This is a genomic window from Rhizobium sp. P44RR-XXIV, assembly GCF_001999485.2.
Classification (GTDB): domain Bacteria; phylum Pseudomonadota; class Alphaproteobacteria; order Rhizobiales; family Rhizobiaceae; genus Rhizobium.
Genome location: NZ_MPVZ02000027.1, coordinates 1 through 57,671, shown reverse-complemented (window position 1 = coordinate 57,671; position 57,671 = coordinate 1). Strand labels below are relative to the sequence as shown.

The following is a 57,671-nucleotide window of genomic DNA, read 5'->3' as shown; positions in this document are numbered from 1 at the left end:
CCCGAGGCCCGCGATCGCTGCCTGCTTGAGGCCAACCATATCGTCGCTCAGAAGGCGCGGGGTGAGGGGCATCACCACTTCGTCGGTACCTTCGCTGCTGTGGCTGAGACGCCAGGTTGGAGAAACCCCGGTCCGCATCATGAACAGTGATGGGTGCCTGGTGAGATCCTGCGGCGTCTCCAATCCACCATGGGCATCGAGGTAGGCGGCACCGGCGAAGAGAAACCAGGGTGCTGGCGCCAATGTCCGCTGCACCAGCGTCGAATCCGGCAAAGGCGCCGAATGAGCGCGGATCGCAACGTCGAAATTCTCCCCGACAATATCGACGGTCTGATCCGTCGCATGGCCGACGACGTTCACTTTCGGAAATCGGACAAGGAAATCGGCGACCATGTCGCGCATCGCAAACTGCGTCGTGGCCAGGCCCGCCGTAAATCGCACGGTGCCGGTCGGCTCGGTCAACCTATGGCGGATCGCCGTCTCTGCCTGCTCGGCCTGCTGCAGCATTCCAACCGCGTGCCGATAGAACTCGCTGCCGGCGTCAGTCATGGCGAAGCGCCGCGATGTGCGGTTCAGCAACCGAACGCCGAGCTCCGCCTCGAGCTGAAGGATGCGATGGCTCAGCGTGGATTTGGGCATGCGCAACGTACGCCCGGCGGCGGTGAAGCCGCCGCGATCGACCACCTGAACGAAATAGAAGAAGTCGTTGAGATCGAGCATGCCCCCTCCATCGTCCAATAAGTAGGACGCTATGTTGCGACATAGCCGACTTCTTAGACGAAGGTCCAGCGCATAAATTCCATTCGTCGCCGGCAAACAGGCGCGACCCCGGGTGCAGCAAAAGTGCTGATCGGGAACTTTACGGAGGCATCATGGAACGGCGTCAGTTCCTCCAGGCTGCAGCAATCGGAGCAGCGACCACCATCATCGGAATCGCGCCTTCGCTTGCCGCCGCATTTCATCCACGCCGATTACAGGAGAATGCAATGACCGACCAACTCCGCCCCTATGAACCACTGACCTCTGACAATGCAGCGCTCGTCCTCGTCGACCATCAGATCGGCCTGATGACAGGTGTCCGCGATTTTTCGACCGGGGAGCTGAAGCACAATGTCGTCGCACTGGCGAAGGCCGCCAAGGCGCTCAAACTTCCGATCGTCGTCACCACAACGGCACGCGACAGCATGTGGGGACCGACCTTCCCAGAGCTGGTAGAGGCATTGCCGGGTGCGCATATCATCGACCGTTCGTCGGTAAACGCCTTCGACGATCCGGCCGTCGCAAAGGCCATCGAGGCGACCGGCCGCAAGAAGCTGATCTTCGCCGGCATCTCTCTCGAAGTCTGCGCGGCATTTCCAGCCATCACCGCGATTGGCAAGGGTTATGATTCCTATGTCGCCGTCGATGCATCGGGGACCTTCAGTGAGACGAAGCATGAGGCAGGTCTCCTGCGCATGCTGCAGGCCGGCGTCATTCTTTCGGATTATGCGACGCTGATGGTCGAAATCCTGAAGGACAATGGGCGTCCTGAAGCTGGTGCTGTTTATGAAGCCCTCGATATGCCCTGGGCTAAGCTCGTCGGCCAGATCGCCCAATCCCACGCCAAGTAGCAGGTCGCGTCATGACCTCGCTCATGACGCACGCTCGACCAATGGCGGAGACGGAGATCCGTCTCCGCCATCCTCTCGAAGCACCCATGCTTCGAAAGACCTCCTAGCGATTGAGCGCTTCAGGATTGATGACGTTGATCGGGGAACCCGCCGCAAAGGCATTGATCTGATCGAACACGTCTGAGAATTGGAGGTCGAACTCTTCCTGCGTGACGTAGCCTATATGTGGGGTTGCCACGACATTCGGTAAGTTGATCAGCGGATCGGCTATGTCGCGCAACGGCTCGGTTTCGAACACGTCGAGCGCCGCCATGCCGGGGCGCCCAGCCTTCAATGCTGCGACCAAAGCTCCGGGCTCGATCAAGGGCGCACGGCTTGTATTCACGAGGATCGCGGATGGCTTCATCAATGCGAGGTCAGCACCGGTAACGATCCCGCGCGTAGCCGGCACCAGCCGCATATGGAGCGAGACAACGTCGCAGGAGGCGAAGAATGCCTCTTTGCTTTGGGCAACGGCCCAGCCCTGGCTCTTCGCGCGGTCGCGAGACGCATCACGCGCCCAAACAAGCACTTCCATGCCAAAAGCACGGCCATAGCCCGCGACAACCTCGCCGATGCGGCCCCAGCCATAGATGCCGAGAACTTTTCCTCTCAACGTGTGGCCAACACCCGAAATCCATCCGCCGGCCTTGAGCGAAGCAACTTGCGCTGGAAGCTGACGGGCAGCCGCAAGAACAAGCGCCCAGGTCAACTCGGCCGCCGCATAGGACGGTGTGTCGGAATGCATGTTGGAGCAAAGCAGCACGCCGTTTCGTGTGCAGCCGGGAACGTCGACATGCGGATAGACACTGCGCTGGCTGATCAGCCGGAGCTTGGGCAGGCGATCGAGCAGGGAGCCTTGAATGCGGGAGCGCTCACGGATCAGAACCAACGCCTCTGTCTCGGACAGGCGACGGACCAGTTTGTCCTCGTCTTCGACATGATCGTTCCAGATTTTGACGTCGTGACCACCGAGCTTGGCGAAACAAGGCAGATGCCGAAGCGTATCGTGCCAGTCATCGAGAATTGTAACCTTCATGACTGCAATGCCAGCACTTTTCTTCCCGCCTCCGTCAGCACGACGGAATCCTGTTCGCGCTCGACAAGGCCGAGATCCACCGCATCCTCCCAAACGGGCAGGCGCGGGCAACTCGTCCGCCAGGCGTCCATGACTTCACGGTACGGCCGGGGGCCAGCTTTCAGAAAAACCAACAGATCCACAACAAGGGTATCGGGCACTTCCACGAGAACCTCCCTGAGTATTCAAAGAGAAATCTATACCTTTGGGCGATTATTGTCATGCTACATCCCGGCAAATTCATTGCATCGCCTTGCAATTGGGTTGCATGTTCCCGAATAGCCTAGGTGTATGAAAACCGGAGCCTGGGGCATTTCGCAATATTGATGGTCCGCAACTGATTTTGACAAACAAACGGGCTGATCTAGCCAAAAGTCTATCGAGCTCCCGCATGAGCTGATCGCGAAAATCGAAAACTCGTTCCCCGGCATCGTCGCCACCGTCGGAACTCCGGCCTCGGATACACAGATTTTCTGTGTGTGTTTACACACATTGGCTCGGATTAACCTAGAACTTACCCGTTAGCCCGACGACGAGCTTGTCAAGCCGCTCTGCCGTATCTTCGTCGCGTCCACGGGTATAACTGGCGGAAAGCGCGATGTGCCCATCCTCGTCGAGATTGTACCATGTCGAAAAATCGAGATTGTAAAAAGGCTTGCTCGACATGACTTCCTCAGCCCATTGATAGGTAATTCTTCCATAGAGGCGCGAGAGAGCAGTTTTCTGTAAGAACGCGGGCTTGAGGAGGAGCGAGACTTGCCCCCCGAGCCGCAAGTCGTCCCTTTCCCCCGAAAAGGCGTCACCATGGTTCTCGAAGGAGTTTCCATAGATGGCAAACAATTCGGGCGTCAGGACATAAAGCAGATCAATGTCGGGAATTGTGCATGGGCGACCGATACAGCTGAGAGGGTTGTCCGGTTCGCGACGCAGAACCGGAAAGAATTCTGCTTTTACTTTCAGCGATGTCGTGTTTGCAACGACATCCCGCACTCCACCGGTACTCAACCGATAAAACTGATCAAAGCCAGCATAATCCGTCCCAAGTTCGGCTGCCACGCCGCCTATGTAAGTCTCCGAATCCTTTTTGGATCGGGCTGAGTGGCGATCCACATTAGCGCCAATGTAAGGGCCAATCGACCAGCCAGTATATCTTCCTCCGTAACTGCCGTCACTGAATGTCGAAAGGAATAGAACACCCTTGAAATTCAGTTCGTTATCATGTGCGACCCGATCCTTTGTAAAGGATACAGAAGCACCCTTGGACTTCGAAAGATTGAACCGATCTTCCCCGAAGAAGCCGAGATCCGTGAAACTGTCCCTCAGATATGCTGCGGTTCCCGACGAGTTCTTCTTTATGGCTTCCGCCTTTTTTTGGCGTTCCTTTGCCAAAGCATCTTCCAGCGCCTGAACGTTGATATGGCCATCCGAGTTCGTATACGGATCAAGTATATCCTGAAGGCTTTTGTCCGCTGCACTCACCGTATTCATCGGAATAATGAGGATCAAAACCGCGACGAAAAGCGCCCTCATTTAGCTTTCTCCAAATTCCAAATGAGATTTACGATGTCACCTATTGTCTGGCAGTCGACTATTTCTTTTGGAGTTACACGCGCCGAAGTAAATTGTGATTTATTAATGTCCCGGCCAACGTCGACGAGGGACTGCGACGTGAATTGAAGATCATCTCTCAAACTGAGATCGAGAGTAAAATGCTCTGCAGGATAATGAAAATAATCTGAGAAATATTGTTGAACCCACGTAATTATTTGCTGCCGTCGTTTTTGCACCATAGATTGTCTCTCGATGTCTGAGGTATCTATGTATAAAACTTAAAACAATTTTAATATATTTTGTCGAGTGGAAAATGCTCGTTTAGAGCGAATTTTTCATTTGGCGAATCGCCTCAAGGTGACGTTGTCTAACTTGGGCAGCCAGACACGGTCGACACATAAGTAATCGCCTCAAAAATCCAACATCCGTATTCTCAAAGCGCACGCGATCCTGCTGTTCTGGGCGGCATATACCGCGGAGGAGGAGGCTTCAGCTCCGCTTCTCTAAAAGATGGAATCACTGGCATGTCGCACTTGGAAATAGAATGGACCGTGCTCGCAAGATTTATCAGATAATATGTATTATGGAATTAGTACATCTCGATCCAATCATAACTTATGCATCCTTCAGAGGCTCCGCTGAGGCATGAATTCCAGCCCTTTCCTCATCATTCTCACAGCTGGCTGCGAGAGATTTCTCCACACGAGGCGTCTGATGCAGAGACAACGAAAGCGAATGATCTAGCCTGAGATACGCCGCGCTTCCCTGTAAGCGAGTAATACGCGTGTCGGCAACGACTCTGCGCAGACACGCGGCTTGATCGTCGGCTTCAATACGACACGCCCGATCATCTCTTCCGCCTACGGGCCACCGGATCGCAGATCCTTCGGTCTTCATCTCGATCTGCGCAACCGCATTGACCTTTACACCCCTGTGCCGTGCCGGCGATCTCCAATTCAATTTTCGCAGGGATGCTCTCACGTTAACGGCTTAGCGCCCCTAAAGGCATGGTGGCGACATCATCAAACTTACACGTCATTCTCGTTGTCGCCACCATCGTTCTCCTGCGTGCGTTGTTGCGCGAGCCGTTGGCTATATTTCCTATTTCCATTCAATCTGCGTGGGTCTGATGAGGGGTCGAATACCGGTCAACAGGCTTGAACTCTTCGAAGCCTGACGATAGGCGCGGCGCAAGGAACAGGAACGTAGCTCCTCCCGCAAGTCACGAGCCGAACGATTGACGAGGCTAGCGATCTTAAAGCCGGAATACTTGCGATGAGCCAGAGCATGGCTCTTGCCCATCTGGCCGCGGCCGACCGCTAGAACCTCGCGTCTTTACGTCGTTATTCTGACAATCTCCCAGTCATGCGATGCGGCGAGCGGCAGCGATCTGGCTGGCGCCGATGCTGGCGAGAGCGACGCTGAACAGGGTCGGATTGGTGGCGGTCATCGTGGGAATAACGCCATTGCCAGCGACATAGAGGTTGTCGAAGCCCCAAACCCTGGAGTTCCTGTCGCAGACGCTGGTGCCATCGTCGCGTTCGCCCATGCGGATCGTGCCCTGATAATGCAGCGACGAGCCGACGGGCTGCACGAAGGTAGCAAAACCGGGGGCCGGGCGACCGATAATGGCGGAAATCCGCTGAGCCTGGCCCTTGGCCTCTTCCAGGCGCGCCTTGTCGCCTTCCGACTGACGCCAGTGGATGGAAATAGCGGGCAGGCCGAGCCAATCACGGCGATTGTCGTCAAAGGTGACGCGGTTATCGGCGCTGAGATCTGAGGGCACGAAAACACCCATGCCGACCGGCTGGCCACTCATTTCGCTGGCATGCGGCATGCTACGCAGGCTGGCCGGGGCGATGGTGACCGAGAAGGGAAGATCACCGGTGGCCGGAATCCAGCTCATCGCGGTCATGGGCACATCGGTCTGCATCTCTGTGATCTGCGAGACGATATAGTGGTCGTTGATGTAGCGGCCGAGCGCTTCGGGACGGATGTGCGAAGCGTAGAGCAGCTGCGGGGAGTGCAGCGAGTCACAAGCAACAACGACCGTGCCGGCGGCGACGATGAAAGCTTCTTCCGAACCGGAGCGCGAAAGCTCGACACCCGTGACATGGCCATTTTCATGAATCACGCGGCGGCAGGCGGTTTCGGAGAGAATATAAAAGCTTTCCTCCGGTTCATCGACGAGGTTGCCGAGCACGACGTCGGTGCCGTGGTAGCGCAGGCCATGGGGACCGGGCGTCGCAGCAAGCGGCATCGGCTGGACGAAGCGATCGGGCGTACGACCGCGGTTGAAGACCTCGGCCAGGCGCTCGCGCATGGCGATGGCTGCAGCATCGCCGGCGTGTGGATCCTTGTTGGTGCCGAGCAGCTTTGCTGACACGGCCAGAGCATTGTGCATCTCGTTGGTCGGGATGAAGGGCACCAGTTCGATGTCGGATGGTACCGGCGTACCAGTCGACCATTTCGTGCCCATGCCGCCGACATTGGCTGCGGAGAAGCCGGCAAAGAGGTTTTCATCCTGGGCGTCGGCGTCGTTGGCGATGAAAAGTCCCGAGCGGCGCAGCAGCGAATGATCGAAGCCACCGGCTCTGCGGGCTTCCCACTCTTCCTTGTTGATCGGCATGCGCGGGCTGCGGTCGCCGCCCTGGGCGTGTACTTCGAAGGCCGCGCGCTCCTCGGGATCGACGATATTGTCGAGATGTGCGCCTTTTTGCGGCAGAATCTGCGGGCCGGCTTCAACCATCAGAATGCGCGCTTCCGGCCAATTATTCCTGATGACACGCGCATAGGCCGAGCCGGTCGGGCCACTTCCGATGATGACGACGTCGGCAGACTGACGAGACATTCCTGCTATTCCCCATTGTTAAATCAATTTGATTTTAGACAAAGATGTATCGTAGCCGAAGTCAACAGGGATTGTTAAGTTGTCGAACAAAGTTTTGATGACAGCGCTCGAGGAGAGGCACGATGAAGATAGGTTTGAGTTCATACAGTTTCCGTTCGTTGATGCAAAGCGGCGCCATGCAGATCGAGGATGTCTTTGCGTGGGTCAACGAACATGGCGGCGATCATGTCGAACTGGCGACGCATTCCGTTGCGCCCGAGGGGCAGGACCTGCAATATGAACTCTGCGATGACACACAGATGGTGGAGAGGCTGAAGGGCGCATCGCAGAAACGCGGCGTGCCACTTTCCGGTCTCTGCACATCAGGCAACTTCATCGATGACGGCCAACGAGCATTCCAGCTTGGCCGGCTGAAGCGCTATGTCGAGCTCTGCGACAAGCTCGGCGTCCGCTTCCTGCGCCACGATGTCGTGCCATGGTCGCTCCGTGCGACGGAACAGGGCCAGTTCGAAGCGGCTTTCCCGGCAATCGCCGAAGCCACCCATGAGCTTGCTGCGCATGCCGGACGCTATGACGTGACCACCAGCGTCGAGGATCACGGCTTCTTCATGAACTCGAGCGAGCGGATCAGGCGGCTTCAGCATGCCGTCAACCTGCCGAACTTCAAGCTCACCGTCGATATCGGCAATTTCCTCTGCGTCGATGAGAATCCCCTGACGGGGACGCGGGCCTGCCTCTCTCAGGCAAGTTTCGTCCACCTCAAGGATTTCTATGTACGCCAGACAGCGCCCGGCGCGGACTGGCTGAAGACGGTCGGCGGTCAGGCAATCCGCGGCGCGGTCTTCGGCTATGGCGACCTGCCTGTTCAGTCGATCGTCGAAGACATCGTTGCCTCAGGCTATGACGGCTTCGTCTCGCTTGAATATGAGGGCAACGAGCCGGCGCAGTTCGGCTGCGAAACCGGCCTGAAGAATGCGAAAGCGATGTTTGCAGCCGCTGCCGGCCGCTGAACATTGCTAACCAGGCTAGAGCGCGGCGATACGGTCGACGCGCTTCTTGAGATCGGCGAGGCGATGTCGGTCGCCTCCCGGCACCTCGATGGAGCCCCAGCCGGAATAGCCGATATCAGACAGGGCCTTGTTGACCGCAGCCCAATCGCAGTCGCCCTCGCCCAGCTCGACATCGAAGCCCTTCCATGGGCCTTGGCTGTTCATCTTTTCGAGGCTGTATTCCTTGATATCGATCTTCAGGATGCGCTTGCCGAGCGCCTCAATCCAATGTGTCGGCCGGCCGTAGCGCAGAACATTGCCGACATCGAAATACCAGCCGAGCTTGGGATGGTTGAAGCGATCGATGAAATCCGACGCCTCGAGCGGGCTCAGCAGAAAGTCGTTCCACACGTTTTCGAGTGCGATCGATACACCGCTCGCCTCCGCAGCGGGCAGGATCTTGGCGATTTCCTCGCCGGCTCTCGCGTAAGCGGTCTTGTAACTTGTACCTGCATTGACGACGCCGGGAACGAGCAACACTGTCGTGGCACCATAGAGCTTTGCATCATGAAGCGACTTGATCATCGAATCGACGCAAGCCTGGCGCGCCGATGAATCCGGATCCGTCAGCGGACGCTTCCAGTGCACGGCATTGACGAGGCCGGGGATATGGAGCCCGGTCTTGTCGCGGGCATTCAACACCTCGTCGAGCGGCAAATCATTGGGCGAGTCGAGCTCAACCCCATCATAACCGAGATCCCGCAGGAGCTGGAACTTCTCCAGGATGGAAAGCGAAGGCTCCTCGACCATGCCCCATTTCAGGCAGATTTTCGCCAAGGGGCGAGCGGAAACGGACAAAGTGGACGGCTTGGCTGGTTCGGTCATCGATGGATCTTTGCTTGCTATGGGCGGGTACGCGGCGGAACTATGTCAGCCAATATAAAGCCGATCAATCGGTTAAAGGACGGGATAAGCTAGATTTGGTTGAGACGCGAACAGCTAGTCAAACCTCAACCACGCCTCGCCCTGCGACAGTCGACCGCCGTGCTCGCAGGAATCACCCATGCGCGCGACCTTGTTGCCGTTGATATTTGCTATCGATGACCCCCCGGTAATCGCCGCCGTAGTCGGGACGCCCGTGCACAGGCACTTGTCGCCGACGGTGGCAATGGGAATACCGTTCACTTTGACGAAGTCCTGGCTGGTGGTCTGTACCGGGCCACCCACATGCGGTTTCGGCCCTGGATCACACGCCGGGCAAAAGTGCATTTGGCCTTTGAGCGTTACTGGTTGACCCAAATCAGTCTCCTCAAGCTACTGTTTTCGCGTCCAACGATACGAAGGTCCGTGCTACGGCTGACCTCAATGCGTGGGGTGAATGTCGGGCTTCCGCATATGTACATATGGAATCCTGACGCCTCGCTTCTCTACGTAACCAGTCGAGGCAGGCTGGAAACCGAATTTCCTGTAGAAGCCAACCGCGTTCAGAGTTGCCTGTACATATCTGACATCAGCCAGTCGATCATCGCACCCGAGCAAAAGAGAACCAATTCCGGATTGCTGCCTTTCAGGGCAAACAAATAGCGAGCGCAACTCATCTCCGCGCCAGCTGATAAATGCAACAAGCAATCCTTTTTGTTCGGCAACGATATAATTCTCTCCGGTCATTGCCCCATACAAATAGCCATAAGGAGTGCGCCCTTCCAGCCACGTCCTGATTTGAAGCGAAGTATAATGCTCGCCTAAGGAGAGCATTACACAATCAGTATGGATATCGTGAATGCGAGCAGAGTCACGTTCCTCCATCGGCCTGCACAGGATATCGGCGGCGGCTTCATGATCCATATCTGCACGACAGGGCGACACATTAACTCACTGAGCTGGTCTTGCATGCAGATCCAGCGGCGAAGATGTGTCCATCTCGCCATCTGCCTTACGGATTTCAAAAATGGGGTTATCTGCTTTCACGAATCTGAATCGAATAGCATGGTCGAATTTATTGTCCCCGTGCACTCCGGCAGGCAACAATTCGAAAGTCAATTGATACTTCGCCCCGCTCGGAATTGAAACATTGTGCTCCTCGGTAATCGACCCGACAGCGACGAGCTTGTCCTTGGCGACTTCAAAGGGTGTCAAGATTTCGCGCGTAGACACACCGGTAAGTGTTGAAGGCTCATTGCCCAGAAGCACTTCGACGATACATCCTTCCCCGTCTGGAACTCTGAACGAAACGCTTTCAGCGCGCCATGAAAACCCTTGCGAGACATGACGCGGTCCCCAGTCGTTAAAGGGATCGTCCAGGTTGGGATCGAATACAGCTACTTGTTGGTAGCTAATGAAAAGTGGAAATATTTCAGCCATGATCAAGGTCCAACGATAATAGTGGCTTTACAACCGTCTCGATACTTTCGGAGCTGATTGCCCATAGAAGCCCCGGCGCCCATATTGTCACCAGCGGTGATATTGCGCACGCTGGCGCCGGCGCCGCCTTCCAAAAACATTGCGGGCGGATATTCATCGGGCTGCATTCCTGGCTCCCTCGGGAAGCTGCCGGTTGCAGCCGCTCTACGCAGGGGAGCATTCGGTCGGTCTATTGTCAAGATTGACGGCTGGCCGGCCGCCTGTGCATCCAATATGTGTTGCGCGGACTCCGGATATCTGCTTTTCGAAATCACCGCGACGCCATGGCAGGGGCAGTTTCCGGTCGTACACGTATCCGTTCCGGCTTCGTCTCGTGCCTTGGCCTGATCCTCCGCCTTGCTCATATGGTCTGAAGCCACTTTCGCAGTCACAGCTATGCCCAGCGCACCGGCGACCCAAGGGGCTGCAGCGGAAGCGGCCTCTCCAACTGCCACCCAGAAAGGTGGATAGAGCAAGATTGCTGCCAACGTCAGCCTCCCCTCATCTCTTGGATGATCTTCTGCATGAGAATCTTGACCCGCTCGTTGGGCGGCATGTCGATGTCGTCCGCCCGCATCGCTCCAATAACGTGCGGAGAGGCGGTGATCCGCCCCCCGGACATAAGCTTCATGTAAGCCCAACGGCAGTGCGCCCCCTCGGAGGTGACCCCAAGATCACTCGATTCCTTGATCGAGTTCTCAACAAATGCGGAAAACTCATCCCCTGAGAATTCTTTAGTTTTCTCCTCGGCAACAGAGCAAAGATATTCGGACACTCGCTCATTCATCACCCGAAATTTTGCCTTAGAGACCGGCTCGATCTGTGCCAACTCGAATCTGAGCGGACCCTTCGGCGCTTCAGGTAAATTTTTCGGTCTGAGTGCGCGCTTGAACCTGCCGGTATCGGTGACTTTGGTGAGGATTGCAGTTGCCGGCCCAAGGACGCGCGCGAACTGCTTGACGGAGAGCAACGGCATGAAGCTGCCCAGCACATTCGGGTCCCAATGCCGGAACAATACGCGCTCATAGGCAATGGACTTACCTGCCTGCCCGTTATTTTCCGGGATCCTGTCATCCGGCACCAATACTTGATTGATGCTACGCAAGTGCCGCCACAATGCCTGTTCCCCGTCGGGACACGACCAGAAGACGGCGCATGGCTTTTCGAGCGCGAGCCGTTCAACGTGCTCATGTGTCTTCCTGTCTCTCAACGTAACCAGCCATGGCCCGTCTCGCCGCATGGCGGTGTCGCCACCTTTCAGGAACAGCGAGCGGCTCATAATCCCGGCCTCCGCCAATTCGTCCTCCAGATCATCGAAATGCCCGCCGTCAAGTACGGCAAACAATGGTCTGGGCATGGCGTCGAGCGCCGCCTGGAAAACACGGCTTGTTTCGTCGGTATCCGCAATATCGAGAGGAGCGGCATCCATTTGCTTATCCCCTTACGAACGGCGTGGAGGACTGCGACATCTTCTTGAGGCATGAAGGGCCCTTGCCCGGACCGCCTTTCCTGAAGTTGATCTGATTGCCCTCGATATCGATTTTTAGAGCGTAGAACTTGATACCCTGCTTATCGATGCTGATGTAGCCGCCGGGTGCCGAGAGGCGGATTTCATCGTTCGCGTAGATTTCCCAGACCTTGGCTTCGCCGTGATATTTATCGCCGGAAACGATGTTGTAGAGTTGCCCGACCTCGATGTTGATCTTCTCACCAACGGAGGTGTGCTGTTCCTTTCCAACCGTCTCCATATGAGTCTGGCCGACATTCGTGATCTTGCTCATGCCGATCTGTTGGACCTGGGCGACACCAACGCTGGTCGATTGGAACGATTGGACAATCGTGTTCATGATGCCGGAGAGTGGGAAGAAGCCGCCAGCGTCCTCCCCCATGCCGGTGCCGGAAGCAGCAAGATCCGTGCCCGCATCCCTGCGCGGGGTTTGGCCAGAGACGACGCCGGCACGCGATGCCAGACCACCTCCCGATAAAAATCCGAGAGCGGAAGAGGCAAGGGTCATTCCGAATGCACCAAGAGCGGGGCCGCCACCGCCGACCATCTGCCCAGCCTGTTGGAGGAGCGCTGAAGTCTGGCCCGCTAGGCCCATGACCCCTGTGAGCGCGTCCATTGCGCATGACCATTCGGGTCTTGTTGCCGGGAAGGTCATAGGGCACGCCGTTATTCGGATTGGGCACGACGCCGGTCACGAGCGGCCTGTCCGGATCGCCGTCGATGAAGGCGACCATGACTTCCATGCCGATGCGGGGAATGATCTGGCCGCCCCAGGTGCCGCCCGCCCAATTCTGGGCAACGCGCACCCAGCAAGTGTCGGATCCATCCTTTTTGGCACGCCGATCCCACGGGTACCACAGCTTGATGCGGCCATATTGGTCCGGATGGATTTCCTCCCCGGAAGGGCCCGCAACGAGAGCAACCTGCGTGCCACGGATACGCGGCCGTTCGGTCTTGCGATGCGGCGTCATGGCGACGCGTGACGGCACTGCTTCGAATTCGTTCGTGTATTCCGGCTGATCCGTGTTGGTTTCATAGGACGGATCGACGGCGAAATGCGTCGCACGAACGATCACGTGCTCTTCATAGACATGCTCCGGATGGGCCACCTCATAAGGTGTAAAGCGCCGCCCTGCCTCCAGTATCCGCGATGAAGACTGCCCGATGACACGATTATGGTCGGCTTCGCTTGCCTGCATACGAAGCTTCTGCGCCCGCTCGGCTTCCGAGACGGAGGAAATGCGGGCCGGATACTCATAAAGTTCGCGCTTCATCGCGCCCGGCATCTGCACCAGAGAAGGCGTGGCCGTACCCGGCACCATCTGCGGCGTCTCGAAATTCCAATCGGCGCCGGCACGCTGGCCCGGGATGTAAGCGTAATGCTTCATCCATTCGCTGATGTGGTTGCGGTCGGTCGAGCCCTGCGCGAGGCGTACCCTGCTCTCGCCTTCTGCGGATGCTGAGGGTCCGGCCCATGAATTCGCGCCGTCGGCCACATGCAGCCGGTGGCTGCCGCTCTCATGGGAGAACCAGTAGAACAGGCCGTCCTCCTCGAAACGGCGGGTCAAATAGTCGAGATCCGTTTCGTTCCACTGCACTGAGTAATGCTGCGGTGGCGGTGGCGTGACAACACCGGAGACCTCTGGAGCCGGAATGCCGTGTTCGGAGAACAGCGTCTCGACGATATCGATGCTGGTCTTGTCCATCCATATGCGGCAGTCCGAACGCTGCGACAGCAGCCACATTTGCGGCTTAAGGACCATCGAATAGGAGCGCAGGCCGCGGGTGATTGGCGGCCCTTCCTGAAGCGACGTTACCAGGCCGTTGAAGGGGCGGCGAACGCCGTCGCCACCATCTTCGGCCTGCTGGACCTCGATCGAAACATCAACCAGGCGGCCGATCAGCTCTTGCGGCTGAATCACCTCCCGCTTGGCGCGCACGGAAAGACGGATATCGAAAAGCGAAGAGACGCCCTCCGTTATCATCACGCGCTCCGGCAGAAGCTGGTCTGTGCCAAGCGGCGAGACGACCCTGAGATTTCGGGCCGCCTGAATGAAGTCATTGACCGAGGGCTGATCATTCATCAGTTCATTATCCTACCCGTGAGCTCGCTGCCCCTGCCTTGCCGGCGCTGCCAAGCACCTGCTTGCGGCCACCAACGAGATAGGCCATCTGGAACAATGTCCCGTTCGGCAAGGTCTCGTGCATCCCAGGCCCGTAAAGCACCTCCGGAGTCAGGATCTTGCCGATCTCAGCGCGTGAGGCGAGCGTACCGAGCAGATAGGCGCCCCGCGCCATATAGGCCCGGGTCTCGCCGTCGGTGACGGAGTAGTTGAATTGGGCGACGAAGATCGAGTGATGGTTGATATCCATCTCCCTGATGATGTTGGCTTCGTTGTTGCGGAGCCATCGTTGCAGCCAATGTGTCAACGACATCTCATTGGCCTTCTCGGAGAACATCCGGAAGAGAGATGCCGCGGCCCCCATGGCCTGGTTCCGCGCGGCGAATTCGCGTGGACCGCTCGGATAGGAGAAATAATCGTAGGAAGGACCGCGCCCTGCGCGCCGCATTGGCGGCAGGTCGGTTTGCTTCACCGGCTCCATTTGTAGCGCCGGTGACGAAACGGAAAAATCTACCATGGCGACCTCGATGAGAAACTTTGTCAAAGCGTGCAGACCGCCGCCGCAGCGGCGATCTGGCATCGAATACCGTTCTGGCGTGCCCCATCATCGTGACGCGCCGAAAAGCGCTGTATGGTCAGGCGGCCTTGGTGGTTGCCAGGTCGTAAGACGCGATCATCGGCGACTGCGGCGACTGCGAGTCGTCGTAAGGCGTGTACTTCACTTCCATCTTGGTGAAGTTGAGCTTGATCGTTTCGACCGGGCGATCGCCATTGGAATCGACCGAGTAGCTGGCGATCAGCGTGTTGGTGAGCGTGTATTCGATGTAGGTGTCGCCCGGATTGCCCGTCGTCACGAGATGGATGACGGCCTGCTTGCCGGTGCGGCCGGAGCATGCTTCCTGGAACAGCTTGGTCGACGAGGAATCGCTGACCTTGGTCAGGATGACTTCCGAAACGGTGGGCTCGGAAGCTTCTCGGTTCGCCGCCGAACCGGCCGACGTCTTCATGTTGCGCGAGACGTTCCAGTGAATGACTTCGATGTCCATCCACTTCTTGTGCTGTTCGTGGGTGGCATCGCCCTGAATTCCGTCGATCTGCAGATAAATCGGCATGCTCTCAACTCTCCTGTTAGGATTGAATTCGCCCTGTCGCTGCAAGGCGGGTTACCTTTCCGTCTAATGCCGCATCCGGACATGGTGGTCGTCCGGGGCTGCTTCATTCGCCGTGCCGCCTTGTCCACGGTCAGCGAATTCGTCGTCGTCCACCGGGCTTTCCTCGATGAGGAACCGGTGATCGCCAAAACTGATGGTGATGCCGCCAACTCTCCGCCCCGCCGCAACGGCATCGAGGAAGAAGGTCGACAGTTCTGGAAGAAGATCGCGTCCGATCATGGTCTCGATGGCGCGGGCGCCCAGCTCGCTTGCCTTGGCGCGTGCAACCAGCGCTTCCCGAGCCTCTCCCGACAGCGAAACGCTTGTGCCATAGGACGCCGCGACGCGATCACGAATGCGGCCGATCTGGATGTCGACAATGCCGCTCAAGGTCTCGCCGTTGAGCGGCATGAAGGGCAGAACCGTGGTGCGTCCGACGAAAGCGGGCTTGAAATGCTTCTGCAATTCCGGAAGCAGCAGGGCCTCCAGCGCCTCGCCTTCCGGCATGGTATCGGGATCTGCGGCGAGAGCCGCCAGCAGTTCCGAGCCCGTATTGGCCGTCATCACGATGGTGGTGTTCTTGAAATCGATATCGCGGCCTTCGCCATCGCGCAGAGTGCCCTTGTCGAACACCTGGTAGAACACTTCCTGGACGCCAGGATGCGCCTTGTCGATTTCGTCGAGCAGCAGGACACCATAGGGACGGCGGCGCACGGCCTCGGTCAAAACCCCGCCTTCGCCATAGCCGACATAGCCGGGCGGCGATCCGAGCAGCAGGGAAACCTTATGCTCTTCCTTGAATTCCGACATGTTGATGGTCGTCAGGTACTGACTGCCGCCATAGAGAAGATCGGCCAGTGAAAGCGCCGTTTCCGTCTTGCCGGTTCCCGACATGCCAACCAGCAGGAAGACGGCGGGCGGGCGGCGTGGATCGGAAAGCCCGGCGCGCGCAGACCGCATCGCCGCCGAAATCCGGTCGATTGCCGCATCCTGACCCAGAACTCGCTCCTTGAGCCTGGCGTCGAGCGTCTTGACTGTCTGGACCTGATCCGAGAGCAGCTTGCCGACGGGAATACCGGTCCAGCGCGCGACGATGCCGGCGATGACCTCCTTGTCGACGACACGAGGAACCAGCGGCATTTCGCCAGCAAACTCAGCGAGATTTCGCTCCGCTTGCGCCAACGCGGCCTTGATGGTTTCAGGCGATGAGCCGTGCGGCGGGAAAAGCGCGACATTGTCACCACGCGCCGGTGCCTCATCTGCCGCCGGCTGCACGTGGGGCTCTTTCAGGAGCGCTTCAATTCGGTCGGCTTCTTTCGACAGCCGAATTTCTTCGTCGAGCTTGGCCTGAAGCCGCTCAATCTCGGCGATCACCTCGGCCTTCTCGTTCCCGATGATGGCCAGGCGGGCAGTCAGCTCGGGCGTTGGTGGCTCCGCGGACAGTGCCTCCAGCTCGGATTCCAGCATCTCCTGCTCGTGGCGCAGGCTATTCAGCGCCTCAGGAACTGTTTGCCGGGCCAGAGATACGGCTGCGGCAGCGGTATCGATGAGGCTGATCGCCTTGTCCGGCAGTTGCCGTGCAGGGATGTAGCGCGCCGAAAGGCGAACGGCGGCAGCCAGCGCCTCGTCGCGAATGCGAACCTTGTGATGGGCCTTGAAGCTCTCGACAACGCCCCGCAGCATACGAATTGCCGTCTCTTCGTCAGGCTCGAGCACCTGGACGACCTGAAAGCGCCGGGTCAGCGCCGCATCCTTCTCGATGTGGCGCTTGTATTCGCTCCAGGTCGTCGCGGCGATCGTTCTTAGCTCCCCGCGCGCAAGCGCCGGCTTCAAAATATTGGCCGCATCGCCCTGCCCTGCCTGACCGCCTGCACCAATGAGGCCATGTGCCTCGTCGATGAAGAGGATGATCGGCTCCGGCGAAGCCTGTACCGCGGCAACGACGCCATGCAGGCGTCGTTCGAACTCACCCTTAACACCCGCACCGGCCTGCAACAGGCTGAGGTCGAGCAACAGGATCCTGACCGGCTTCAGCATGTCCGGCACGTTTCCAGAGGCGATCTCAAGCGCCAGCGCTTCGGCGACAGCCGTCTTGCCGACGCCCGCCTCCCCGACGAGGATCGGATTGTTCTGCCGGCGCCGCATCAGGATATCGATGACCTGGCGCAGTTCGCGATTGCGCCCTATCACCGGATCTATGCGGCCGAGCTTGGCATCGGCCGTCATGTCCCGGGTGTATAGGCGCAGAAATTCATTCTCACCGACAGCGGAAGCTGGCGATGATTGCGATGACGAGGAAGCCGGCTCATCGGCCGACGACGTGGCATTCAACCGCTTTTCAAGAGCATTGCGGTCGATATCCCGCAGAGACGGCGCCATGCCGCGAGCCATGATTCGCAGCGATTGATCGTCGGTCAGCGCTGTCAGCAGGTCGGCCAAGGTGATGCTTTTTCGACCGCATTGAAGCGAAGCGACGAGCCATGCTTCCCGCATCAACGCAAGGAGGTTCTGGGACAGCACCAGCGCATTGCCGCCGTCTCGCGGCAGTTCCGCGATGGCGGTATCAAGCTCGGTGCGCAAAGCCTGCGAAGATACGTTAAGCCCTTCAAAAAAAGAGCAAACTTCCGATACGTCTAGTAATACGCGTATCCAGTTTGCGACATCCACGGCAGCATGCCGTTCGCGCGCAGCAAGCGACGCTGCGGCCTCGAGACCGACACGCAATTCGGGCTCAAGCGTTCTGATTAGACGATTGAGATCGATGTTCGACACGTGGAAATCTCCTCCTTAGGTTTCTAGTTAGGTGTATCCTCCATGCCGGTCGAACAACTAGGGCGCTCATCCAAATGTGTCCAGCCCGCAAACATTAATTTTTTCCGGACTTTCTAACTTCTGATTGTCATAATTCCTTTGCAGAATATACATGGTTGACAATGGAATATATCGACATAACTATCTTGCGCTTGGATGATGTAGTTATAAATTTGGAGTTAAGCCCCTGCTCAATGTGCGAAACATAGAGACTCCATTTGAAGAAAATGCGCCATGCGGAGAAAACATCCGCAGCAATACTTCATTGCGTGAAATATACTATAGAATAAAAGACGCAAGAAATCAGGCGCGCGCTGCAGAACGAGGTATATCACCTGGGCAGAATATTAGCGTTCCACCTGCCTGGTCAGACGTCAGCAATCTGGGATTGCAGATTGTTTCTTCAAAAAGTAAGGATCTCGAAGTATTGGCGTGGCTCGCGGAAGCAGAACTACGTTTGCGCGGCTTTGAAGGATTGAGGGATGTCTACCAGGGAATTGCGTCGCTTTTAGACAAGCATTGGGAGAGATTCCATTCGGTCGGCGAGGACGACATGGAAGAACGCCTGGCACCTCTCGCAGGGCTGAATGGCGTAGGCGGTGAGGGCACGATCATTCAGGCAATCAGGCTTACTCCGCTTGTGCCCGGCATGAAATTCGGCCAGTTTTCGTTTTGGGATTTCCAGCTTTCACAACGACCTAACGAGACCAGACGGCGCGACGAATTGAACCAGGCCGTTATCGTGGCCGGCACCGCGGCGATGAGCTCCCATCTCGAACATCTCAACGGCTGCATAGGCGCCTTTGACCGCCTCGTGGCAATCCTGAACGAGCGCTGCGGCGCGATGGCGCCGCCTAGCTCCAACACGCATAACGTCCTGCAGGAAGCCGCATCGGCGCTTCGCGCTCTTGCGGGTATCGAAGCTCACACGGTCGAAGACGGAGTTACGCCGCAGGCACCGACAGGTACGGGTGAACCGGCTCAGATAATTCCACGCCCCCTCAATGCCGAAACGATAGGATCCCGCGAGGAGGCGTTCGAGCTCTTGCTTGCCGTTGCGCGTTACTTCCGCCGCACGGAGCCGCACTCCCCGATCTCCATGGCGATCGAGACCATGGTGCGGCGAGGACGCATGGATTTCTCGGAATTGCTGGCCGAATTGCTGCCCGAACAACAAACCCGAAACGCCGTACTGACCGCGGCTGGAATTCAGCCAAAGTCCAACAAGGGTGGCTGACGGACACAACCAATTTTGAACTTTTTGCAACCAGCTCTTCCCAAAGTCGAGTTGTGCCACATGTGAAAAGCAAGTTTTGCCCGCTTGGGATTGAAGGAGAAGCTTATGGCAAGTGTTCATGAAAAACTGGAGCGAGTGCGCAAGCCAAGGGTCCACATCAAGTACGAGGTGGAAACCGAAGGCGCCATGGTCGTGAAGGAACTACCCTTCGTCGTCGGCGTGCTCGGTGATTTCTCCGGCAACCCGACCCAGCCGCTGAAACCATTCGGCGAGCGCAAGTTCGTGCAGATCGATCGCGACAATTTCGACGACGTCATGCGGCGCATGACGCCTGGTTTGAACATTTCGGTCGAAAACACGCTGCAAGGCGATGGCTCACAAATCCCCGTCTCGCTCAAGTTCGAGAGCATGGACGATTTCGAGCCCGGCTCGGTCGTCAACCAGGTCCCCGCGCTGAAGGCACTGCTAGACGCCCGCAACCAGCTTCGAGACCTGATGAGCAAGGCCGACCGCTCGGAAGAGCTGGAGCGCCTGCTCGAGGAAGTCCTGCAAAACAAGGCGGATCTTTCGAAGCTGATGTCCGAGCTCGGTGTGGAAGAAAAGCCCGCCGCCAGCTGATTGCCATCACGATCCGTCAGTCGGGTCGTTCAGTTCTGTTTCAAGCAGCCGCTAGCGGCAAGTGCGCAAGCCTCACCGATATCGCTGCATCTTCCGTAAGGATCGAAAAATGAGCGCTGAAAGCCAATTGAAGACCAAAGAGGCCGAGTTTGCGCCGGCAGAGGATCTTCTGACGCAAATCGTTTCCGCCACCCGGCAAACCGAACCGGATCGTGCACAGGATCTGTTGAGGACGCTGACGGACCAGGCTCTGAAGGGCACTGTCACCTACGACCGCAACCTGACGGTAACCCTCAACAACGCCATAGCCGAGCTCGACCGGAAGATCTCGCGACAGCTCGCGTCGATCATGCAGTCGCCGGAATTTGCCAAGCTGGAAGGCAGCTGGCGTGGATTGAACTATCTGGTCAAGAACAGCGAAACCAGCGTCAATCTGAAGATCCGCGTCCTGAACGCATCCAAGCGCGATGTCTCGAAGGATCTGGCAAAGGCCGTGGAATTCGATCAATCGCGGCTCTTCAAGTCGATCTACGAAGATGAATTCGGCACACCGGGCGGTGAGCCCATGGGTGCGCTGATCGGCGACTACGAATTCGACAATTCTTTCGACGACGTGCAGACCTTGCAAGCAATCTCGTCGATCGCGGCAGCCGCCTTCGCCCCTTTCATTTCAGCCGCAAGCCCCCGTATGTTCGGCTTCGACGATTATCGTGAGCTTGCCCGTCCGCGCGATCTCGAAAAGATCTTCGAGACGGTGGAATACGCCAAGTGGCGCAGCCTGCGCGATAGCGAAGATTCGCGTTTCGTCACGCTTGCGCTTCCCCGCGTTCTCGCCCGCATGCCATACGGCCCGAAGACCAATCCGATCGATGACTTCGGCTTCGACGAGACCGAACATTCCAAGACCGGCGAACTCGAGCACAATTCCTACTGCTGGATGAACGCATCTTACGTCATGGGAACACGGTTGACCGACGCCTTCGCCCAGAGCGGCTGGTGCACCGCGATCCGCGGCGCTGAAAACGGCGGCAAGGTCGAAAATCTGCCGATGCACATCTTCTCGAGCGATGATGGCGACCTAGATCTCAAGTGCCCGACCGAAGTCGGCATCACCGACCGCCGCGACGCCGAACTTGGCAAACTCGGCTTCCTGCCGCTCTGCCACTACAAGAACACCGATTATGCCGTGTTCTTCGGCGCCCAGACCACGCACAAACCGAAGCTTTACGACAAGCCGGAGGCGACAGCCAACGCCGCTGTCTCCGCTCGCCTGCCCTACATGATGGCGACGTCGCGCTTTGCCCACTATCTCAAGGTGATGGGTCGCGACAAGATCGGCTCCTTCATGGAGGCCGAGGACTGCGAAAACTGGCTCAATCGCTGGATTTCGAACTATGTCAACGCCAATGACGACGCAGGCGAGGAATCGCGCGCCAAGTATCCGCTGCGCGATGCCAAGGTGACGGTTCAAGAGGTTCCCGGCAAGCCCGGCTCCTACAATGCCGTCGCCTGGATGCGACCTTGGCTCCAGATGGAAGAGTTGACCACTTCGCTGCGAATGGTCGCCCGCATTCCGAGCAAGAACTAAGGGGAGGCCGCGCGGCGGCTACCAGCCGCCTGCGCGCCTTCAGTCAGCCACATGATCGCGACGACGATGGAATCGAGAGCCGCCTGGCCCCGTCAGGTGCATCGCGTGATCGCCATGATCGACGATGCCCTGAACCGGCAGGTCAATGCCATCCTGCATCACCCCGAATTCCAGGCGATGGAAGCGCGGTGGCGCGGGCTCGACATGCTCGTACATCACACAGGGCAGTCGGAAGAGGTCAAGATCAAGCTGTTGAGCGTCAGCTGGGCGCAGCTGGCACGGCATCTTGAACGCACGACCGATTTCGATCAGAGTCATCTTTTCGAGCTGATCTACAGCCGCGAATTCGGCATGCCTGGCGGCGAGCCCTTCGGTCTTTTGGTGGGCGACTACGAACTCTCACCGCAGGATCCGAATGGCGGCGATACGATCGGCGCGCTGACCCAAATCGGTATGGCCGCAGCGGCCGCCTTCTGCCCTTTCATCGCTGCCGCATCACCGCAGGCGATCGGCCTCAACGACTTCAACGAATTGAACCGTGTCCAGGACTTTTCCTGGCTTGCCTATGATCCGACCCGCATTCGCTGGAATGGACTTCGCGCCCGTGAAGACTCACGTTTTCTTGGGCTGGTCGCCCCTCGTGTCCTGATGCGCTCGCCCTATGAGCCATTTTCACGCGAGCGAGACGATCAGTTTCCGTTCCGTGAAAACATAGCCGCCGACGGCAGCAGCCTGTTGTGGGGCAACGGCGCCTTTGCATTTGCGATTATCGTCATCCGCAACTTCGTCGAATCCGGGTGGTTTGCCGACATCCGGGGCGTCACTCAGGATGCAGTCGACGGCGGCCTACTGAGTGCGCAGGAACTGGCGCCGTATGATCTTGGAACGGAAAGCCATGGCCTTTCGGAGCAGGCGCCGGTCGAAATACGCCTGACCAATACGCAGGAACAACAACTCTGCGAACTCGGCCTCGTGCCGGTCGCTACCACCTACCTCTCCTCCTCGGTGATCTTCAATTCCAACCAGTCGCTGCACGCGCCGCCGCATTATTCGAGCGAGCAGGCACGGCAGAACGCCCGCATCGCCGCCATGCTGCAATATGTGCTCTGCGCTTCCCGGTTCTCGCACTATCTCAAGGTCATCATGCGCGATGAGATCGGCCGGCTTGCCGATACGGCCTCGATCGAGCGCAAGCTCAATGACTGGCTGTCCAGCTACACGCTCGGCAACGACGATGCCGACGTGCTGCTGCGGGTCCGGTTTCCCTTGCGTTCAGCCGGCATCACGTCGACGAAATTCCCGGCAAGCCCGGCATGTTTGCCTGCACCGTGCGGCTGCAGCCGCATTTCCAGCTCGATGATGTATCCACCAGTTTTCATCTCGTCGCGGAGACAGCGAATTCGACACTTGCGCTCTCCCGTCCCGCAAACGTGCCGCAAAGGATGTCTGCATGACCCTCTCCGCCAAGATCGCCGAAGCACTAAGTGAAAACGCCCTCGATGAGGCGATCGAGCTGGCGAAGGCACACGTGAAGACGGCGCCCAGCGACAAGGACGCCAGGCACCTTTTCATCGACCTGCTGATCCTTTCCGGCGACTATGCGCGCGCTGATGCCCAATGCAATCTCGCTGCCACCTTCGCGCCGGAAGATACGATGGGTTTTGCGCTGTTGCGCAATCAACTGCGGGCCATGGCGGCCCGATCGGCTTGGTTCGACACCGCTGCAACACCGGACTTTCCAAACGGCCCGACTGCGCTTGACCAAGTTGCGTTGAAAGTCGCGGTCGCGCATCGCGATGGCTCGAAGGACGCTGCCGCTGGGCTTCAATCCCTGGAAGAGACCCGGGGTGAACGGCCGATGAGCTGGAACGGTCGCCCTATTTCCGATTTCCGCGATCTCGACGACCGCCTCCCCCATGCGCTTGAAGTGATCATGACCGGCGGCGCCTATCTCTGGATCGACTTTTCCCGGATCGCCGCCCTTCGCGTCGAGCCGATCTCGCGGCCGCGTGACCTCGCTTTCCGTTCGGCCGAACTGGAACTTGTCGACGGCGCCATTGCGACGGTTCTTCTGCCGGCAATCTATCACGGAACGACCGGCGCCAGGCTGCTGCTGGGCCGCGAGACCGAATGGATCGACGAGCCGACCGGTATTACGACCGGACGCGGCCAGAAATGTTTCCTGGCGGGGGACGACGTCGTCTCCTTCCACGAGCTTGAGACGCTGGAAACCGTGTCGCTTGATGCCGACCAGACGAGGCGCGCCGCCCATGGCTGATCCGCTCGAACGCTACCGACCCCGGGAACGGATCGTCGCCAGATCGATCATCGATCGGCTGATCGACGAAAACCCGGATCGATTGCAGGACCCGCCACTGACATCTGCCGAACAGTTGCGAGAGCTGCGCGAATGCATCCGCCGCGATCTGGAAGCGCTGCTCAACACACGCCGCCGGCCGACCGCTCCGCCATCGATCCATGAGGAACTCGGCGATGCCCTGGTCTCGTTCGGCGTTGATGGCATGGTGTCGGCGAACCTCGTCACCGACGAGGCCAAAACGCGCCTCGCCAGACTGATCGAGCGACGGATCGCGCTTTTCGAGACACGTCTTTCGGACGTGCGCGTGAGCATCCTGAAAAGCCGCGGCAATGGCGAACGCGCCTTGCGCATGCGTATCCAGGCGACGTTTCGCGTGCACGAAGGCATGCCGCCGATCAGCTTTGAATCGACGATCGATCCGTCGACCCAGCGCTTTCTCGTGGAGGCCGGCAATGGCTGACGGTTTCCTGCAGCGATACAATGACGAACTCGCTGCCATCCGTCGCCGCGCGGCGCGTTTCGCCGACGCCTTCCCGAAAATCGCCGGCCGGCTGCGCGTGACCGGTGAGGTGGCCGACGATCCCCATGTCGAGCGGCTGATCCAGAGCTTTGCCTATTCGGCCGCCCGCGTGCGTCAGAAACTCGACGACGAGTTCCCGGAACTGACCGACGGCCTGCTCGAAACCCTCTACCCGCATTATCTGGCGCCGCTGCCCTCGATGAGCATCGTGCGCTTGGCGCCGAGCAACACGCTTGCCTCAGTGCAGACGGTTCCCCGCCACACAGAGATCTTCGCCGAGCCGATCGGCGGCGAGAGCTGCCGCTTTCGCACTACGCAAGACACGGACGTTGCGCCGATTGAAATCGTTTCAGCTTCATTGACGGGTCATCCCATCAGCGCGCCACCCTCACCTCATGCAGGGGCGGCCGGTTGCCTTCGTCTTTCGATCCGCCCGCGCGACACGAACAAGTCCATCAGTGAAATCGGCCTTGATCGGCTCAGACTGCATATTGCTTCCTCCTGGCAGCAGGCAGTGGCGATCCACGAGCTGCTCGCCAACCATACGCTCGGCATCGCGCTTGCCCGGCATGCCGATGATCGTGCTCCCGTCATGCTACCGGCGAAAGCGCTTCAGCCGATCGGCTTCGAACCGGATGAAGCCATACTGCCTTACCCGACATCGAGCTTCGCCGGCTACCGATTACTCACGGAATTCTTCGCTCTGCCGCAGAAATTCCTCTTCATCGACATTACCGGGCTGAAGGCCTGGGACGGCGAGACTCTGGAGATCTTTATCTATCTCGACGAAACCAGCACAAAGCTGGAGCGGACGCTTTCGGCCCGCGATTTCGTGCTCAATGCGACGCCGGTGGTCAATCTCTTCCGCCAAACCTGCGAACCCCTGGCCCTTGACGGCACGCGCACGGAATATCGCGTCCTGCCGGACGCCAGACGGCAAAAGACGCGTGAGATCTACACGATTGAAAACGTGCTCGTCTCAGGGCGCACCGGCGAGGAGGAGCAGTGCCAGCCATTCTTCGGCCGCAGCCTGAAAGGTGGAGCCTCGTCGCTATTCTGGCAATGTGCGCGGCGCTTCGACGCCGATGACGGCACCTCGGACATGGAAATCGCCTTTGTCGATCGCGCAAGGCGGCCGGCCGGGTCCATTGACAAGATCGCCAGCATTGATGCGCTCTGCCTCAATCGTGAACTTCCCGAACAGCTGCCGTTCGGCGGCGGCCACCCCTATCTGCAGCTTGCCTCCGGCAGCGAAGCGGTTGGCACTGTCGAAGCCCTGATGGCCCCTACCCCCTCAGTACGCATGAGCGAACAACAGGGGCGCAACTGGCGGCTCATGTCGCATCTGCAGCTCAACCATCTCTCGATTTTCGACAATGACGGCGCAGCGCTGAAGGACATCCTGGCTCTTTACGCCTTCCGCGACAGCCGCGAGACACGACAACTTGCCGACGCGTTGGTGCGGATCGAGGCGAAGAGCTCGATGGCCCGCCTCGGCAGCGGCGGCATGGTCCCCGGCACCGATATCCGGCTGGAATTCGACCCCGCTGCAATTGACAGGCCTTCGGCCTATCTCTTCGGCAGCGTTCTCGACCGCTTTTTCGGGCTTTACACCTCTATCAACAGCTTCACCCGTCTCTCCATTTCAATGAAGGGACAATCCAAGCCGATCGCCGTCTGGCCGGCGCGCGCCGCCGAACGGCCGCTGCTTTGATGAAAGGACGATCTTAGGACGATGGATCAGATGCGGCCGAGTGACAGTGAAATGCTTGCATCGCTGCTCGAACGCGACCCCGGTCGCTTCGAGCCGACGACGGCATTTCGCGTGGCTCAGGAATCGGCCGGAGATCATCTCTCGGTTTCGTCGCCGGTCGGCGTCTCGCCGACGCCGCTCGCGGTCAACGACTTCAGGCGCAAAGGCAAAGGCGCATCGCTGCGTGCCAGCATGGCCGGATTGCTCGGCCCGCTCGGAGCGATGCCGCCGAGCTACAACGAGCTCGTCATGCGCGAAGAGCGTAACCGTGCCCACGGACTTGCAAGCTTCTTCGATATCTTCACCGCCCGCCTCACCGAACTTTTCGTCGATGCAAGCGAGAAATATCGCCTCGCCCGCAGACTGCGATGGAACCCGGGCAGAAGCGGCAACACCTTCATATCAACGCTTTTCTCCCTCGCCGGCTTCGGTACAGCACGATTGAGGGAGCGCGTTCGACCCGACGATGAACTCATCCTCAGATTTTCCGGCTTCTTTGCGGCTCGCAACCGCAATGCGATCAATCTGCAGGCCATGCTGCGCGAATTCAGCGGGTTGCCGGTGGCGATAGAATTGTTCAGGGGCCGCTGGCTTTCCATCCCCGTCGATGAACGCAGCCGCATGGGCCAGCCGCAGGGAGTTCAGCTCGGCGTAAATGCTACGGCGGGAACGGCAATCCATGATTTCGGTGGCAGTTTCCGCGTGGTTATTGGCCCCGTCAACTACGAAGACTATCGGGCGCTCTCGCCCGGCGGCAGCAATATCGACGCGCTTTTCGCGCTGACGCGTCTCTTTGTCGGCCCGACGCTCGATTTCGATATTCAGGTCGTCCTGAAGAAGGAGCATATCCCCTTCTGCAAGCTGGGCGAGGATGGTGATCCGCCGAGGCTCGGTTGGAATAGCTGGGCACGCGTCGCTACAGCCGAAAGCGACAGTGGCGATGCCATTATCGCCGAACCACGCTCGGCTCGCGGGCTGTCACAAGCAGGAGGCGCCCATGCGGCTTGAGCTGCGTCAGATCGCCGGCGATGGCGCCAGCAAGGGATGGTTCTTCGAACGCGGCAAGCGCACGCTCGGCCGCTCGCCGGATTGCGACTGGCAAGTCGAAGATCCAGGCCGCCTGGTGTCGAAGATTCATTGCATGATCGAGCGCGACCGCACCGGCTTTCTGTTGCGCGATCAAAGCGCCAACGGCACCCGGGTCGATGGCGTCATGATCATGGAAGGTGAGACTGCGAGACTTGCAAACAAGTCGAAGATCGCATTCGGCGAAATATCCTTCCATGTCGCCATCAGCGGCGAAGCCGATCGCGATATCGAGGATCCGGCCGCCGGCCTGCGCCTCAGCGATGAAACGATGACCATCTCCTCAATCCTCGCTGACGTCGCGCCCGGCGGCGGCACGGCAAATGGCATACTCGGCCATCGCGGCGGAGAAGACTGGATCGCGGCTATTCCGCAATCGACGCGAAAGGACAAGCAGTCGAGTCGCAATATCGATGTCGGCTGGAGCGGTCCGCCTGATATCGATGGTATCAAACCGGTCCTCCCCGATGACTGGAATGCGGATTTCGGCCTCGGCAGCCAATTGGAGCATGGTGCTGCGACACACGTTTCCGTGGCCGTTGCGCGCAGCGCCGTCGGTCGCGATGCCCCGGATACGACGAAGGTGATCATTCCCGCAAACGATATCCGGGCGGCGGAAGACACAGGCTTTGGCCAGCCAGATGAAACCTTGCTGCTGTCCGACGATCCGCTCCAGCAGTTTGAAGCCCTTGTCGATAGATTAGAGCAGACCCTCGCCGATGAAGCCGCGCTCCTTGGCATCGAAGATGACCATGTTCATTCGTCTGCGTCGCTCTTCAGCCGGGAGCGAGCCGAGCAGCTCACGGATCGGCTGCGAACACTCATTGCCAGGCAATCCGCCCTGAATGCCGGCCTTGAAAATCTCCTTGGCGAAGCCAGTCGTCTATTCGAGCCCCGCATGATCGAGGCGCAGGTCGATGCCGGCTCCCGCAAGGGGATTTGGCGCGGTAGCCGGGATTATTGGAAGGCCTATCAGACCCGGTTCGAACGAGATGGCAAGCGCATTTCCGTCCGCGATCTGCTGACGGAAGCCGGACGCGCCCCGGCGGATCGTCAGGGTGAGCAGGACATCAGCACCATTGCAGAGAGGACGGGCAACACCCGATGAAGAACGAGAATCGAGTGGCATGGAGCGAGGGCATGTTCCTTCGCGTACAGCACTTCCAGCAAGCCGACCGCTGGACGGAGCGGCTTGTGCGGACGACCGCGCGCGGATTGGCGCCCTATCCCTGGGGCATCGCTGAAATCGGCATCGACCGCAGCGCGCTCGCCATCGGCCAATTCGCGCTGTCGAATCTGCGCGGCATCCTGCCCGACGGCACGCCATTCGAAGCGCCCATCGATGCGGACCTGCCGCCGCCGCTCGATCTGGACGACAGCACCAAGAATGCCATCGTCTATCTCGCCCTGCCGGCGCGTCAGCCCGGCAAGGCGGATGTCGCCCACAATGGCAGCGCCATGCGCAACAGCGTTCGCATCACCGCCTCCCAATATGAGGCGCCGGATTCCAATATAGAAACCGACTTCATGGCACCCATCGATGTCGGTCGCCTGAGCCTGCGCTACCTGAAAACCGGCGACGAGCTCGCCGGCTACGAGTTGATTGGCCTTGCCCGCATCATCGAGGTGCGTTCGGACAGAGCAGTCATTCTGGATCCTGACTATATTGCGCCCTGCCTCAACTGCGCCGCCGAAGCGCGGCTGAACGAGCTGGTCACCGAACTGCTCGGCATCGTGCGGCATCGCGCCGAGGCGATTGCCGAACGCATCGGTGATCCCACGGTGCGTGGCACCGCGGAAGTGGGCGACTACTTTCTTCTACACATCCTCAATCGCGCCGATCCGATGCTGCGCCACATTGCGGCGAATGCATCGAGGATGCATCCGATGGCCTTCTATGAGCAATGTATCGAGCTTGCCGGAGAGCTTGCGACCTTTACTACCGACAGCAAGCGGGCGAGCGACTTCCCGCCCTATCGTCACGACGATCTGAAGGCGACGTTTGCAGCTGTCTTCAACGATTTGCGCGCCTCCCTTTCCGCAGTGTTGGAGCAAGCCGCGGTTTCCATCGAGCTTATCGAGCGGCGTCATGACGTCCGCGTCGGTACCATCAACGATCGTTCGCTGCTCAAGGATGCCGGCTTCGTGCTTGCCGTGCGCGCCGAGATGTCGGCTGAGGACGTCAGGCGCAAGCTGCCGTCGCAGATCAAGGTCGGCCCTGTCGAGCGCATCGCCGAACTCGTCAACGTGGCGCTGCCAGGTATTCCTGTCCGTCCGCTACCGGTCTTGCCGCGGCAGCTGCCTTATCGATCCGGAACAATCTATTTCGAACTCGATACGAAGAATCCGCTTTGGAAACAGCTTGATACCTCCGGCGCGATCGCCCTGCATCTTGCCGGCGACTTCCCTGGCCTGGAGATGGAACTGTGGGCTCTCAGAGAATGAACACACCACGATCGACACCATGGCACGAGCTGCCGACCATCATCGAGCTCAGCGACAGCGGCACCAAGAAGAATGAGGCCGCCCGAAAGCTGGCCGACCTTCTGGATGACGAACTCGATCAACAGGCTGGGGATACGCCCGGCGGCTGGTCGGTCGACACCTTGATCCGCAACTTCCGTTTTGGCGGCGAGGACGTTCCGACCATCGTGCGCTCGGCCGCCCCATTGCTGAATCTCGCCCATAGTCTCCGCAATACCGAGGAACAGCCTGATATCGCCGAATTACGTCGCGTGACGATCGAGGCCGTCGGACGCTATGAGCGCGATCTCGCCAGCGCCCGCATCAGTCCGGAGCGGGCGCGCGCCGCCCATTATGTGGTCTGCGCCACCATCGACGACGTCGTGCTGAGCAAGCGCTGGGGCGTGCGCGCCGGCTGGGCGCGCTCCGGCCTCGTCTCCACCTTCCACATGGATGTCACCGGCGGCGACCGGGTGTTCGATCTCCTCGACCACTTCCAGCAAAGCCCGGGCACCAACAAGGACCTGTTGCTCCTTATATATCTATGCCTGTCTCTGGCCTTCGAGGGCCGGACACGCGTTTCGCCGCGCGGCTCTCTGGAGCTCGGGCGCATCCGCGACAGTCTCTATAAAACATTGCTCGGCCAGTATGGTATCTTCGAACGCGAGCTGTCGCCGCACTGGCGCGGCGTTTCCGCCCGGCACAAGCCGCTGCGCACCGCTGTTGCGCTTTGGACCGTTCTTTCCGTTCTCGCTCTGCTGTTTGCGCTCGGCTACATGTTCTTTACGCTGTCGCTCAACCAGGCCTCGGATGCCACCTTCGAGCGCCTGGCAAATCTGCCGCCGCGCGACATGCCAAGCCTGCTGATCGAGACGCCGAAACCCAAGGAGGTGGTCGTCGAGGCTCCACCGCCGCAGAAAAAGCAACCTGAAACGCCGCCGCCAGCGGTCAAGCAGGCTCCGAGCCCGCTCGACAATCTGCTGGCTTTCCTGCAGCCCGAAGTCGACCGCAAGCTCGTCACCCTGTCCAACTCCAACGGGCGCCTCTTGGTGCGCATCAACAATTCTGGGCTCTTCGACACCGGCAGCGCCGAGGTCAGCGACCGGTTCCGCGATCTCCTGCAGCGCATCGGCGGGGCTCTCGCCTCGGAGAAGTTCCGCGCGGTGGTTGTCGGCTATACCGACAATGTGCCGATCCGCACGACACAATTCCCGTCGAACTGGCACCTATCCGAGGCCCGAGCCCGCGCGGTCGGCGATATCCTGGCCGCCTATACCGGCAAGGATGCGATCCTGACGGAAGGGCGCGCCGACAGCGATCCGCTGGCAAGCAACGAGACGCCGGAAGGACGCGAAATCAACCGCCGCACCGAAATCCTCGTGCTGACCGATCCGACGCAACGGCTTGGTGACGCCGCCCTCAATCCACAGGCGACGACTGGGCAGGCGGGTCGCAACCCGAGCGCTGCACCGGCAGCAACGACGGGAGCCACACGATGAACCCGCTCGGCATATTCTACACGCTTCGCTCCTACGTCTCGGTCTATGCCGGCCTTCTCGGCCAGCGTTTCGTCTCGCTCATCTGGGTCGCAGCCATCTGCGTCCTCATCTGGTTCTACGGCTACACGCTCGGCTACGGCACCTTCAAGCCGCTGGCGACAGTCAATGCCCGCCTGATCGCGATCGGCGTGGTCATCGCAGTCTGGCTCGCCTATCTGTTGATCGCACGGCTGCGCGCCCGCAAGCGGGACAACGCGCTTGTGGACGGCATCAGCGATGATGCAGCCAGCCAGCAGGCAGAAGTTGGAGAAATCCATAGCCGCCTCAAGGAAGCCCTGCTGCTGCTGCGCCGCATCAGCAAGAAGCGCTTCGGCTATATTTACGAACTTCCCTGGTATGTGATCTTTGGCGCTCCCGGCTCCGGAAAGACCACGGCGCTGACCAATTCGGGATTGAAGTTTCCACTTGGCGATGCCATCGGAAGCAACTCCGTTCAGGGTGTGGGCGGCACCCGCAACTGCAATTGGTGGTTCGCCGATGAGGCAATCCTTATCGATACGGCCGGCCGTTACACGACCCAGGATGATTTGAACGGCGCATCAAAGGCGGGCTGGGAAGGCTTCCTCGGCCTGCTCAGGAAATATCGCCGGTCGCAGCCAATCAACGGCGCCCTCGTCACGCTATCGATCGGCGATCTCCTCAGCCGCGATCATGAGGCGCAACTCGATGAAGTGCGCTCCATCCGCAAGCGCCTGTCGGAACTCGACGAATTTCTGCAGGCGCGAGTGCCGGTCTACGTCATTCTGACAAAGGCGGACCTTTTGACCGGCTTCGTCGAGTTTTTTGACGGACTTGCAAAGACCGATCGCGAACAGGTCTGGGGTACGACATTCAATCTCGATGAGAGCTACAAGGGCGAAAATCTGCCAGAACGTTTCATGGAGGAATTCGCGCTTCTGCAGCAACGTGTCGATGCAATGCTGATCGAGCGCCTGCAGCAGGAGCCGAACATCGAGGTTCGCGGCCGGATATTCCGTTTCCCCGCCGAGCTTGCTGCCCTTGGCGAACGGCTGCAGGAGGTGCTCGGCGAACTCTGCTCTTCGTCGAGCCTGATCGAAGCCCCGCTGATGCGCGGTGTCTATTTTGCCTCCGGCACGCAAGGCAGGGAGGCTGCAGCCGAGGCGCCGCGCATGCGCCGCAGCTATTTCCTCTCGCGCCTCTTCAAGGAGGTCATATTCGGCGAAGCATCGCTGGTTGCGCGCGACAGACGCCTGTCCGGCCGTCAGGCGATGATCCGGCGCGTTGCCTATGGTGTGGCCGCAGTGGCGCTCGCAATCGTCTTCACCGGCTGGACAGCCACCTATTTCCAGAATTCCCGCGCGATTGCCGCCGCCGAGCGGCGCATCGACAATTACGAGAAGCTGGCAAACGGCATTCCGGTGCGCGACGTCACCGATGCCGACTTCCTTCGCGTCCTGCCCGCTCTCGACAATCTTCGCGCCGTGACGGGCGGCTTCGACGAAGCGAGGATCTGGCCGACAAGTTTCGGCCTCGATCAGGAGGACAAGATCGCCAGCCGCCAGCGCATCGCCTATCAGCGTGCCCTGAATTCCCTCCTGTTGCCGCGCATGCTGGTGGAGCTTCAAAAGGAACTCAAGCAGCCTTCAGATGTCCAAAAGACCTTCGACAGCCTAAAGCTCTACGGGATGCTCGGCGGATTAGGTCCCCTCGACAAGGATTTCGTCTCGCAGCAGGCAGAAGATATGTTTGCCACGCTCTATCCGGGCGAAGGACGCGCCGCCGTTCGCAAGGCGCTCGTTACGCATGTCGATGCGATGGCCACGGGCAATCTGCCGGCGATCGAGCTGGACAACGCCTTGATTGCCAAGGCGCGCGACACCATTCGCCCGCAAAGCCTGGCATCGCGCACTTACGATATTCTCACCCATTCCCGCCAGGCCCGACAGCTTGATCCTTGGATCCCCGCCGACGCCTTGGGTCCGCTCGGTGCGCAGGTATTTCAGAGAAAATCGAAAGCGGCGCTTCGTGACGGTATCGCCGGAATCTTCACCGGCAAGGGCTATCGCACCGTCGTGCTGCCGGACGCCGAAGCGGCGGCATCGGAAGCGCTCAAGGAGCAATGGGTGCGCGGCGATGCCGGCGGCAACCCAACCGGCATGACCACGGACGCCATCGCGCAGGCCGCATTGCAGCTTTATTTCGATACATTCCAGCAACGCTGGTCGACGCTGCTCGCCGACCTGCAGGTTCGCCCTTCGAAGGATCTGGCGGACGCAACCGAAACCGCGAGAATCCTTGCGGCAAATCCAAGTCCTATCGAGATGGTGCTGAAATCCATCGCGACGGCTACGGATCTGCGTCCGGCTGGTGTGACTGAGGTCGCGTCGCTCGGCGACACTCCGGATGCAGCACTTGCATCGGCATCCACAAATGTCGCCAACACGCCAGATCCCTATGGACCGTTGCGCGCAGCGCTCGAGGTGAGCAGCAACAATACACAGGCCGTCCCTCAGGGCGACAATGCGAATGGAGCAAGCAGCAAGCCTCGCTCGCAGATCCAGAGCCTTCAGCCGATCCTGCAAAATATCTATGGCCAGCTATCGCGCGCCGCCACATCGACGGCAGAGGTCGCCCGCGTCTTCGATGCCGGTGGCCAGCTTGCCAACGCCAATCAGGACCTGTTGCAACAGGCCCGGGGCCTGCCGGCGCCCGCCGATGCCTGGATGGTGGCAACTGCCGCCGATATCGGATCCCTCGCGGTCAAAACCGCCCGCGCCCGCATCAACGATCTTTGGGCTACGGAAGGTGCCGATCTCTGCGCCCGCATCGTCACCGGTCGCTATCCCTTCGATCGGAAATCAAGCCAGGATATTGCCATGGCGGATTTCGTGCGTCTCTTCGGTCCTCAGGGCCTATTCCAGACTTTCTTCAAGAACCGCCTGGATGCGTTCATCGACACCAGCGCACAGCCATGGGGCTGGCGCGGCACCTTCGGCGGCGACAGCATTCCGAGCCAGGCCATCGCGCAGTTCGAAAATGCCAACAAGATCGAACGTGCCTTCTTCCCAGCTGGAAGCGAGAAGCCGGCGATTTCGATCAACGTGAAGCCGGTATCCCTGTCGGATTCGGCCAATGCCGTGATGATGGAGATAGAGGGTGAGCGTGTGGTCTACTTCCACGGGCCGATCCAATCGAAATCCATAGGTTGGCCGGCTACCAACGCCGATAATCAATCGCGCATCGCGTTTCTGCCCGGTGGCTGGCAGGAAGCTATGACGCAGAGCGGCGATTGGTCTCCCTTCCGCCTGTTCGACGCTGCCAAGGTGACGGTCGAAGGACCCGATCTTTTCAGGGCACGCTTCGAGAACGACGGTCGAGCGGCAGAGTTCGATGTGCAGTTCGGCTCGGTTCTCAATCCATTCCGGCTGCAGGCATTGTCCGATTTCAGCTGCCCGGCGCAATTTTGACGGTCGGCTCGATGAACGAACACCTCGCCCGCACCCAATCGCCGATGCAAGCCGACACGATCGGCTTCTTCGGCAAATTGCCGACGCATGGCGATTTCGTTTCCTCGGCACTTGGCCTGCGGCTCCAAGGCGAACTCGACCAATGGATCCGGGGTGGCCTGATCGCACTCGAATCTGCCCTGGAGACCCAGTGGCGACGGCGGTTTCATGCCACATCGGCGTGGCGTTTCGTTGTCGGCAGCGGCATTTGGGCGCCCGGAGCCGTTGCCGGCGTGCTCCTGCCGAGCCGTGACCGTGTCGACCGCAGCTTCCCGCTCGTCATTGCCGCACAACTGCAGAAATTTTCGGGCCAGCTTCGCGACCTCTGCGAAGACGACAGCTGGTTTATTGCCGCCGAAGCGCTTGCCGAGACATCGGAGAAGCCTGATTTCGATATGAAACGCTTCGTCGAAGGAATTAAGCGCCTTCGTCTGCCATTTGCCGATATCCGTCCTGCCAATCGACCATCCTTGGGCACCAACGAAGCCGCCGCTCCCGCCTCGCTCTGGTGGCGCATCAATCCCGGGACACGTCACGGCAAAGGATTCCGCACCATGGCTGCGCCAACGGCGGAAGACTTTGTCAAACTCGTCACATTGGAAAACGGGAAACCATCTGCTCCTCCAGAAGCTCCGGCTCAGCCAGCCATTGCCGTCGTGGCAGAGGCGGCAAAATTCGTGACGGCATCTCAAACCCATTGGACGATGGAGCATAACCAGGCCAGCCATCCAGGCACGCGGCTGTCGCTGAATGCCGATGCTCTCCTCGTCTCCGACAGGCCAGGTATTTTCGCTGTAGCCGATGGGGTGGGCGATGGCATCGGAGCGATCGAAGCTGCGCGGATCGCAACACAGATCCTCGCCGGCATTCCCGAGCGCGAAGCGTTGCAAACGCTGGTTCAGGATGTGAAAAGCAAGCTCAGCCATGCCCATGCCATCCTGCGCGCGAAGGGAACGAGCGGAGAGCGGGAACCGCCGGTTGCCAGCATCGTCGTTGCAGTGATGGCCGAAGGCAGGCTTGCCGTCCTGTGGGCGGGAGATGCGCGCTGCTATCTCCTGCGTGACGGCATGATGCGGCTTCTAACCCGAGACCATATCGATATTGGCCTGCGGCGGACCCTCGGGCGCGGTCTCGGCCTGAAGGAACAATTCGCAGCAGAGATCGTCCATGACGAGCTTCAGCAGGGGGCCCGGCTTTTGCTTGCCAGTGGCCCGCTTTCGCGCTCCCTGACGGACAGGGTCATCGCCGAGATCCTGATCGAGACCCCCTTGGAACAAGCTGCCGACGCCCTTATCCAAGAAGCGCTGATCGCCAATTGCCGAGACAATGTCAGCGCCATTGTCATCGATGCCTCATGACAGGAGATCTGAAGTCGGAGGACATGAAAGAGATTGCAGCGCGCTTTGCGGGATTGCTGCGTCTTCTGACTCACGATGGCGAGATTGAGCGACCATCAGACATTCGCGACCTGCTGATCGATCGCCTGCGCGATGCGCTCGATCGGCGCCTTCCTTCCATGCCCGAGAGCGAGCCGAGCTTTATCGACAACACTTTTCTTGTCGAAGCCGTCGTCCATTCCAATGCGCGGACTATCATCAGCCGCCTGCGCCATCGCGATCTCGGTACATGGCACGCGCTGAAGACCCTCGGCAATGATCGGCTCGACGACGCTGCGACCAAAGCCATGTTGCTGCGCGAGGCTCGCATCGGCCTGATCCTTCATCATGCCAATCTCGTCGCTATTGAATGTGTTGTTCGGCTGCCGAATAGCCAACCCGCCATCATCGCGGAATGGGCTGGATCGCCCCTGTCACTGCGATTGTCGGCTGGAATCATGTCCCCGGCGGATATCAGGCAGGCAATGAAGTGTCTCTTTGACGGCCTGCATGCAATGCATGAAGCCGGCTATGTCCATGGCGACATCTCTCCCGCCAACCTGCTTCTACGCGACGACGATTTTGCTCGATTGAAGATTGCCGATTTCGGCTCGGCGATAGAATGCGGGAAGACCTACGGGGATCTGGATATCGCAAAGGCGGCGACACCCGGCTTTGCAGCCCCGGAACTATCTTCCACGGAGCCGGCAGATCCACGCGCGGATATTTACTCGGCGGGATGCGTGATGAAGCTGCTTTTGGAGCGTTGCAGGGACGACGCCGATGCTCTCGCGCCGCTAAACAATGCCGCAGCCGAATTGACCGAGCGCGCGCCCTCGCAGAGGCCGCCAAACGCCATGGCGGCCCTTGAACTCATCGTGGAAAACTAGACGGAATCCGTCAGTTCGTCGAGACACTTCCCGGCTGCGGAGCCGCCGCCGTCGGCACGCTCTTCTGGTAGACGGTGAGAAGTTTGGCGGCGTCGACCAGTCCGGCGTTGCTCGCATATATCGTGTCGCCGTCCTGCATCTTGAACTGCTGCATCAGGACGAAATTCGAGACGTCCTTGAGATTGACGCTGTAGATGACGGGCTTGATCGAGACGATAGCCGGAGCGGCGCTTGCGGTCTTGGAAAGCGGGGTGACCGCCTGCGTGTAGATCTTCTGGTTGCGGAAGAGATAGAAATTCCGCGAGTCGGCACGGTCGTCGAGGAGGCCGCCGGCGCGGGCAAGCGCCTGCGCCAAGGTCGTCTTGCCCGGCTCCAACGGGAACTCGCCGACGCTCTTGAAGGCGCCGAGCGCCGTGAAGCTCTGCGATGCGCCATCGACGAAAACCTGATCGCCCGGCAACAGGCGGACGTTCTGCTTGTCGTCTTGCAGAATGCGATCCAACGGCGCGGTTGCACGCTGCGATCCGCGCGTCAGCGTCACATTGGTGCTGCTCGGCGCAGAGGATGCGCCGCCTGCAAGGGCGAGAACGTCAAGCACTCGCTCCTTGCGCGCAGTCAGCGGGAAGCGGCCGGCTGAGCGCACCTTGCCATCGACTGTGACGGCGCTCGATGGCTTGTCGACAACCGTGACCACTGCCTGCGGATTGACCGAGGAACCCTTGAGCGCCGTCACGATCTGCGACTGCAGACCCTCGGGCGTCGAATCGGCCACGCGCTGTTTGCCGACATATGGCATGGTGACGAAACCGCGCGAGTCGACAGTGAAGCGGCCGAGATTGAGCGACTTGCTCTGCGTCGTGGAAAGCAATCCATCTTCGCCCGTATCGAGCACGGTCACGTCGATGACATCGCCGGGGCGCAGCCGGGCATCCGAAAAACCGGAGGAGCGAAGGCGCGAAAGGCCCTGATCGGACGGTGCATAGGACAGCGCGGCGACTTGTCCGCCCATCGGGGCGTTGGCCAGCGGCACGACCGGAATCCTCTCGCCCGAATGCGGCATCGTCGCGTTGCGAATGTTGCCGGCGCTTGGTCCATCCGACGGCCGTGCACAGGCGCTCAAGACAACCAAGGGTAAGACGACCGCCGCCAATTTCCGCATTCCCGAGCCTCCTTCGGATGTTACAGGCAAGGCAGAAATATCAACCAGAAGGCGGGAGGCAATATGCGAGCCTAATAAATAATGAATTATGACAGGCTGGTTGTTTACCAATGTGTCCAAATAGCAACCTAGCACCGCTTTTGCGATCTAGGCTTGCTCTTTCCGGCAGCGATTAGACCGGATCGGAAGGCTGAAGTGCCCAGGAGGCGCGAATCATCTGCTTCCAGGCGAGTGTGGACAATCAAGTGCAACGTCAGCGAAATTGCGCCGCATCCGGTCCTCGGTGCCGATTGGCACCGAGATACTCAATGCACGACAACTAAACGCATTTGGCGATTTATCAAATCCTAATTAACATCTTAAAGTTGATTTAGGCGTTTATAAAATATGATCTCGGCAGGGTTTCCGTCTCCACACCGAAAGCAGAAGCCAAACACGACATACCTTTCGCCAAGTTTGGAACCCTTGCCTCACTCTCAACACAAAGGGATCGTCGACCATGTCTAAATTGCTGACCATCAATGTGAAGAACAATCAGCCCCAGACGCAGAGCTTCTATTTCTTCCAGCAGCCTGCCATCTATGCCGGTGGTAGGCAGGTCTATTCCAACAGTCTCTTTTCGATGGCCCTCGGCAGCTACAGTCAAACCGGTGCAATCCTGACCTTCCAGGCCAATCTGCAATATTACGCCGCCATTCAGCAGGCGAACACACCCCCACAAGTTGGCCAGCAGTCAGGCTTTGCCTCCGCCAGCCGTGCGATCGACCTAGCCGGCAGTGGCTCGCCGAACGATTGGACGACCGCAACGGTCTCACCGCTCGGACTTTCCGCACCGGTCAATGGCCCGGGTGTGCAACCTGGAGCCTTCCGTATCACGACGCCCAGCTTCAACCCCTGGGACTTATACAATGTCGGCTCCGCGCTTGCTGTTAATGGCGGCATCGTGTTGTCCAACTTCGTGCAGGCAAACCCGATGTACAACATCGATTGCCAGCCTATCCTAAAATACTTCGTCCAGACCGGATCCTACACGCCGGGCACTGTCATGAACTTCACCCAGTCCAGCGTGAATGCTGCTCTTGCGGATTTCACCAGCGGTCACACCACTTGCAATGTCACCTTGAACGTCGACGGAACTTGGAGCACCCAGTTTCAGTAGGGTGAATGCGGCCATATGGGCTATGAGCCTCCTCCTCCCCCATTCGCCCGCATGAGCTATCAAACGCCATGGCATACCGCCGCTTCCAGAGAGGGCTGACCGGCCGAAGATCGCTGCTGTCGGTCAGAGCGCCCTGGATGCGGTGGCGAACGCCCATCTCCTCACAGTGAAAAGGAAAATCATCGTGCACCTTGCCAGGCTACGCTTCTCCGTCCTTGTCATGATCCTTGCCGTCTCCGGCGCGCTTGGCGCCGTCAATCCCGCCTACGCCTATTCAGTTTATCGCGCCGTTACAGCTGATGCTCGTAGTGGCGTTGTCACCTGGTATGCAGCAAACTTCGGGGTCAGTGGAAACCCTTCATCCCTGACATTCTTCCACTTTCCGAACGATGATGCTGCGCGGGCAGCCATCCCCAATGCGCAGTGCCTCATCAAGATGGATCTCGGCAATCTCGTCACTCCGGTAGTTGGCGAGCATGTTCCGGTTGGGAGCGCAGCGATCCCAGTCAACGCCAGTCCCTCCGACAATCCAGGCGCCTTTCCCTGGAGCATGACGTTCAACAATAATCCGCCCGGCCACTGGAGTGTCGCAAAAACGGAGATTCAAAATCCGCCATCGACGAACGCCGCTGCAAGCAGAGTGGCGGCAGCAGGTTTTCAAAGCCTCGCCACCGCAGGCGGCTCCGGCGTCACCGTCATCAATGGCTACCTCCATGGTTGCCGGGCTCAATAGACCTTCCCCGAGGCGCCCCAGATGGTCAATGGTACAACGTCGTTTACCGCGTGGCGTCTCGGGGCGCATCTTTTGCCCGATAGAGATCCGGCGCCCCCTCAGCAACGTTCGAACAGGCGCAATCTTTCCCAGTCGGTGACAGCAGTCTCGAATGCGCTGAGTTCCCAGCGGCCACTGTGCAGATAGTGGGTGATGACGCTGTCGCCAAAGCCCGCCTGCAACGCTTCCGAGGTCTCCAAGTGCTGCAAGGCATGGCCCATCGTTCTCGGGATGCGCGCGACGTCGGTCGCACCATAGGCGTCGCCGACATGTTCGGGCGCCAACTCCAACCGGCTCTCAATCCCCGCCAACCCACTGGCGATCAGTGCGGCGAAAGCGAGATAGGGGTTGGCGTCGGCACCGGGAACCCGGCATTCGAAGCGCAGCGAAGGACCGTGGCCGAGCACGCGGAAGGCCGTCGTGCGGTTGTCGACCGACCAGGCCAGCCGCGTCGGCGCGAAGGTGCCTTCCGTGAAGCGTTTGTAAGAGTTGATGTTGGGCGCATAGAAGAATGTCGCGGCCGGCGCATGGGCGATGGCGCCGGCGAGAAAATGCCGGAAGGTAGCGGACATTCCGCCCTCGGACGCCGGATCGTGAAAGGCCGAGCCGCCGCCTGTTAAATCGCGCAGCGAAATATGGACATGGCATGAACTGCCCGACAGCTTTTCGTCGAGCTTCGGCATGAAGCTGACGGACTTGCCCATCTGATGGGCGATCTCCTTGCAGCCGTTCTTGTAGAGGACGAGGCGGTCGCAGGTTTCCAGCGCCTCGGCATATTGCAAATTGATTTCCTGCTGGCCGGGACTGCACTCGGCCTTCGAGCCTTCGACGGGAATGTCCGCTTTCTCCATCAGCGTGCGGATCGCGCGAATATAGGGCTCGTCCTTGGTGGTCTGGAAGATGTGGCCATCCTCCGGATACCAGCTGGAGAACTTCAGATTTTCATATTTGTGCGCCCTCGCCTCGTCGAAGGTTTCGTTGAACAAATAGAATTCGAGCTCCGCGGCCATGTCGGCGGCAAACCCCATGTCGGCCAACCTTTGCAGCTGTTTACGCAGCAACTGGCGTGGCGAATGGTCGAGCACCGCACCATTGCGGCTGGTGACGTCCGCCAGAATAATCGCCGTCTTCTCCAGCCAAGGTATGGCGCGCGCGTGGAGAGGTCCGGCACCAGGGCAAAATCGCCATAGCCCTTCGCCCAGGAGGCGCTTTCGTATCCGGGTACCAGCGTCATCTCCATGTCCGTCGCCAGGAAATAATCGCAGAAGAGCTGCCGGCAGGCACCGGTCTCCAGAAAGAAACGCCCGGTCAGGCGCTTGCCGATCAGCCTGCCCTGCATGTCGGTCATTGCCACGATCACCGTGTCGATCGCCCCCTCGGCAATCGCCTGGCTGAGCTGCTTCAGCGTCAGCCGGCCGGCGATCGGCAGGCGCGAGGCCCCCGATGTCTGATCGCGGTCTGCAAAAGGTGATGGATCGAGACGTAGCGCGGGGTCGTAGTTCATGTCGGTCCTCCGATTTCAGTTAGGTTCGTGCATCAGATGTGCTGTGGCTGCGATTGCGTCTCGGCGGCGCGGGTGCGGAAGAACACCGCCCCCTTCCCAAACCTGGCGACTACCATCATCACCAGGCTTACGAGTACGATGGCGATGAGCGACCACAGGGCGGCCGGCTCAAGCTGGCGGATCGAGACAATCGCGATCGCCAGCAAGGTGGCACCCCCGATAGTCGGGATCAGGCCAAGGCTGATCAGGTTGCGCGTGTTTGCCGTGACGGTGGCGCGAAATGCCCAGGTCACCGTAAAGCCCGTCACCGCGTAGAAAAGCGCGAACATGATGCCAACAACACTGACGACGGTGTCGAAGGCGCCTGCGACCGAGGACAGGAACACATAGAGCCAGGTCATCACGATCATCGACACGCCGAAGATGACCGTCGCCTTCGCCGGCGTGCGGTATTTCGGGCTGATCTCGCCAAGCACCCCTGGCAGCAGCCGGTCGCGGGCCATGGCGAAGGAAATGCGGGCCGCACCGACCAGGAAGGCCTGCGTGGTACCGAGGATCGACAGCACGATAGCCAATGCCATCGCCTTGTCCCAGGGCGAGCCGACCAGCTGATGAGCGATGAAGATCAACGCGGAATCCTGATGCGCGCTGATGTCGGCCAGAGAAGCCGCCCCCTGCAATGTCACGACAAGTATGGTGTAATAGACACCCAGGATCGCCACTGACCACAGCGCCGCCCGACCAGGATTGACCTCCGGCCGTTCAGTCTCCTCGTTGAGATAAATCGACGTGTCCCAGCCGGTGAAGAGATAGACGGCGATGATCATCCCGGCGACGAGGCTGCCGGCGCCGCCGACGCCTTTCGGCGCTAGCCATTCCCATGACGGCGTCACCGTGCCCTCGCGCTTCAGGATGAACACGACATAGATGCCGATCACGCAGAAGCTGATCAGGATCAGGTGTTCCATGAGTGAGATGAAGGTCTGGAACCTGGCAGTCATGTGGATGCCGACGATAGCATAGATCACCGTGATGCCGCCGAGCAGCGTGGCCGAGATCGCCTCGCCCCATGCATTGGAAACATCGGCGAAGCCAAGCAACGTGAGTATGGCGGGACCGATGGGGAGGATGTCGCTGACGGTGCCGAGCAGGTACCCCGCCAGCATGACGCAGCCGACCAGGTACCCAAGATAGGGACTGACGGCACGACCGACCCAGACATAGGCGCCGCCGGCATTCTGCTGCCACATGTTGAGCCGGTGATAGGACCAGGCGATGGCGAGCATGGCCGTGGTGGTAGCGATAATGGAGAGGCCACCGGCATAGGCAGTCGCCGGAATGAGCAGCCCCAGCGAGACGGCGGTGGCCTGCCCCGGAGCCGAGGAGGCGATGGAGATGAGGACGCTTTCCCAGATGCGGATAGCTCCTGATTGCAAGCCCGGCGATGCATTGTCCGTATGGTTTGTCATGGATTTGACTCCCTGGGTGGATCGGAACGCGCCGGTTCCAGATGAACCAGCGATGCGGATGCGAAGGCGCGCCCGGCGGACCGGGCATGGTCATCTGCTCTTCAGAGGTCGGCGGCTATGCGCGGCAGCGGCCGGGTTAGGATACGCGTACGGAAGAGAAGGTAGAGGCAGCCAACCGTCAGCCAGCCAAGGCCGAGTTCCACCGCCAGCCGATCGAGGCTGAAGAACAGCCAGCCGCAAAACAGCGCGCCGACGATACCGGCCAGCGCGGCAAGCATCGTGCGTTCCCACTCCTCACCGCGCAACACGCAGGCGACGACGCAGAGGTTGACGGCGAAAAAGGCCGTGAAGGCGCCGAAGTTGATGAACGAGGTCGAGGTCGCGATGTCGAACCTGGCAGCGCCCAGCATGACCAGGCCAACCAGCACGATGTTGACCACCGGCGTCTTGAAGGAAGGATGAATGTACGCAAAGCCGATGGGCGGCAGGATCCGGTCGCGGCCCATCACATAGAGCAGCCGCGAGGCGCTGGCCTGCGCGCAGAGGCCGGCGGCGAAGAAGGCGATGATGACGACGACGGTGAACACCGCCTTGAACGTCTCGCCACCGATCTGGCCGACGATTTCATAGGCCGCCCCGTCGACGCTGGCATAATCGAGTGACGGATGCACCAGCATCATGAAATACGCCGTGGCCAGGAAGATGGCGCCGCCGAGCAACGTGGCGAACATGATGGCGCGCGGAATGTTGCGGCGCGGGTCGATGGTTTCCTCCGAAAGCGTCGAGATCGCATCGAAGCCGAGGAACGAATAGCAGGCAACCGCCGCTCCCGCCATCACCAGTGGCAGGGTGGTCGCGTCGTTGAAGAACGGCCGGGAGGAAACCAGCGTGCCGACCTGCGGTGTGTTGAGCGCGAACTTGATGCACAGATAGATCAGCGCGACGACCACCACCAGCTGCACTGCCATAATCGCCAGGTTGATCTGATCGGTCAGCTTGATGCCCAGCGTGTTGATGATCGTCGACAGGGCAGCGACCGCGATCACCCAGATCCAGAAGGGCACGTCGGGCGCCAGTGTCGAGAGGCCGGTGGCGGTCAGCAGACAGATCACCATCGGGATGAAGAAATAGTCGAGCAGCAGTACCCAGCCGACGGCAAACCCTGCTATCGGACCGAATACGCTCGAGGCATAGGTATAGGCCGACCCCGCCTTCGGATTGCGCGCCGCCATATAACCATAGCTGGCGGCGGTGAGCATCATCGCCGCTGTGGCCACGACATAGGCGAGAGCGACGGCGCCGCCGGTCTTAATCGCGATCGCACCCAATGTCGCGATCACCACCATGGGTGACATGTAGGAGAGGCCGAACATGGCGGCCGATGTAGCGCTAAGACGCCGGTCCAGCGTCGGTTTTGCGTCTGTCATGGATTCGTTCCCATTGTTATTCAGCCGGTTTTCCGGCTTGTTCCCCGCCCGTCGAGCGGGCTTGTTTTCCGTTGCGGGGGCGCACATGCATCCTTGCCGGCACGCTCCGTATTCCTAGGGCTCCTTGGGCGCGCCGCATCGTAGGGGTCCGAAGCGGCGCGCCTGCGGACTTCGCCCGGACCCGTCAACAGTCCGGGCTGATTGCATTCGGTCAGGCGGCTTCCTTGCGGGCCGAGGCGTAGACCTGATCGAGGATTTCGCCGAGCGTTGCGACGAGCGCTTCGATCTCCCGCGCGGTCGAAATAAAGGGCGGCGCCAGCACCACGGATGAGCCAAGCGGGCGGATGATGAAGCCGCGATCGCGCGCCGCCTTGGCAATACGCTCGCCGATGCGCAGATGGCCGGCGAAAGGCGCCTTGCTTGTCTTGTCCGAGACCATTTCCAGCGCCCCCATCAGCCCGACGCCCCTTGCCTCGCCGACCATCGGATGCTGGGCGAGCTGGTCCAATCCGCTCTGCAGCACACTGCCGACATTGCGGATGTCATCGAGGACACCCTCCTCGGTGATGATACGAATCGCCTCCAGCGAGATGGCGCAGCCGACCGGATGCCCACCGGTGGTGAAACCGTGCGGAAACTCCTCGAAGGCTTCAGCCGCCGCCAAGGCGCGACGGTCGATGTCTTTAGACAGCATCACCGCGCCCATCGGGAAGTAGCCGGCCGACATGCTCTTGGAGGCCACCATGATGTCGGGCTGCATGCCCATCGTCTGCGTTCCCCACAAATTGCCGGTGCGGCCGAAACCGCAGATCACTTCATCGGCAACCAATGGAATGCCATGACGCTTCAAGATCGGCTGGATGTGGCTGAAATAGTTCTGCGGCGGCACGATCACACCACCGGCGCCCATAACCGGCTCAGCAAACATTCCGGCAATGGTTTCCGGCCCCTCCGCCTCGATCGTCGCTTCGAGATTGGCGGCGAGCCGGGCGCAGAATTCGTCATCGCTTTCGCCCGGCGCGGCATAGCGGTAGGCATGCGGGCAGTCGAGCACGACGATCTCCGGCAACGGCAAGCCAAAAGCCTTGTTGTAGTCCTTGGCAGTCAGCGACGCAGCCATCACGGTCGCGCCGTGATAGGCATTCTTGCGCGTCAATAACTTGCGGCGTTGCGGCTGCCCGTCATGCGCCCACATCATCCACAACAGCTTGACGACCGATTCATTGGCCTCTGAACCCGAGTTGGTGAAGAACGCCCGGCTCATCGGCACGGGCGCCAGCGCCAGCATCCTTTCGGCAAGCGCGATCGATGGCTTGGAGTTACGGCCGAAGAAGGTGTGGTAGCCCGGCAGCTCCGCATACTGGCGCGCCGCCGCATCGGTCAGGCGTTGCTCGGAGAAGCCCAGCGTCATGTTCCAAAGGCCGGAATTGCCCTCGAAATAGTGGCGCCCGCCCGTGTCCACGATATAGGCGCCCTCCCCCCTTTCGATCACCACCGGCCCGTCTTGCCGCAGCGAAGGCAGGTCGCTGAATGTGTGAAAGAAGCTCTCGGCCTCGCGCCGCTCCCAGGACTGAATTGCTGTGGTCATTTTCTCGACTCCTCCGAAACCCGATGGCCTAAGCAAAACAGTCAAATTGTGTTTTGTCAATAAATAATGCATTTTTATTACAGGCGACTTGCGACGCAGTGCGGACGAGTGTATCTCCGATATAGAGCTTGGATTCGCAGATAAACTTAAGAATTAGGCACTTCCGTCGTGCTTGATTGACACCAAATGGCTAAATTCTCAAAAAGTGCAGTTATGTGCTTTTTAACATAATAGGGCATTTCAATGGCGCGATACGCACTTGGGGAAGACGATCTGGCCTATGCAGCCGAATTCATGGAAAGCCCGATCGGCTATCACAGCCCGGGCTTGCAGCGCGTGCTCAACCTGATGCGTGGTGGCGCGCTCGAGGGCAAATACGTGCTGGTCACACTCGAGCCCTGTCGCCGCTGGGCGTTGGCGCGGCTTCCCGGTCGACGCGGGGCACCAGTCAACCTCGTGCCTGGTATCGAATACACCGATCAGCAGGAGGCTGAGCGGGACGTGTTTCGCCGCCGCTGGCACGACTTGACTGGAACGGAACTCAAGGCCTGAAGGACTCGCCATGCTCAAGATCACTGCCTACGCGGACCGGATCAGCTGCTTTCCTGGCGACACGATTGACATCAAGGTCAGCGCCCTCGGTCTTCAAACCTATCGGGCTGAGCTGCGGCGCATCATCCAGGGTGATATCAATCCGGATGGGCCGGGTTATCGCGACGAGCTGATCGCGGCCGATCTCGGTGGTCCATTTCCCGCACGCGAACAGAAAATTCGCCCTGGCTCTTACGGCAGGGTGGACGGGGCCGCCGAACTCTGCCCCTCCGGCTCCTTCACCATTGCCGCCCTGATCTGGCCGACACTGCCCGGCCGGGGCCGGCAGGCGATCCTATCCGTTGGCACTCCCGAGAATGGCTGCCGCCTCTTCCTGGATGACAACGCCATGGCGTCGACAGAGCTGACAAGTGATGGCCACACCAGTGCCGTCGCGTCCGGCGCCGCCTGCCGTGAGCGCTCATGGTATGTTGTCGTCGCGACCTATGACGCCACCGCCGAGCGGCTGACAATCAGCCAGATTGCCGTGCAGCGGTTTCCAAAGATCGCCGATTCCGCATCGAATTCGGTTTCGGCGCGCGGCCACCACAACGTGTTGTCTCGCTCTCCCATCCTCTTCGGTGCGTCGATGGCGGCTGGCGGATTTCCCGGATGGTTCTTCAACGGCAAGATCGAGAATCCACGTGTCTATGACGGCGCGCATCCCGCAGAGCAGATCGCCCTGATCATGCTCGGCTGTGCGAGCCCGCTGACGCCGGCCGCGGACTGGGATTTCGCCGAGGACATGCACGGCGACCGTCTTTCGGATCGCGGCCCGCACCGCCTGCACGGCCGTTTCTTCAACCTGCCCCAACGAGCTGTGACCGGCTGTGGCTGGAGCGGCGGAAGCTATCGCTGGACCGAGGATCCCGCCAGCTATGCCGCCGTGCATTTTCACGATGACGATCTTTATGACGCCGCCTGGCAGACTGATTTCACCGTCACGGTGCCGGCCGATCTCAAGAGCGGCGTCTACGCCGTGCGACTATTCTCCGACGACGATGCTGACGCGGAGTATTTCGTCGTGTTCGCCGTGCGGGCAAGGCACCGCAAGAACAGCGTCGTCTTCGTGCTGCCCACCGCCAGCTACATGGCCTATGCCAATCACCGCCTCGGCATCGATGTCTCGGAAACCGAGATCGGCGCCGGCCAATTGCTGCAGCTCGACCGCCACCATCTGCACCTGCAGGAACATCCCGAACTCGGCCTGTCCCTGTACGAGGTGCACAATGACGGTTCCGGCGTCTTCTATTCGTCAAGGCTGCGGCCGATCCTCGACTTCCAGCCCAAGGTGCAGGGTTTCATCGGCGGCACCGGCTCCAACATCTGGCAGTTCAATGCCGATACCCATATTCTCGGGTTTCTCGAGGACCGCGGCATCGCCTATGACGTGCTGACCGACGAGGACCTCGACCGAGAGGACGGCGATGCTCTTGACGGTTACCGTGTTGTGCTCACCGGCAGCCATCCCGAATACACCAGCACCCGCATGCTCGATGCCTATCAGAGTTTTCTCGATCGTGGCGGCTGCGTCGCTTATCTCGGCGGCAACGGATTCTACTGGCGTATCGCCTACAGCGAGACGCTGCCCGGCGTCATCGAATGCCGGCGCGCGGAATCCGGCATTCGCGGCTGGGAGCCGGGTACCGGCAATTACTGGCACCAGTTCACCGATGAGCTCGGTGGCTTGTGGCGCCGCATCGGTCGGCCGCCGCAGCAGATCTTTGGCGTTGGTATGACCGCGCAGGGGTTTGACCTGTCGTCACCCTATATCCGCAACGAAGCCAGCAGCGATCCGCGCGCGGCCTTCATCTTTGCTGGCGTCGAGGGCGAAGTACTCGGCGATTTCGGGCTCAACGGCGGTGGTGCCGCCGGCAACGAGATCGACCGCGCCGATTTCGCCCTGGGCACGCCGCCACATGCGCTGGTGCTGGCGTCGTCAAAGATGCACACGGATATCTACCTGATGACGCCCGAGGACCTGCTCGACCCGACGCCGACCTGGTCGGGGACCCAGTGCGATCTCATCCGCGCCGACATGGTATTCTTCGAGACGCAGAGCGGCGGCGCTGTCTTCTCCACCGGCTCCATCGCTTGGGCCGGCGCCATGGCCTGGAACGCCTATGACAACCAGATCGCCGACATTACCGAAAATGTCGTGCGCCGCTTTGCCGACGAGAAGGGGTTTGGCTGAGTCGCAAAAAAAGCTCTCACCCGTCCTCGCCGCCGATCCGGACACGGCCGGAGCGCACCGATTCCAGATCCTCCTCCAGATGGACAAAGGTCTCCTCGCGTGAGATTTGGAGATGTATCCGCATCAGCGCCGCGGCGAGCTGGCGTTCGCCGGCCTTTATCGCCGCCATGATGCCGCGATGCTCCGTCAGAGACTGGCGGATGCGTTCTCGCCGGCCGAAACCGAGATATTCGTTGACCCGGCGGATGTTGTTCTGTCGTTCGATCGCCGCGACAAGGCTGGCCGATCGGGCACCCTGCGCGATCATCAGATGGAATTTCGCGTCGAGCTCGAACAGGCGCCGACTATCCATCGTTTCCATAGTATCGATGGCCCGCGCATGCTCGCCGTCGAGAGCCTCCATCGCGCTTCGGTCGACCTCATAGAGATCGGACAGAATCGCTGCCGGCTCGACGATCTGGCGGAAGCGATATCCGTCATCGAGCGCGGCAGCGCCGACATCGGCAAAGATCCAGCCGCGCCCAGGCGATGGTTCGGCTAGCTGGTCGCGCATCAGTCGGCGCAAGGTCGAGGTCAGGCCGCCTGGTGTGGCATTGTAACGCGCCAGGAGCGCCCGCTCGCTGATGACGCCATCCAACGCGCCGAGCGCCATGTCGCGCATCACCGTTTCATCGAGCGAAAGTGTAACCGCTTGCCCTTGGGCGGCGTCCGCCCTGCTTGCTTCAAGCAACCGGAAACCGCGGTTAGCCTCGTAGCTGACAACGCCTTCGCGCTCCAATTGCACCAGAGCCCGCCGCACCGGTGTGCGCGACACGCCGAGAATGGCGGCAATTTCGGCCTCGTTGATTCGCTCCCCGACTTGAATTCCCTCGAAGAACTGGGCCCGAAGCTGATTGCGAATACGTTCCTGAAGCGGTGAGACTGCGGTCATTCGCAACTCGTAGCATTGTGTTTTGCGCGCGTATAGTACCGGCGAAAGCTGGAATCGCAATTCATCCGCTTCTTCGCCAAGGTTACGTTCCACATGGAGCCAGAGCGGCCCAGCCTTGGACCTGCTTCGGAGAATAGGAGCTGATTTTGCTCAATTTTGGATCAGTCTCTCGCCCTGAACCGGGCTTAAGAAGTGCGAGATTTCCGACAAACGGCCATAGCCGTTCGGCGCAGCGTTGGTGCATAAGCCTCGGTTTACGGTCTCATAGGGGATGAGCAGAACACATCTCCGTGAGCCCGGCTTCCAAACGCTCAAGCGGCATGCCAGTATTCTGCAATGATATTCCTCGGGACCGTCCATCGTCTGTTCCTGCTCGTCGCCATGCTTGCGGTCGTCGTCGGCCCCATGAGCATCGGGTCGGCCGGCAGTGCCATGGCATCTTCGGATATCGCGACAATGGCAGGCATGGCCAGCGTCATGCCCGGCATGCAAATGACGGATAATATGCCGTGCTGCCCGGAAAGGTCCCCGGCCAAACCGGACTGCGCCAAGGGATGTCCACTGGCCCTGGTTTGCACAACCTCGATGTCAGCCCAGGTTCCCGACGCCAACGGCTTGTCCTTCGCGATCTCCTGGGCGTCCCATCAGTACGACCTCTTACCGGCGTCGCAATTGACCTCCGCACTCATCGAGCCCCCGGCCCGACCTCCGAGAGCCTGATCTCAAGCCATTTTTGAACATGCCCAAGGTTCGCGCCACGCGCTTGACTGCGTCCGCGCTGACCCGATGGCAATCAATATTGACCCAAGGACGTGATCAAGACATCCGTCCCGATGAGATCTTAAATCATGAACACCACTTCCTTTTCCACGGGAGCGATGCTCCTCGCCGGCGTGCTGATCGTCGGCTCCGCCACCGTGACCCTCGCAGCCTCTCAAGACTATGAATTCCAGCCCGTCTCGACCGACGTGAAACGGGGTCAGGGATCGCTGGTCTCCGTTCGCCTGATCGACAAGCGATCGGGTAAGGCGGTTCCAGACGCAGTCATCTTCACCACCCGCATGGACATGGCTCCCGAGGGCATGGAGACGATGACGACACCGGTCGAGGCGGCCACCTCCACCCAGCCCGGCGTCTATGCTTTCAAGACCGACTTCGCGATGGCGGGCGACTGGCGCTTCAAGCTCGCCGCCAAGGTTCAGGGCGAACCTGACACCGTTCAGGGCGAGATCGTCCTGAAGGCGGCTCCTTGAATACGCCATTGCGTGTGGCAGCCACGCTCTCCCTCGCCGTATTGCTCGGCGGGGGAGGCTATTGGGCTGGCACGAACGATCTTGGCACGCAGCTCGGACTTCAGCTTGTTAAGCCGGCTCTTGCCACACCTGACGCTTCCATGACCGTCCCAACCGGGGCGATCATCTACTACCGCCATCCCGACGGGCAACCGAGGTTCTCCGCAACGCCGAAGAATACCGAAGATGGACGACCGTTCATCCCGGTCCATGCAAGCGAGGACGTGAGCTTCGCCACGGCGCCACTCAAACCGATCGATGCGGCAGCGACCGCGGCTTCATCAGACCCCACATCGGCGAAGGGAAAACTTCTCTATTACCGCAACCCCATGGGCCTGCCCGACACATCGAAGGTGCCGAAGAAGGACTCCATGGGCATGGACTATATCCCGGTCTTCGAGGGCGATCAGGGCGATGCCTCAACGGTAAAAGTCTCGCTCGGCAAACTGCAGCGCACGGGCGTAAAGACCGCCATCGCCGAGATGGCCGGCATAAGCCGAAAGATCCAGGTGCCCGGCACTGTCGCTCTCGACGAGCGGCTTGTCAGCGTCATCTCGATGCGGACGGATTCATTCGTGGACGACGTCGCCAATGTCACAACAGGAGACCGCATAAGGAAGGGCCAAAACCTCTTCAACTTCTACTCGAAGGACATCGCCGCTGCCGCCTCCGAATACGCTGCCGGGCGAAATGACGGTCGCGGCAGCGCGGACGCAGGCTCCGCTCTGCGCCTGAAAAATCTCGGCGTTCCCCAGGAAGCGATCGATACGATCGCGCGGACCCATCAGGTACCGACCAGCATCGGTTATGTCGCCCCGCGCGACGGCATCATCCTAGAACGCGCGGCGACAACTGGCATGATGGCCAAGCCCGGCGATGTGCTCTTTCGTATCGCCGATATCTCCAAAATATGGGTGATGGCCGACGTGCCGGAATATGATTTGGCCTCGGTCCACAGTGGCGCCGAAGTCAACGTAACGGTCAGGAGCCTTCCCGGCCGGACCTTCAAGGGCGTCGTCGATCTGATCTATCCGCAGGTCGATATGCAGACGCGGACGACGAAAGTCCGTATCGAACTTCGCAATCCGGATGGGCTCTTGCTAGCCAACATGTACGCCGACGTCGAGATCGAGGCCGGCGCACAGAAGCCCGTCGTCGCTGTCCCCAACAGCGCCATCATCGACACCGGTGACCGGCAGGTCGTGTTCATCGACAAGGGCGACGGAAAGTTCGAGCCAAAGGATGTCAAGCTCGGCGTCCGCGGCGAAGACCGAACGGAGATCACCAAGGGTGTCGCTGCCGGCGACAGGGTGGTGGTTGCCGCCAACTTCCTGCTCGACGCCGAAAGTAACCTGAACTCGGCGCTAAGCGCCATGACACAGGAGGAGACAAAGCCATGATCTCCCGCCTCATCTCGTGGTCCGCCCACAATCTCATCCTGATCTTCGTCGGTGCTGCACTTGCCGTCGCAGGTGGCGTCTATGCACTGCGGTCGCTGCCGCTCGACGCCATCCCGGATCTCTCTGACATCCAGGTCATTGTCTACACCGAATATCCAGGCCAAGCCCCGCAGGTGGTCGAGGACCAGGTGACCTATCCACTGACCACCTCGATGCTGACCGTGCCGAAATCGAAGGTCGTGCGCGGCTTCTCATTCTTCGGCGTCTCCTTCGTCTACGTGATATTCGACGATGGCACCGATCCCTATTGGGCGCGCAGCCGGGTGCTGGAATATCTAAACGCGGCGCAAAGCCGACTTCCGCAAGGCGTGACGCCGACGCTCGGGCCCGATGCGACGGGCGTGGGCTGGGTCTATCAATATGCGGTCGTCGCCAAGCAACTATCGCTCGCCGAGCTGCGGTCGTTGCAGGACTGGGTGATCCGCTTCGCCGTCTCCAAATCCGAAGGCGTATCCGAGGTCGCGAGCGTCGGCGGCTTCGTCAAGCAGTATTCGATCGTCGTCGATCCGGCTCGGCTGAAGGCTCAGGGTGTCACGCTGAATGACGTCGCCAACGCGGTGCGCGCCAGCAATACCGACGTCGGTGGCCGCACGGTCGAACTTTCCGAGTTCGAGTTCATGGTGCGCGGGCGCGGCTACCTCAAAGGCATCCCCGATATCGAGAATATCGTCCTGAAGAGCCAGAACGGCGTGCCGCTCAAGCTCAGCGACGTCGCCAGGGTCGAACTCGTTCCAGACGAGCGACGTGGCATCACCGAACTGAACGGCGAAGGCGAGGTTGCGAGTGGCATCGTGCTTCAGCGGTTCGGGGCAAATGCTCTGACCGTCATAGACAACGCCAAGAAGAGTCTCGATTCGATCAAGAGCAGCCTTCCGGCGGGGACCGAGATCGTTCCTGTCTACGATCGCTCGACGCTGATCGAAGCTGCAATCGAAACCCTGAAAGGCACCTTGGTCGAGGAATCGATCGTGGTCGCTCTCGTGACGATCGCCTTCCTTCTCCATGTCCGCAGCGCCCTTGTCGCCATCATCATGCTCCCCGTTGGCATCCTGATGGCCTTCATCGCCATGAAGCTGCTTGGTCTTGGCGCGAACATCATGAGTCTTGGCGGCATCGCGATCGCCATTGGGGCGATGATCGACGCGGCGATCGTCATGATCGAGAACGCCCACAAGCATCTCGAGCGAGCGCACCCGACAAGCCGCGGGTGGAAATCCTGGTGGAAGCGGCAAGCGAGGTCGGTCCGGCGCTGTTCTTCAGCCTGCTGATCATCACCGTGTCGTTCCTGCCGATCTTCACGCTGGAATCGCAGGAAGGCCGCCTGTTCGGCCCGCTCGCCTTCACCAAGACCTTCTCGATGGCCGCCGCAGCATTGCTGTCAGTGACACTCGTTCCCGCCCTGATGATCCTCTTCGTCCGGGGATACATCGTCCCTGAGCACAGGAACCCATTGAACAGATTCCTCATCTGGATCTACCGTCCGGTCATATCGGGCGTTCTGCGGGTGAAGACGCTGACCATCCTGGCGGCGCTTGCTATCCTTGGGATCACCATCTGGCCCGTGCAGCACATCGGCAGCGAGTTCATGCCCAATCTCGACGAGGGCACGCTGATGTACATGCCGACTACCCTGCCCGGCATATCGATCACCAAAGCAGCCGAACTGATGCAGACGCAGGACCGGATCATCAAATCTTTCCCCGAAGTCCAGAGCGTCTTCGGCAAAGCCGGGCGCGCGCTCACTGCCACCGATCCCGCCCCAACGGAAATGTTCGAGACAATCATCACGCTGAAGCCGAAATCCGAGTGGCGACCAGGGGTGACGACCGACAGTCTGAAACAGGAGATGGATGCGGCCCTGCAATTCCCCGGCGTCTCCAACGCCTGGACCATGCCGATCCGCGCCCGCATCGACATGCTGTCGACCGGGATCAGGACGCCAGTTGGTGTCAAGGTCTACGGCACCGATCTCGGCGAAATGGAGAAAATCGCCCGCCAGATCGAGACCGTGCTGAAGACGATCCCCGGAACGTCGAGTGCCTATGCGGAGCGAGTAATCGGCGGCTACTATCTCGACATCGTTCCCGACCGGGTGGCCCTTGGGCGTTACGGACTGACCATCAACGATGTCCAGAATGTCGTCGGCATGGCGCTGGGCTCCGAGGTCGTGACCCAGACGGTTGAAGGCCGGGAACGATACGGCGTGGCTGTAAGATATCCGCGGGCGTCTCGAAGCGACCCACAGTCGATCGCCAAGGATGTGCTGATATCACTACCGGGTGGCGGAACGGTTCCCCTGGGCGAAGTCGCCGAGGTCAAATTGACCCGTGGTGCCACCACGATCCGCACCGAGAACGGCCAGCTTGCGGTCTATATCTATGTCGATATCGCCAACCGCGATCTCGGCGGCTATGTCGCCGAAGCTCAGCAGGCAGTCGCACGGAGCGTGGCTATGCCATCAGGCTATTCCGTCGCATGGAGCGGCCAGTTCGAATATCTGCAACGGGCAGAGGCACGACTTGCCGTCGTCGTTCCCCTGACGCTGGCGCTGATCTTCCTGCTGCTCTACCTGAACTTCAAGGCGCTGACCGAGACGATGATTGTCATGCTGTCCCTGCCCTTCGCGCTGGTCGGCGGCATCTGGCTGATGTGGTGGATGGGCTTCAACGCCTCCGTTGCTGTTGCCGTCGGCTTCATCGCTCTTGCAGGCGTAGCGGCGGAGACGGGCGTGATCATGCTGATCTACCTCGACCATGCGATGAAAGAGCAGCGCGCAGCCTGCGAAAATGAAGGACGTGTTTTCTCGAGGCTGGACCTCAACAGGGCGATCATGGTCGGCGCGGTCGAGCGCGTCCGGCCGAAAATGATGACGGTGGTCGCCATTATGGCTGGCCTCGTGCCGATCCTCTGGAGGACCGGCACGGGGTCGGAGATCATGCAGCGCATCGCCGTACCGATGATCGGCGGCATGGTGTCGTCGACGCTGTTGACGTTGATCGTCATCCCGGCGGTCTATGGGCTAGTCAAGGGATGGCGGCTGCCGGTAGCGGCTGCGGCCGATCAGCCGGCCACCGAGGGTGCCCAACGGAGTCTCCAGGCTGCTGAGTAACATCTTGGCGGGAGCGGTCTGTATGGCTCCCGCCGGATCTTCTGCGCTTTTGATCCAGGCCATCAACAAACACAGCTAGGCAATCAGGAAAATCGGCGCAGGATCATTATCGGGAGTAAGATGCAGCGCCATTCGATTAAACTCGGCCTCAAAGAAGATTTTTGATCCGTGATTGTCGAAAAGGTGAATCTTCGTTCGTCTTCTACGACGAAGACACCAGAGGCGAAGCCAAATGAAGTTGTATTTCAGCAGAAACCCCAATCCACGCCTTGCAGTTGCCGTTGCGCGTTTCTTGAAAACAGATGTCGCCTTCGAGTTCGCCGCACCGATGGCTCCCGGACAATCAGAGCGATATCTGCCGCTCAATCCGAACCTTCTTTTGCCGATTCTGGAGCATTCCGGTCGAACGCTTTGGGAAAGCGATGCGATTGCCTGCTGGCTTTCCAGACGCGCCGGCTCGAACTTCTGGAGAACCGACGATGAAGAACCGGACATGATCCGCTGGATCAGCTGGGCGAAGGAAAACTTCATGAAGGCATGCGACATCGTCCACTGGGAGCGCGGCACGAAGCTGCGCTACGGTATTGGGCCCTGCGACGACACGATGGTTGCAGAGGGTCTAACACAATTCCACAAAGCGGCAGTCATTCTCGAAGGTGAATTGTCCGATCGATCGTGGATCCTTGGCGAGACCATCTCATTTGCCGATTTTCGCATGGCGACGTTCTTACCCTTCAACGACGCGGCACGCCTTCCGATAGAGGACTATCCCGCCATAAGACGATGGTCTGATCGGTTAAACCAAATCGAAGCCTGGCGCGATCCGTTTCGCGGATTGGATGCTCCACGCTTGCCGCCGCTTCCCAACTGAAATGGCCTAGTGGGCGAACAAAGCTATTGTGGTCTTCAAGCGATGTGAAGAGCTACATCGCGCAAAGCCAACAACCGTTTCAGATAGATCTAGTCTCCGGGGAGCGCATTCGTTTCGCCAAGCAACATCGCTGTCTATGACGAATTTCCTCAACCCCAGAATACGGGAGCCATCTTTTCCAGGAGCATCGAGCGATATAGATAGGCTATCGTAAAAGAGGCCCCGCTCAAATGATCCTGAAATATGCAGCCGTTTTGATTGCGATACTTGCGATCATGGGCGGTCCGGTAAATGCCCGACAAGACGGAGCCACCACCGGGCCGTTGCCCAGTGAAATCACGCCGCCAAATCTTCCGATCCATGTGATCAATGGCAAAGCGACCCGGGATACGCTCGCCATCCTTTATTCTGGCGATGGCGGATGGCAAGACCTTGACGAAGAAGTCGGCAGCTATTTGCGGAACGTGGGTATTCCGGTGATAGGACTGGATTCCCTTCGCTATTTTTGGTCTGGGCGGACAGCCCGGAAAACAGCCGGAGATCTTGGTCGCATCATCGACTACTACACCAAGCGGCTGAACGTGCACCATGTCGTTCTTGTCGGCTATTCCTTCGGGGCAGACGTGATGCCAGCCAGCTACAATAGGCTGAGCCCAGAGCAAAAGGCGAAGGTCAAGGCAATTTCACTCCTCTCCCTGTCGCACAAGGTCGATTATGTGATCTCCCTTGCGGGCTGGCTTGGATTTCAAACCGAAGGCAAAGGCGGCAACCCTGTCGATGACGTGAGGTCAATCAGGCCGGGGATAGTCCAATGCGTTTACGGCAAGGACGACGATCACGACAATGCCTGTCCGGCTCTGCGGCGCACAGGAATAGAGGTGATCGGCATGCCCGGCGGGCATCATTTTGGTGGTGACTACGACAGGCTGGCTCAATATATCATTGCAGGCCTGAAAACGCGCCCGAGCAAATAAGTCTTCGGGCATTCCGTCGATGAGAAGGCCAGCAATCTGCAAATCCCGATCTAGACAATGATGCTTGTCCCGTTTATAGGCCGAGCGCAGCCGTAGATGTCACGGTGCGGGTGATTAGCTCAGTTGGTAGAGCAGCTGACTCTTAATCAGCGGGTCGTAGGTTCGAGCCCTACATCACCCACCA

42 protein-coding genes, 1 tRNA gene and 5 pseudogenes (1 of these 48 running past the window's edge) are annotated in these 57,671 nt (G+C 59.7%); 27 read left to right on the top strand and 21 right to left on the bottom strand.

The annotated features are described in order from the left end of the window. Positions 1–720 carry the 5' portion of a LysR substrate-binding domain-containing protein gene (locus BSK43_RS12680; protein WP_077470546.1) on the bottom strand. 192 nt of this gene lie to the left of the window's left edge, so 720 of the gene's 912 nt are visible here — the first part of the coding sequence; it begins with the start codon at positions 718–720; its stop codon lies beyond the left edge, outside the window. A gap of 266 nt (positions 721–986) precedes the next feature. Between BSK43_RS12680 and BSK43_RS12675 the strand changes: the two genes are divergently transcribed. Beyond that, the gene (locus tag BSK43_RS12675) at positions 987–1,610 is read left to right on the top strand and encodes an isochorismatase family protein (protein ID WP_077470682.1); all 624 of its coding nucleotides are present in this window, start codon (positions 987–989) and stop codon (positions 1,608–1,610) included. Positions 1,611–1,713: 103 nt separating this feature from the next. Here the strand turns inward: BSK43_RS12675 and BSK43_RS12670 are convergent, their stop codons facing one another. From BSK43_RS12670 to BSK43_RS12655, 4 genes are all read right to left on the bottom strand, one after another. Further along, entirely contained in the window at positions 1,714–2,688 is a 975-nt protein-coding gene (locus BSK43_RS12670) for a D-2-hydroxyacid dehydrogenase family protein (RefSeq protein ID WP_077470545.1), read from the bottom strand. After that, positions 2,685–2,894, bottom strand: coding sequence for a hypothetical protein (locus BSK43_RS12665; protein WP_246662553.1), 210 nt, complete (start codon positions 2,892–2,894; stop codon positions 2,685–2,687). Before BSK43_RS12665 ends, BSK43_RS12670 begins: the two co-directional genes overlap by 4 nt. A 340-nt stretch (positions 2,895–3,234) precedes the next feature. After that, complete coding sequence (locus tag BSK43_RS12660; RefSeq protein WP_077470544.1) at positions 3,235–4,257, bottom strand: hypothetical protein; 1,023 nt, start codon at positions 4,255–4,257, stop codon at positions 3,235–3,237. A gap of 1,384 nt (positions 4,258–5,641) precedes the next feature. Further along, the gene (locus BSK43_RS12655) at positions 5,642–7,129 is read right to left on the bottom strand and encodes a GMC oxidoreductase (protein WP_077470542.1); all 1,488 of its coding nucleotides are present in this window, start codon (positions 7,127–7,129) and stop codon (positions 5,642–5,644) included. A 122-nt stretch (positions 7,130–7,251) separates the two neighbouring features. On the opposite strand from BSK43_RS12655, the gene BSK43_RS12650 reads away from it, so the two are divergent. After that, positions 7,252–8,139 (top strand): sugar phosphate isomerase/epimerase family protein, encoded by an 888-nt coding sequence (locus BSK43_RS12650; RefSeq protein WP_077470541.1) that lies wholly within the window; start codon positions 7,252–7,254, stop codon positions 8,137–8,139. 15 nt (positions 8,140–8,154) lie between these two features. Here the strand turns inward: BSK43_RS12650 and BSK43_RS12645 are convergent, their stop codons facing one another. The 10 genes and pseudogenes from BSK43_RS12645 to tssH form a co-directional block, all read right to left on the bottom strand. After that, complete coding sequence (locus BSK43_RS12645) at positions 8,155–9,003, bottom strand: sugar phosphate isomerase/epimerase family protein (protein ID WP_246662552.1); 849 nt, start codon at positions 9,001–9,003, stop codon at positions 8,155–8,157. 114 nt (positions 9,004–9,117) lie between these two features. Then, positions 9,118–9,417: a PAAR domain-containing protein gene (locus BSK43_RS12640; RefSeq protein ID WP_077470539.1), complete on the bottom strand. Its 300-nt coding sequence runs from the start codon at positions 9,415–9,417 to the stop codon at positions 9,118–9,120. Positions 9,418–9,480: 63 nt separating this feature from the next. Next, positions 9,481–9,963, bottom strand: a complete 483-nt coding sequence (locus BSK43_RS12635) for a GNAT family N-acetyltransferase (protein WP_077470538.1) — start codon at positions 9,961–9,963, stop codon at positions 9,481–9,483. Between the two features lie 27 nt (positions 9,964–9,990). Beyond that, entirely contained in the window at positions 9,991–10,479 is a 489-nt protein-coding gene (gene comJ / locus BSK43_RS12630; protein WP_136686883.1) for a competence protein ComJ, read from the bottom strand. A gap of 2 nt (positions 10,480–10,481) precedes the next feature. After that, a complete protein-coding gene (locus BSK43_RS12625) occupies positions 10,482–10,883 on the bottom strand; it encodes a NucA/NucB deoxyribonuclease domain-containing protein (protein ID WP_077470680.1) in 402 nt (133 codons plus the stop codon). 125 nt (positions 10,884–11,008) lie between these two features. Further along, positions 11,009–11,947 (bottom strand): DUF4123 domain-containing protein, encoded by a 939-nt coding sequence (locus tag BSK43_RS12620; RefSeq protein ID WP_077470536.1) that lies wholly within the window; start codon positions 11,945–11,947, stop codon positions 11,009–11,011. A 4-nt stretch (positions 11,948–11,951) separates the two neighbouring features. Beyond that, positions 11,952–14,109 (bottom strand): annotated as a pseudogene (tssI, locus tag BSK43_RS12615) (type VI secretion system tip protein TssI/VgrG). Positions 14,110–14,116: 7 nt separating this feature from the next. Continuing rightward, positions 14,117–14,665 (bottom strand): hypothetical protein, encoded by a 549-nt coding sequence (locus tag BSK43_RS12610; protein ID WP_136686881.1) that lies wholly within the window; start codon positions 14,663–14,665, stop codon positions 14,117–14,119. 118 nt (positions 14,666–14,783) lie between these two features. Next, entirely contained in the window at positions 14,784–15,260 is a 477-nt protein-coding gene (locus BSK43_RS12605; protein WP_034511314.1) for a type VI secretion system tube protein Hcp, read from the bottom strand. Positions 15,261–15,323: 63 nt separating this feature from the next. Beyond that, complete coding sequence (gene tssH / locus BSK43_RS12600) at positions 15,324–18,071, bottom strand: type VI secretion system ATPase TssH (protein WP_077470534.1); 2,748 nt, start codon at positions 18,069–18,071, stop codon at positions 15,324–15,326. A 235-nt stretch (positions 18,072–18,306) separates the two neighbouring features. On the opposite strand from tssH, the gene tssA reads away from it, so the two are divergent. The 15 genes and pseudogenes from tssA (at position 18,307) to BSK43_RS12530 (ending at position 36,987) form a co-directional block, all read left to right on the top strand. Then, positions 18,307–19,347: a type VI secretion system protein TssA gene (gene tssA / locus BSK43_RS12595; RefSeq protein WP_246662551.1), complete on the top strand. Its 1,041-nt coding sequence runs from the start codon at positions 18,307–18,309 to the stop codon at positions 19,345–19,347. Positions 19,348–19,452: 105 nt separating this feature from the next. Beyond that, a complete protein-coding gene (gene tssB / locus BSK43_RS12590; protein ID WP_077470533.1) occupies positions 19,453–19,965 on the top strand; it encodes a type VI secretion system contractile sheath small subunit in 513 nt (170 codons plus the stop codon). 109 nt (positions 19,966–20,074) lie between these two features. Beyond that, positions 20,075–21,553, top strand: coding sequence for a type VI secretion system contractile sheath large subunit (gene tssC, locus BSK43_RS12585; protein WP_077470532.1), 1,479 nt, complete (start codon positions 20,075–20,077; stop codon positions 21,551–21,553). Between the two features lie 51 nt (positions 21,554–21,604). Then, positions 21,605–22,807, top strand: a pseudogene (tssC, locus tag BSK43_RS12580) (type VI secretion system contractile sheath large subunit); the annotation flags it as partial. A gap of 59 nt (positions 22,808–22,866) precedes the next feature. After that, the gene (locus BSK43_RS35645; protein ID WP_246662610.1) at positions 22,867–23,007 is read left to right on the top strand and encodes a hypothetical protein; all 141 of its coding nucleotides are present in this window, start codon (positions 22,867–22,869) and stop codon (positions 23,005–23,007) included. After that, complete coding sequence (locus BSK43_RS12575; RefSeq protein WP_136686879.1) at positions 23,004–23,831, top strand: type VI secretion system accessory protein TagJ; 828 nt, start codon at positions 23,004–23,006, stop codon at positions 23,829–23,831. Before BSK43_RS35645 ends, BSK43_RS12575 begins: the two co-directional genes overlap by 4 nt. Then, entirely contained in the window at positions 23,824–24,333 is a 510-nt protein-coding gene (gene tssE / locus BSK43_RS12570) for a type VI secretion system baseplate subunit TssE (protein WP_068390616.1), read from the top strand. Before BSK43_RS12575 ends, tssE begins: the two co-directional genes overlap by 8 nt. Then, positions 24,326–26,107: a type VI secretion system baseplate subunit TssF gene (tssF, locus tag BSK43_RS12565; RefSeq protein WP_077471698.1), complete on the top strand. Its 1,782-nt coding sequence runs from the start codon at positions 24,326–24,328 to the stop codon at positions 26,105–26,107. The genes tssE and tssF overlap by 8 nt, the downstream gene beginning before the upstream one ends. 21 nt (positions 26,108–26,128) lie before the next feature. Continuing rightward, positions 26,129–27,154 (top strand): type VI secretion system baseplate subunit TssG, encoded by a 1,026-nt coding sequence (gene tssG, locus BSK43_RS12560; protein WP_077471697.1) that lies wholly within the window; start codon positions 26,129–26,131, stop codon positions 27,152–27,154. Then, the gene (locus tag BSK43_RS12555) at positions 27,144–28,340 is read left to right on the top strand and encodes an FHA domain-containing protein (protein ID WP_169055389.1); all 1,197 of its coding nucleotides are present in this window, start codon (positions 27,144–27,146) and stop codon (positions 28,338–28,340) included. The genes tssG and BSK43_RS12555 overlap by 11 nt, the downstream gene beginning before the upstream one ends. Next, positions 28,337–29,677 (top strand): type VI secretion system baseplate subunit TssK, encoded by a 1,341-nt coding sequence (tssK, locus tag BSK43_RS12550; protein ID WP_077471695.1) that lies wholly within the window; start codon positions 28,337–28,339, stop codon positions 29,675–29,677. The genes BSK43_RS12555 and tssK overlap by 4 nt, the downstream gene beginning before the upstream one ends. Then, positions 29,674–31,194: a type VI secretion system protein TssL, long form gene (tssL, locus tag BSK43_RS12545; protein ID WP_077471694.1), complete on the top strand. Its 1,521-nt coding sequence runs from the start codon at positions 29,674–29,676 to the stop codon at positions 31,192–31,194. The genes tssK and tssL overlap by 4 nt, the downstream gene beginning before the upstream one ends. After that, the gene (tssM, locus tag BSK43_RS12540; RefSeq protein WP_077471693.1) at positions 31,191–34,682 is read left to right on the top strand and encodes a type VI secretion system membrane subunit TssM; all 3,492 of its coding nucleotides are present in this window, start codon (positions 31,191–31,193) and stop codon (positions 34,680–34,682) included. The genes tssL and tssM overlap by 4 nt, the downstream gene beginning before the upstream one ends. An 11-nt stretch (positions 34,683–34,693) precedes the next feature. Beyond that, a complete protein-coding gene (gene tagF / locus BSK43_RS12535) occupies positions 34,694–36,079 on the top strand; it encodes a type VI secretion system-associated protein TagF (RefSeq protein WP_077471710.1) in 1,386 nt (461 codons plus the stop codon). 23 nt (positions 36,080–36,102) lie between these two features. Then, positions 36,103–36,987, top strand: a complete 885-nt coding sequence (locus tag BSK43_RS12530) for a protein kinase (RefSeq protein ID WP_169055388.1) — start codon at positions 36,103–36,105, stop codon at positions 36,985–36,987. Between the two features lie 10 nt (positions 36,988–36,997). Here BSK43_RS12530 and BSK43_RS12525 read toward each other — a convergent pair whose 3' ends face one another. Then, positions 36,998–38,146, bottom strand: coding sequence for a polysaccharide biosynthesis/export family protein (locus BSK43_RS12525; protein WP_077471691.1), 1,149 nt, complete (start codon positions 38,144–38,146; stop codon positions 36,998–37,000). Positions 38,147–38,645: 499 nt separating this feature from the next. Here BSK43_RS12525 and BSK43_RS12520 point away from each other — a divergent pair, with 499 nt between their 5' ends. Together BSK43_RS12520 and BSK43_RS12515 are read left to right on the top strand one after the other, a co-directional pair. Continuing rightward, on the top strand, positions 38,646–39,305 hold the full coding sequence (locus BSK43_RS12520; RefSeq protein WP_077471690.1) for a hypothetical protein: 660 nt from the start codon (positions 38,646–38,648) through the stop codon (positions 39,303–39,305). A 184-nt stretch (positions 39,306–39,489) separates the two neighbouring features. Beyond that, positions 39,490–40,038, top strand: coding sequence for a hypothetical protein (locus BSK43_RS12515; protein ID WP_246662550.1), 549 nt, complete (start codon positions 39,490–39,492; stop codon positions 40,036–40,038). A 98-nt stretch (positions 40,039–40,136) separates the two neighbouring features. Here the strand turns inward: BSK43_RS12515 and BSK43_RS12510 are convergent. The 4 genes and pseudogenes from BSK43_RS12510 to BSK43_RS12495 form a co-directional block, all read right to left on the bottom strand. Continuing rightward, positions 40,137–41,500, bottom strand: a pseudogene (locus BSK43_RS12510) (glutamine synthetase family protein). A 113-nt stretch (positions 41,501–41,613) separates the two neighbouring features. After that, entirely contained in the window at positions 41,614–43,050 is a 1,437-nt protein-coding gene (locus BSK43_RS12505) for an APC family permease (RefSeq protein WP_077471689.1), read from the bottom strand. 101 nt (positions 43,051–43,151) lie between these two features. Continuing rightward, entirely contained in the window at positions 43,152–44,477 is a 1,326-nt protein-coding gene (locus BSK43_RS12500; RefSeq protein ID WP_077471688.1) for an APC family permease, read from the bottom strand. Between the two features lie 211 nt (positions 44,478–44,688). Continuing rightward, entirely contained in the window at positions 44,689–46,065 is a 1,377-nt protein-coding gene (locus BSK43_RS12495; RefSeq protein WP_077471687.1) for an aminotransferase, read from the bottom strand. Between the two features lie 243 nt (positions 46,066–46,308). On the opposite strand from BSK43_RS12495, the gene BSK43_RS12490 reads away from it, so the two are divergent. Further along, entirely contained in the window at positions 46,309–46,617 is a 309-nt protein-coding gene (locus tag BSK43_RS12490; protein ID WP_077471686.1) for a hypothetical protein, read from the top strand. A 10-nt stretch (positions 46,618–46,627) separates the two neighbouring features. Then, complete coding sequence (locus tag BSK43_RS12485) at positions 46,628–48,850, top strand: N,N-dimethylformamidase beta subunit family domain-containing protein (protein ID WP_077471685.1); 2,223 nt, start codon at positions 46,628–46,630, stop codon at positions 48,848–48,850. A gap of 16 nt (positions 48,851–48,866) precedes the next feature. Here the strand turns inward: BSK43_RS12485 and BSK43_RS12480 are convergent, their stop codons facing one another. After that, entirely contained in the window at positions 48,867–49,781 is a 915-nt protein-coding gene (locus tag BSK43_RS12480; protein ID WP_077471684.1) for a GntR family transcriptional regulator, read from the bottom strand. Positions 49,782–50,659: 878 nt separating this feature from the next. On the opposite strand from BSK43_RS12480, the gene BSK43_RS12470 reads away from it, so the two are divergent. From BSK43_RS12470 to BSK43_RS12445, 6 genes and pseudogenes are all read left to right on the top strand, one after another. Further along, positions 50,660–51,034: a FixH family protein gene (locus tag BSK43_RS12470; protein ID WP_077471708.1), complete on the top strand. Its 375-nt coding sequence runs from the start codon at positions 50,660–50,662 to the stop codon at positions 51,032–51,034. Then, positions 51,031–52,473, top strand: a complete 1,443-nt coding sequence (locus tag BSK43_RS12465; RefSeq protein WP_246662549.1) for an efflux RND transporter periplasmic adaptor subunit — start codon at positions 51,031–51,033, stop codon at positions 52,471–52,473. The genes BSK43_RS12470 and BSK43_RS12465 overlap by 4 nt, the downstream gene beginning before the upstream one ends. Beyond that, a pseudogene (locus BSK43_RS12460) lies at positions 52,470–55,642 on the top strand (CusA/CzcA family heavy metal efflux RND transporter). Before BSK43_RS12465 ends, BSK43_RS12460 begins: the two are co-directional and overlap by 4 nt. Positions 55,643–55,874: 232 nt before the next feature. Further along, on the top strand, positions 55,875–56,513 hold the full coding sequence (locus tag BSK43_RS12455) for a glutathione S-transferase family protein (protein WP_077471682.1): 639 nt from the start codon (positions 55,875–55,877) through the stop codon (positions 56,511–56,513). 386 nt (positions 56,514–56,899) lie between these two features. Then, positions 56,900–57,487: pseudogene (locus BSK43_RS12450) on the top strand (AcvB/VirJ family lysyl-phosphatidylglycerol hydrolase); the annotation flags it as partial. 108 nt (positions 57,488–57,595) lie between these two features. Next, positions 57,596–57,671 (top strand) — tRNA-Lys (locus BSK43_RS12445).

Bases quoted from the DNA above. Each gene is read 5' to 3' on its own strand.
- BSK43_RS12675 (WP_077470682.1), top strand. From the start codon at position 987: ATGACCGACCAACTCCGCCCCTATGAACCACTGACCTCTGACAATGCA.
- BSK43_RS12670 (WP_077470545.1), bottom strand. From the start codon at position 2,688: ATGAAGGTTACAATTCTCGATGACTGGCACGATACGCTTCGGCATCTG.
- BSK43_RS12660 (WP_077470544.1), bottom strand. From the start codon at position 4,257: ATGAGGGCGCTTTTCGTCGCGGTTTTGATCCTCATTATTCCGATGAAT.
- BSK43_RS12655 (WP_077470542.1), bottom strand. From the start codon at position 7,129: ATGTCTCGTCAGTCTGCCGACGTCGTCATCATCGGAAGTGGCCCGACC.
- BSK43_RS12650 (WP_077470541.1), top strand. From the start codon at position 7,252: ATGAAGATAGGTTTGAGTTCATACAGTTTCCGTTCGTTGATGCAAAGC.
- BSK43_RS12645 (WP_246662552.1), bottom strand. From the start codon at position 9,003: ATGACCGAACCAGCCAAGCCGTCCACTTTGTCCGTTTCCGCTCGCCCC.
- BSK43_RS12635 (WP_077470538.1), bottom strand. From the start codon at position 9,963: ATGGATCATGAAGCCGCCGCCGATATCCTGTGCAGGCCGATGGAGGAA.
- comJ (WP_136686883.1), bottom strand. From the start codon at position 10,479: ATGGCTGAAATATTTCCACTTTTCATTAGCTACCAACAAGTAGCTGTA.
- BSK43_RS12625 (WP_077470680.1), bottom strand. From the start codon at position 10,883: ATGAGCAAGGCGGAGGATCAGGCCAAGGCACGAGACGAAGCCGGAACG.
- BSK43_RS12620 (WP_077470536.1), bottom strand. From the start codon at position 11,947: ATGGATGCCGCTCCTCTCGATATTGCGGATACCGACGAAACAAGCCGT.
- BSK43_RS12610 (WP_136686881.1), bottom strand. From the start codon at position 14,665: ATGGTAGATTTTTCCGTTTCGTCACCGGCGCTACAAATGGAGCCGGTG.
- BSK43_RS12605 (WP_034511314.1), bottom strand. From the start codon at position 15,260: ATGCCGATTTATCTGCAGATCGACGGAATTCAGGGCGATGCCACCCAC.
- tssB (WP_077470533.1), top strand. From the start codon at position 19,453: ATGGCAAGTGTTCATGAAAAACTGGAGCGAGTGCGCAAGCCAAGGGTC.
- tssC (WP_077470532.1), top strand. From the start codon at position 20,075: ATGAGCGCTGAAAGCCAATTGAAGACCAAAGAGGCCGAGTTTGCGCCG.
- BSK43_RS35645 (WP_246662610.1), top strand. From the start codon at position 22,867: ATGTTTGCCTGCACCGTGCGGCTGCAGCCGCATTTCCAGCTCGATGAT.
- BSK43_RS12575 (WP_136686879.1), top strand. From the start codon at position 23,004: ATGACCCTCTCCGCCAAGATCGCCGAAGCACTAAGTGAAAACGCCCTC.
- tssE (WP_068390616.1), top strand. From the start codon at position 23,824: ATGGCTGATCCGCTCGAACGCTACCGACCCCGGGAACGGATCGTCGCC.
- tssF (WP_077471698.1), top strand. From the start codon at position 24,326: ATGGCTGACGGTTTCCTGCAGCGATACAATGACGAACTCGCTGCCATC.
- tssG (WP_077471697.1), top strand. From the start codon at position 26,129: ATGGATCAGATGCGGCCGAGTGACAGTGAAATGCTTGCATCGCTGCTC.
- BSK43_RS12555 (WP_169055389.1), top strand. From the start codon at position 27,144: ATGCGGCTTGAGCTGCGTCAGATCGCCGGCGATGGCGCCAGCAAGGGA.
- tssK (WP_077471695.1), top strand. From the start codon at position 28,337: ATGAAGAACGAGAATCGAGTGGCATGGAGCGAGGGCATGTTCCTTCGC.
- tssL (WP_077471694.1), top strand. From the start codon at position 29,674: ATGAACACACCACGATCGACACCATGGCACGAGCTGCCGACCATCATC.
- tssM (WP_077471693.1), top strand. From the start codon at position 31,191: ATGAACCCGCTCGGCATATTCTACACGCTTCGCTCCTACGTCTCGGTC.
- tagF (WP_077471710.1), top strand. From the start codon at position 34,694: ATGAACGAACACCTCGCCCGCACCCAATCGCCGATGCAAGCCGACACG.
- BSK43_RS12530 (WP_169055388.1), top strand. From the start codon at position 36,103: ATGAAAGAGATTGCAGCGCGCTTTGCGGGATTGCTGCGTCTTCTGACT.
- BSK43_RS12525 (WP_077471691.1), bottom strand. From the start codon at position 38,146: ATGCGGAAATTGGCGGCGGTCGTCTTACCCTTGGTTGTCTTGAGCGCC.
- BSK43_RS12520 (WP_077471690.1), top strand. From the start codon at position 38,646: ATGTCTAAATTGCTGACCATCAATGTGAAGAACAATCAGCCCCAGACG.
- BSK43_RS12505 (WP_077471689.1), bottom strand. From the start codon at position 43,050: ATGACAAACCATACGGACAATGCATCGCCGGGCTTGCAATCAGGAGCT.
- BSK43_RS12500 (WP_077471688.1), bottom strand. From the start codon at position 44,477: ATGACAGACGCAAAACCGACGCTGGACCGGCGTCTTAGCGCTACATCG.
- BSK43_RS12495 (WP_077471687.1), bottom strand. From the start codon at position 46,065: ATGACCACAGCAATTCAGTCCTGGGAGCGGCGCGAGGCCGAGAGCTTC.
- BSK43_RS12490 (WP_077471686.1), top strand. From the start codon at position 46,309: ATGGCGCGATACGCACTTGGGGAAGACGATCTGGCCTATGCAGCCGAA.
- BSK43_RS12485 (WP_077471685.1), top strand. From the start codon at position 46,628: ATGCTCAAGATCACTGCCTACGCGGACCGGATCAGCTGCTTTCCTGGC.
- BSK43_RS12480 (WP_077471684.1), bottom strand. From the start codon at position 49,781: ATGACCGCAGTCTCACCGCTTCAGGAACGTATTCGCAATCAGCTTCGG.
- BSK43_RS12470 (WP_077471708.1), top strand. From the start codon at position 50,660: ATGCTCCTCGCCGGCGTGCTGATCGTCGGCTCCGCCACCGTGACCCTC.
- BSK43_RS12455 (WP_077471682.1), top strand. From the start codon at position 55,875: ATGAAGTTGTATTTCAGCAGAAACCCCAATCCACGCCTTGCAGTTGCC.